This is a genomic window from Sphingomonas molluscorum, from assembly GCF_039522995.1.
In the GTDB taxonomy this organism is placed as follows: domain Bacteria; phylum Pseudomonadota; class Alphaproteobacteria; order Sphingomonadales; family Sphingomonadaceae; genus Sphingomonas; species Sphingomonas molluscorum.
The window spans coordinates 55811-110205 of the sequence record NZ_BAAAEL010000010.1 but is presented as its reverse complement, the minus strand read 5'-3'; the positions used below and the strand labels follow the sequence as shown (position 1 = coordinate 110205).

57 protein-coding genes, 1 tRNA gene and 1 other RNA gene (2 of these 59 running past the window's edge) are annotated in these 54395 nt (G+C 69.1%); 30 read left to right on the top strand and 29 right to left on the bottom strand.

The features are described 5' to 3' along the window. From ABDZ92_RS11020 to ABDZ92_RS11005, 4 genes are all read left to right on the top strand, one after another. Nucleotides 1–340, top strand: partial view of a histidine phosphatase family protein gene (locus ABDZ92_RS11020; RefSeq protein WP_125959457.1) — the 3' portion only. It extends 317 nt beyond the left edge of the window; the window shows 340 of its 657 coding nt (coding positions 318–657); the start codon falls outside the window, past its left edge; its stop codon occupies nucleotides 338–340. Then, nucleotides 337–825, top strand: coding sequence for a hypothetical protein (locus ABDZ92_RS11015; RefSeq protein ID WP_125959458.1), 489 nt, complete (start codon nucleotides 337–339; stop codon nucleotides 823–825). The genes ABDZ92_RS11020 and ABDZ92_RS11015 overlap by 4 nt, the downstream gene beginning before the upstream one ends. Before the next feature lie 66 nt (nucleotides 826–891). After that, on the top strand, nucleotides 892–2106 hold the full coding sequence (gene rlmN / locus ABDZ92_RS11010; RefSeq protein WP_125959459.1) for a dual-specificity RNA methyltransferase RlmN: 1215 nt from the start codon (nucleotides 892–894) through the stop codon (nucleotides 2104–2106). 7 nt (nucleotides 2107–2113) lie between these two features. After that, a complete protein-coding gene (locus tag ABDZ92_RS11005; RefSeq protein ID WP_125959460.1) occupies nucleotides 2114–2869 on the top strand; it encodes a sulfite exporter TauE/SafE family protein in 756 nt (251 codons plus the stop codon). Here the strand turns inward: ABDZ92_RS11005 and ABDZ92_RS11000 are convergent, their stop codons facing one another. Then, entirely contained in the window at nucleotides 2870–3286 is a 417-nt protein-coding gene (locus ABDZ92_RS11000) for a hypothetical protein (RefSeq protein ID WP_241211736.1), read from the bottom strand. A gap of 292 nt (nucleotides 3287–3578) precedes the next feature. After that, nucleotides 3579–4190: a flavin reductase family protein gene (locus ABDZ92_RS10995; protein WP_125959461.1), complete on the bottom strand. Its 612-nt coding sequence runs from the start codon at nucleotides 4188–4190 to the stop codon at nucleotides 3579–3581. A gap of 69 nt (nucleotides 4191–4259) precedes the next feature. On the opposite strand from ABDZ92_RS10995, the gene ABDZ92_RS10990 reads away from it, so the two are divergent. Then, nucleotides 4260–4973: a cytochrome b/b6 domain-containing protein gene (locus ABDZ92_RS10990; protein ID WP_125959462.1), complete on the top strand. Its 714-nt coding sequence runs from the start codon at nucleotides 4260–4262 to the stop codon at nucleotides 4971–4973. Further along, complete coding sequence (locus ABDZ92_RS10985) at nucleotides 4970–5731, top strand: molybdopterin-dependent oxidoreductase (protein WP_125959463.1); 762 nt, start codon at nucleotides 4970–4972, stop codon at nucleotides 5729–5731. Before ABDZ92_RS10990 ends, ABDZ92_RS10985 begins: the two co-directional genes overlap by 4 nt. 4 nt (nucleotides 5732–5735) lie before the next feature. Here ABDZ92_RS10985 and ABDZ92_RS10980 read toward each other — a convergent pair whose 3' ends face one another. From ABDZ92_RS10980 to ftsE, 4 genes are read right to left on the bottom strand one after another with little or no spacing between them, the layout of a single operon-like run. Continuing rightward, nucleotides 5736–6437 (bottom strand): lysophospholipid acyltransferase family protein, encoded by a 702-nt coding sequence (locus tag ABDZ92_RS10980; RefSeq protein WP_241211737.1) that lies wholly within the window; start codon nucleotides 6435–6437, stop codon nucleotides 5736–5738. Further along, complete coding sequence (locus ABDZ92_RS10975) at nucleotides 6434–6973, bottom strand: YdcF family protein (RefSeq protein ID WP_343762831.1); 540 nt, start codon at nucleotides 6971–6973, stop codon at nucleotides 6434–6436. Before ABDZ92_RS10975 ends, ABDZ92_RS10980 begins: the two co-directional genes overlap by 4 nt. Further along, nucleotides 6970–7851: a cell division protein FtsX gene (locus tag ABDZ92_RS10970; protein WP_125959465.1), complete on the bottom strand. Its 882-nt coding sequence runs from the start codon at nucleotides 7849–7851 to the stop codon at nucleotides 6970–6972. The genes ABDZ92_RS10975 and ABDZ92_RS10970 overlap by 4 nt, the downstream gene beginning before the upstream one ends. Next, nucleotides 7851–8561, bottom strand: coding sequence for a cell division ATP-binding protein FtsE (ftsE, locus tag ABDZ92_RS10965; RefSeq protein ID WP_125959466.1), 711 nt, complete (start codon nucleotides 8559–8561; stop codon nucleotides 7851–7853). The genes ABDZ92_RS10970 and ftsE overlap by 1 nt, the downstream gene beginning before the upstream one ends. Before the next feature lie 151 nt (nucleotides 8562–8712). On the opposite strand from ftsE, the gene ABDZ92_RS10960 reads away from it, so the two are divergent. Continuing rightward, nucleotides 8713–9516 carry an MJ0042-type zinc finger domain-containing protein gene (locus ABDZ92_RS10960; protein WP_125959467.1) on the top strand — a complete coding sequence of 268 codons (804 nt, stop codon included), beginning with the start codon at nucleotides 8713–8715 and terminating at the stop codon, nucleotides 9514–9516. Here the strand turns inward: ABDZ92_RS10960 and ABDZ92_RS10955 are convergent. Continuing rightward, nucleotides 9513–10916, bottom strand: coding sequence for an MATE family efflux transporter (locus ABDZ92_RS10955; RefSeq protein ID WP_272695174.1), 1404 nt, complete (start codon nucleotides 10914–10916; stop codon nucleotides 9513–9515). The two genes, ABDZ92_RS10960 and ABDZ92_RS10955, sit on opposite strands and share 4 nt — an antisense overlap. A gap of 208 nt (nucleotides 10917–11124) precedes the next feature. On the opposite strand from ABDZ92_RS10955, the gene ABDZ92_RS10950 reads away from it, so the two are divergent. After that, nucleotides 11125–11211: transfer RNA gene (locus ABDZ92_RS10950), tRNA-Leu, on the top strand. A gap of 312 nt (nucleotides 11212–11523) precedes the next feature. On the opposite strand, the gene ABDZ92_RS10945 is transcribed toward ABDZ92_RS10950, so the two are convergent. Genes ABDZ92_RS10945 through crtY form a run of 4 tightly spaced genes read right to left on the bottom strand, consistent with a single transcriptional unit; the run spans nucleotide 11524 to nucleotide 15767 of the window. Beyond that, on the bottom strand, nucleotides 11524–12489 hold the full coding sequence (locus ABDZ92_RS10945) for a phytoene/squalene synthase family protein (protein ID WP_206432132.1): 966 nt from the start codon (nucleotides 12487–12489) through the stop codon (nucleotides 11524–11526). A 4-nt stretch (nucleotides 12490–12493) separates the two neighbouring features. Continuing rightward, nucleotides 12494–13075 carry an LOG family protein gene (locus ABDZ92_RS10940; protein WP_125959468.1) on the bottom strand — a complete coding sequence of 194 codons (582 nt, stop codon included), beginning with the start codon at nucleotides 13073–13075 and terminating at the stop codon, nucleotides 12494–12496. 35 nt (nucleotides 13076–13110) lie between these two features. Continuing rightward, on the bottom strand, nucleotides 13111–14589 hold the full coding sequence (locus ABDZ92_RS10935) for a phytoene desaturase (RefSeq protein WP_125959469.1): 1479 nt from the start codon (nucleotides 14587–14589) through the stop codon (nucleotides 13111–13113). Continuing rightward, entirely contained in the window at nucleotides 14586–15767 is a 1182-nt protein-coding gene (crtY, locus tag ABDZ92_RS10930; RefSeq protein WP_125959470.1) for a lycopene beta-cyclase CrtY, read from the bottom strand. The genes ABDZ92_RS10935 and crtY overlap by 4 nt, the downstream gene beginning before the upstream one ends. 83 nt (nucleotides 15768–15850) lie before the next feature. Between crtY and ABDZ92_RS10925 the strand changes: the two genes are divergently transcribed. From ABDZ92_RS10925 to ABDZ92_RS10915, 3 genes are all read left to right on the top strand, one after another. Beyond that, complete coding sequence (locus ABDZ92_RS10925; protein ID WP_125959471.1) at nucleotides 15851–16675, top strand: sterol desaturase family protein; 825 nt, start codon at nucleotides 15851–15853, stop codon at nucleotides 16673–16675. Then, nucleotides 16638–17030 (top strand): DUF2141 domain-containing protein, encoded by a 393-nt coding sequence (locus ABDZ92_RS10920; protein ID WP_241211738.1) that lies wholly within the window; start codon nucleotides 16638–16640, stop codon nucleotides 17028–17030. The genes ABDZ92_RS10925 and ABDZ92_RS10920 overlap by 38 nt, the downstream gene beginning before the upstream one ends. A 70-nt stretch (nucleotides 17031–17100) precedes the next feature. Then, a complete protein-coding gene (locus tag ABDZ92_RS10915) occupies nucleotides 17101–17973 on the top strand; it encodes a MipA/OmpV family protein (protein WP_241211739.1) in 873 nt (290 codons plus the stop codon). Between the two features lie 63 nt (nucleotides 17974–18036). Here the strand turns inward: ABDZ92_RS10915 and nth are convergent, their stop codons facing one another. The 3 genes from nth to ABDZ92_RS10900 all read right to left on the bottom strand — a co-directional run bounded on the left by nth (nucleotide 18037) and on the right by ABDZ92_RS10900 (nucleotide 19884). Continuing rightward, a complete protein-coding gene (gene nth, locus ABDZ92_RS10910; protein ID WP_125959473.1) occupies nucleotides 18037–18702 on the bottom strand; it encodes an endonuclease III in 666 nt (221 codons plus the stop codon). Next, on the bottom strand, nucleotides 18699–19427 hold the full coding sequence (dapB, locus tag ABDZ92_RS10905; RefSeq protein WP_125959474.1) for a 4-hydroxy-tetrahydrodipicolinate reductase: 729 nt from the start codon (nucleotides 19425–19427) through the stop codon (nucleotides 18699–18701). Before dapB ends, nth begins: the two co-directional genes overlap by 4 nt. Before the next feature lie 130 nt (nucleotides 19428–19557). Continuing rightward, nucleotides 19558–19884, bottom strand: coding sequence for a hypothetical protein (locus ABDZ92_RS10900; protein ID WP_239433888.1), 327 nt, complete (start codon nucleotides 19882–19884; stop codon nucleotides 19558–19560). A gap of 123 nt (nucleotides 19885–20007) precedes the next feature. Here ABDZ92_RS10900 and ABDZ92_RS10895 point away from each other — a divergent pair, with 123 nt between their 5' ends. Then, a complete protein-coding gene (locus ABDZ92_RS10895) occupies nucleotides 20008–20712 on the top strand; it encodes an NAD-dependent deacylase (RefSeq protein ID WP_125959475.1) in 705 nt (234 codons plus the stop codon). 3 nt (nucleotides 20713–20715) lie between these two features. Here ABDZ92_RS10895 and era read toward each other — a convergent pair whose 3' ends face one another. The 3 genes from era to lepB form a co-directional block, all read right to left on the bottom strand. After that, on the bottom strand, nucleotides 20716–21618 hold the full coding sequence (gene era, locus ABDZ92_RS10890) for a GTPase Era (protein ID WP_125959476.1): 903 nt from the start codon (nucleotides 21616–21618) through the stop codon (nucleotides 20716–20718). Between the two features lie 237 nt (nucleotides 21619–21855). Continuing rightward, complete coding sequence (rnc, locus tag ABDZ92_RS10885) at nucleotides 21856–22527, bottom strand: ribonuclease III (RefSeq protein ID WP_425336664.1); 672 nt, start codon at nucleotides 22525–22527, stop codon at nucleotides 21856–21858. Next, on the bottom strand, nucleotides 22524–23330 hold the full coding sequence (lepB, locus tag ABDZ92_RS10880) for a signal peptidase I (protein WP_125959477.1): 807 nt from the start codon (nucleotides 23328–23330) through the stop codon (nucleotides 22524–22526). The genes rnc and lepB overlap by 4 nt, the downstream gene beginning before the upstream one ends. 114 nt (nucleotides 23331–23444) lie before the next feature. Between lepB and pgi the strand changes: the two genes are divergently transcribed. Further along, entirely contained in the window at nucleotides 23445–24944 is a 1500-nt protein-coding gene (gene pgi, locus ABDZ92_RS10875) for a glucose-6-phosphate isomerase (RefSeq protein ID WP_125959478.1), read from the top strand. 111 nt (nucleotides 24945–25055) lie between these two features. Continuing rightward, entirely contained in the window at nucleotides 25056–26405 is a 1350-nt protein-coding gene (gor, locus tag ABDZ92_RS10870; protein ID WP_125959479.1) for a glutathione-disulfide reductase, read from the top strand. Nucleotides 26406–26558: 153 nt separating this feature from the next. Here gor and ABDZ92_RS10865 read toward each other — a convergent pair whose 3' ends face one another. Beyond that, nucleotides 26559–27842, bottom strand: coding sequence for a dicarboxylate/amino acid:cation symporter (locus ABDZ92_RS10865; protein ID WP_125959480.1), 1284 nt, complete (start codon nucleotides 27840–27842; stop codon nucleotides 26559–26561). 71 nt (nucleotides 27843–27913) lie between these two features. On the opposite strand from ABDZ92_RS10865, the gene glmM reads away from it, so the two are divergent. The 7 genes from glmM to ABDZ92_RS10830 all read left to right on the top strand — a co-directional run bounded on the left by glmM (nucleotide 27914) and on the right by ABDZ92_RS10830 (nucleotide 34524). Continuing rightward, complete coding sequence (glmM, locus tag ABDZ92_RS10860; RefSeq protein WP_125959481.1) at nucleotides 27914–29254, top strand: phosphoglucosamine mutase; 1341 nt, start codon at nucleotides 27914–27916, stop codon at nucleotides 29252–29254. Next, nucleotides 29254–29478: a DUF1272 domain-containing protein gene (locus tag ABDZ92_RS10855; RefSeq protein ID WP_125959482.1), complete on the top strand. Its 225-nt coding sequence runs from the start codon at nucleotides 29254–29256 to the stop codon at nucleotides 29476–29478. Before glmM ends, ABDZ92_RS10855 begins: the two co-directional genes overlap by 1 nt. Then, nucleotides 29475–30668 carry a bifunctional hydroxymethylpyrimidine kinase/phosphomethylpyrimidine kinase gene (thiD, locus tag ABDZ92_RS10850; protein WP_206432137.1) on the top strand — a complete coding sequence of 398 codons (1194 nt, stop codon included), beginning with the start codon at nucleotides 29475–29477 and terminating at the stop codon, nucleotides 30666–30668. Before ABDZ92_RS10855 ends, thiD begins: the two co-directional genes overlap by 4 nt. Continuing rightward, nucleotides 30661–31269 carry a ribonuclease HII gene (locus tag ABDZ92_RS10845; protein WP_125959484.1) on the top strand — a complete coding sequence of 203 codons (609 nt, stop codon included), beginning with the start codon at nucleotides 30661–30663 and terminating at the stop codon, nucleotides 31267–31269. Before thiD ends, ABDZ92_RS10845 begins: the two co-directional genes overlap by 8 nt. 181 nt (nucleotides 31270–31450) lie before the next feature. Continuing rightward, nucleotides 31451–32584 (top strand): site-specific DNA-methyltransferase, encoded by a 1134-nt coding sequence (locus ABDZ92_RS10840; RefSeq protein ID WP_125959485.1) that lies wholly within the window; start codon nucleotides 31451–31453, stop codon nucleotides 32582–32584. A 150-nt stretch (nucleotides 32585–32734) separates the two neighbouring features. Beyond that, a complete protein-coding gene (gene folP / locus ABDZ92_RS10835) occupies nucleotides 32735–33835 on the top strand; it encodes a dihydropteroate synthase (protein WP_125959486.1) in 1101 nt (366 codons plus the stop codon). A gap of 38 nt (nucleotides 33836–33873) precedes the next feature. After that, entirely contained in the window at nucleotides 33874–34524 is a 651-nt protein-coding gene (locus ABDZ92_RS10830; protein ID WP_125959487.1) for a hypothetical protein, read from the top strand. Nucleotides 34525–34531: 7 nt separating this feature from the next. On the opposite strand, the gene ABDZ92_RS10825 is transcribed toward ABDZ92_RS10830, so the two are convergent. Next, nucleotides 34532–35962 (bottom strand): sigma-54-dependent transcriptional regulator, encoded by a 1431-nt coding sequence (locus ABDZ92_RS10825; protein WP_132882881.1) that lies wholly within the window; start codon nucleotides 35960–35962, stop codon nucleotides 34532–34534. 140 nt (nucleotides 35963–36102) lie between these two features. Here ABDZ92_RS10825 and ABDZ92_RS10820 point away from each other — a divergent pair, with 140 nt between their 5' ends. The 6 genes from ABDZ92_RS10820 (at nucleotide 36103) to ABDZ92_RS10795 (ending at nucleotide 40896) form a co-directional block, all read left to right on the top strand. After that, nucleotides 36103–36228: an aa3-type cytochrome c oxidase subunit IV gene (locus ABDZ92_RS10820; protein WP_125962140.1), complete on the top strand. Its 126-nt coding sequence runs from the start codon at nucleotides 36103–36105 to the stop codon at nucleotides 36226–36228. Continuing rightward, nucleotides 36228–37358, top strand: a complete 1131-nt coding sequence (locus tag ABDZ92_RS10815) for a Re/Si-specific NAD(P)(+) transhydrogenase subunit alpha (RefSeq protein WP_343762798.1) — start codon at nucleotides 36228–36230, stop codon at nucleotides 37356–37358. Before ABDZ92_RS10820 ends, ABDZ92_RS10815 begins: the two co-directional genes overlap by 1 nt. 8 nt (nucleotides 37359–37366) lie before the next feature. Further along, complete coding sequence (locus ABDZ92_RS10810; protein WP_125962138.1) at nucleotides 37367–37888, top strand: nucleoside 2-deoxyribosyltransferase; 522 nt, start codon at nucleotides 37367–37369, stop codon at nucleotides 37886–37888. Between the two features lie 15 nt (nucleotides 37889–37903). After that, complete coding sequence (locus ABDZ92_RS10805) at nucleotides 37904–38206, top strand: NAD(P) transhydrogenase subunit alpha part 2 (RefSeq protein WP_125962137.1); 303 nt, start codon at nucleotides 37904–37906, stop codon at nucleotides 38204–38206. Nucleotides 38207–38302: 96 nt separating this feature from the next. Then, a complete protein-coding gene (locus ABDZ92_RS10800; protein ID WP_125962136.1) occupies nucleotides 38303–39820 on the top strand; it encodes an NAD(P)(+) transhydrogenase (Re/Si-specific) subunit beta in 1518 nt (505 codons plus the stop codon). A gap of 74 nt (nucleotides 39821–39894) precedes the next feature. Next, nucleotides 39895–40896, top strand: coding sequence for a MarR family winged helix-turn-helix transcriptional regulator (locus ABDZ92_RS10795; protein WP_125962135.1), 1002 nt, complete (start codon nucleotides 39895–39897; stop codon nucleotides 40894–40896). A 21-nt stretch (nucleotides 40897–40917) separates the two neighbouring features. Here the strand turns inward: ABDZ92_RS10795 and ABDZ92_RS10790 are convergent, their stop codons facing one another. The 3 genes from ABDZ92_RS10790 to ABDZ92_RS10780 are packed head-to-tail and all read right to left on the bottom strand — an operon-like array spanning nucleotide 40918 to nucleotide 43416. Continuing rightward, nucleotides 40918–42357, bottom strand: coding sequence for a sensor histidine kinase (locus ABDZ92_RS10790; RefSeq protein WP_125962134.1), 1440 nt, complete (start codon nucleotides 42355–42357; stop codon nucleotides 40918–40920). A 27-nt stretch (nucleotides 42358–42384) separates the two neighbouring features. After that, complete coding sequence (locus ABDZ92_RS10785; RefSeq protein WP_272695176.1) at nucleotides 42385–43065, bottom strand: response regulator transcription factor; 681 nt, start codon at nucleotides 43063–43065, stop codon at nucleotides 42385–42387. A gap of 21 nt (nucleotides 43066–43086) precedes the next feature. Then, entirely contained in the window at nucleotides 43087–43416 is a 330-nt protein-coding gene (locus tag ABDZ92_RS10780; protein WP_343762791.1) for a PepSY domain-containing protein, read from the bottom strand. Nucleotides 43417–43514: 98 nt separating this feature from the next. Between ABDZ92_RS10780 and ABDZ92_RS10775 the strand changes: the two genes are divergently transcribed. Beyond that, on the top strand, nucleotides 43515–45290 hold the full coding sequence (locus tag ABDZ92_RS10775; protein ID WP_343762788.1) for an ABC-F family ATP-binding cassette domain-containing protein: 1776 nt from the start codon (nucleotides 43515–43517) through the stop codon (nucleotides 45288–45290). Between the two features lie 36 nt (nucleotides 45291–45326). Here ABDZ92_RS10775 and ABDZ92_RS10770 read toward each other — a convergent pair whose 3' ends face one another. Genes ABDZ92_RS10770 through ABDZ92_RS10755 form a run of 4 tightly spaced genes read right to left on the bottom strand, consistent with a single transcriptional unit; the run spans nucleotide 45327 to nucleotide 50967 of the window. Beyond that, nucleotides 45327–46145 (bottom strand): ATP-binding protein, encoded by an 819-nt coding sequence (locus ABDZ92_RS10770; protein WP_125962130.1) that lies wholly within the window; start codon nucleotides 46143–46145, stop codon nucleotides 45327–45329. A 38-nt stretch (nucleotides 46146–46183) separates the two neighbouring features. Beyond that, a complete protein-coding gene (prsR, locus tag ABDZ92_RS10765) occupies nucleotides 46184–47536 on the bottom strand; it encodes a PEP-CTERM-box response regulator transcription factor (protein ID WP_125962129.1) in 1353 nt (450 codons plus the stop codon). Beyond that, complete coding sequence (gene prsK, locus ABDZ92_RS10760) at nucleotides 47533–49578, bottom strand: XrtA/PEP-CTERM system histidine kinase PrsK (protein WP_206432253.1); 2046 nt, start codon at nucleotides 49576–49578, stop codon at nucleotides 47533–47535. The genes prsR and prsK overlap by 4 nt, the downstream gene beginning before the upstream one ends. Continuing rightward, nucleotides 49579–50967 (bottom strand): TIGR03013 family XrtA/PEP-CTERM system glycosyltransferase, encoded by a 1389-nt coding sequence (locus tag ABDZ92_RS10755; RefSeq protein WP_125962128.1) that lies wholly within the window; start codon nucleotides 50965–50967, stop codon nucleotides 49579–49581. It abuts the gene before it with no gap. 176 nt (nucleotides 50968–51143) lie between these two features. Between ABDZ92_RS10755 and ABDZ92_RS10750 the strand changes: the two genes are divergently transcribed. Beyond that, nucleotides 51144–52199, top strand: a complete 1056-nt coding sequence (locus ABDZ92_RS10750; protein ID WP_125962127.1) for a mannose-1-phosphate guanylyltransferase/mannose-6-phosphate isomerase — start codon at nucleotides 51144–51146, stop codon at nucleotides 52197–52199. Between the two features lie 55 nt (nucleotides 52200–52254). Here ABDZ92_RS10750 and ABDZ92_RS10745 read toward each other — a convergent pair whose 3' ends face one another. Further along, nucleotides 52255–52686: an RrF2 family transcriptional regulator gene (locus ABDZ92_RS10745; protein WP_125962126.1), complete on the bottom strand. Its 432-nt coding sequence runs from the start codon at nucleotides 52684–52686 to the stop codon at nucleotides 52255–52257. A gap of 49 nt (nucleotides 52687–52735) precedes the next feature. On the opposite strand from ABDZ92_RS10745, the gene ssrA reads away from it, so the two are divergent. Further along, nucleotides 52736–53076, top strand: a transfer-messenger RNA (tmRNA) gene (gene ssrA, locus ABDZ92_RS10740). 47 nt (nucleotides 53077–53123) lie between these two features. Here the strand turns inward: ssrA and ABDZ92_RS10735 are convergent. After that, nucleotides 53124–53492, bottom strand: a complete 369-nt coding sequence (locus tag ABDZ92_RS10735; RefSeq protein ID WP_125962125.1) for a DUF4440 domain-containing protein — start codon at nucleotides 53490–53492, stop codon at nucleotides 53124–53126. Between the two features lie 68 nt (nucleotides 53493–53560). Next, nucleotides 53561–54395, bottom strand: the 3' portion of a protein-coding gene (locus tag ABDZ92_RS10730) for a sensor histidine kinase (protein WP_125962124.1). Its footprint extends 173 nt past the window's final position; the window shows 835 of its 1008 coding nt (coding positions 174–1008); the start codon falls outside the window, past its right edge; its stop codon occupies nucleotides 53561–53563.

Below are 54395 nucleotides of genomic sequence, written 5' to 3'. Positions count from 1 at the left end.
CTATCGCGAGGTCGCGGCCGAGTCGCCGGACTTCATGGACGAGGAGCATCGCCTCTACCGTCGTCCGCCGCCGGGCGGAGAGTGGTACGACGCGATTGCGACCCGCGTCTCCGGCTGGCTCGCCGACACCGACGCGGATCCGGGCGACCGGCTGGTGATCATGCACGGCATGTCCAGCCGCGTGCTGCGCGGGGTAATGACGGGGCTGGACGTGCTTCCGCAGTTCGCCGCGCCCGTCGCACCCGACCTGCCGCAGGGCTCGATCGTCCGGATCGAACATGGCGTCGAGACGGTCGTGCATCTCGGCAGCGGCGACATCGCGCACTCGGCGCCGGCATGATCGCAACGCTGCTGGCGGCAGCCGCACTCGCGCAGGCGCCGGCCGCCGCCGCGCCGCCCGCGCGGCGCACCCTCGGCATCTTCGAGCGCTGGGGCGCCTTCGCCGATGCCGCGCCTCGGCGCTGCTATGCGATCGCCAAGCCGATCTCGCGCCGGACCGCGCTCTATCCGTTCGCCAGCGTCGCGACCTGGCCCGGTGCCCACGCCCGCAACCAGCTCCACCTCCGCCTCAGCCGCCGGCGTGCGCCCTCGGCGCAAGTGACGCTTTCCATCGGCGATCGCCGCTTCCCGCTGCGCGCCGGGACGCTCGACGCCTGGGCGCCGGACGCCGCCGCCGATCGCGCGATCGTGTCCGCGATGCGCTCGGCGCGCAGCATGAGCGTGGAGAGCCTGGCCGAGGGCGGCAGGCCGTTCGTGGACGTCTATGCGCTGAAGGGCGCAGCGACCGCGATCGACGCGGCGGCGCTCGCCTGCCTGCCCGCGTAGCACGTTCCGAAACGAAGCCGGCGGCGGGCATGGAAATTGCCTGCAAATTCGACTATATGCGCGCGCATGCTGACAGTGTCGACGCCGCCGATGCCCATTCCGGGGCACATCGATCCCGTGCCCGTGCCCCGCGCAACGGCCAAGGCGCCGCGCCCCGACGGCCGCGTCGACCTGGTCGGGCTGTCCAAGCCCGCCATCCGCGAGGCGCTGGAAACTGCGGGCATGGAGCCGAAACAGGCGAAGCTTCGCGCCAAGCAGCTGTGGCACTGGATCTACAACCGCGGCGCCACCGAATTCTCGGCCATGACCGACATCGCCAAGGCGCAGCACCCGTGGCTGGCCGAGCGCTTCGTCGTCGGCCGGCCGGATGTGGTCGAGGCGCAGGTCTCGTCCGATGGCACGCGCAAGTGGCTGCTGCGCTCGCCCGACGGGCAGGACTATGAGATGGTGTTCATCCCGGACGCTGATCGCGGCACGCTGTGCGTCTCCAGCCAGGTGGGCTGCACGCTCAACTGCCGCTTCTGCCACACCGGCACGATGCGGCTGGTGCGCAACCTGACCGCGGGCGAAATCGTCGGCCAGGTGATGCTCGCGCGCGACGCGCTCGGCGAATGGCCGTCGAGCCCGGAAGGGCGCATGCTCACCAACATCGTGATGATGGGCATGGGCGAGCCGCTCTATAACTTCGACGAGGTCAAGACGGGCCTCCAGATCGTCATGGATGGCGACGGCCTGGCCCTGTCGAAGCGGCGCATCACCCTCTCCACCTCGGGCGTGGTGCCGATGATGGCGCGCGCGGGCGAGGAGATCGGCGTGAACCTGGCGGTCTCGCTCCACGCAGTGACCAAGGAAGTGCGCGACGAGATCGTGCCGCTCAACAAGAAGTACGGCATCGAGGAGCTTCTGCAGGCCTGCGCCGACTATCCCGGCGCCAACAACGCGCGGCGCATTACCTTCGAATATGTGATGCTGAAGGACAAGAACGACAGCGACGCCGACGCGCACGAGCTCGTGCGCCTGCTGCGCAAGTACCAGCTGCCGGCCAAGGTCAACCTGATCCCGTTCAATCCCTGGCCGGGCGCGCCGTACGAATGCTCGACGCCGGATCGGGTCAACGCCTTTTCCGACATCGTGTTCGAAGCCGGCATTTCCGCGCCGGTGCGCCGCCCGCGCGGCCGCGACATCGACGCCGCCTGCGGCCAGCTCAAAACCGCCGCCGAGAAGAAGAGCCGCGCGCAGCTGGATCGCGAGGCCGAGGAGAAGATGGCGGCGCTCGGCTGAGCCCGTCATGGACTGGAGTGTCATCGGGCTTGCCGCCCTGGCCGGCTGTGTCGGCGGCGCGATGAACGCGCTCGCCGGCGGGGGCGCCTTCGCAACCATGCCGGCGCTGGTCGGGATCGGGCTCCCCGCCACGATTGCGAATGCCACCAGCAACGTCGCGATGCAGCCTGCCGCCATGGCGAGCGCCTGGACCTACCGCCGCGGACTCGCGCCGCTGGGCGGCCTTTCGATCCGGCTGCTGAACAGCGTCAACTTCGTGGCGGCGCTGGTCGGCAGCTATCTGCTGGTCGTGACACCGCCAACGGCGTTCGACGTGATCGTCCCCTGGCTGCTGCTCTTTGCGTTCGGAGCCATCGCCGCCGGCCAGCGCGGCGCCGCTTGGCTGCGTGCCCATGCAACGATCGGCCCGCGCACGCTGATCGCTGCCCAGCTGCTGCTCGGCGTCTATGGCGGCTATTTCGGGGGCGGCATCGGCATGATGATGACGGCGGTCTTCGGGCTGCTGGTCGGCACCGATCCCAAGCGGATGGCCGCACCCCGCACGCTGATCCTCGCCACTGCGAACCTGGCCGCCGCCGGCGTGTTCGCGGCCTTTGGCATGGTCGCCTGGGCAGCCTGCATCCCCATGCTCCTGGGCGGCATCCTGGGCGGCTGGGGCGGCGCCTGGCTGGGCGATCGCCTGTCGGCGCGCACCATCCGGCTCTGGACCATGGCGGTGACCGGCGTCACCACCGCCGCCTTCTTCTGGCGCGCCTACGGCTGATCAGCCCGGCCGTCGCATCGCCCGCTCGATCGCCGGCCGATCAAAGGCATGCTCGGCATATTGGCCATCCCGTTCCACCCAATGCAGGAACAGGTGCGCGGACCAGCTGTTCGGATTGGGCTCAAGCCGCCCGTGCAGCCGGTGCGTTCCCTGGTAGAGGACGGCATCGCCCGGCGCCATTGCCACGGATCCATATCTGCGCGATCCGAAATCTTCCGTCACCTCACCCGTCGGCCGCTCCCCCGCCTCGGTCGCGACGGAGAGCGCCCAGGGCTTGTCCTCCCCATAGGCGATGGTCAGCGAGAGGCTGTGCTCGCAGGAAGGCCGGTCATAATGGACTCGGCAGATGTCCCCCTGCTGATAAGCCCGGAAATAGGCGTAGGTGGGCAGCAGCGCCCGCCCTGTCGCCTGGGCCATGCGCGGGGTTAGCCCCCAGAGAAAAGCTAGCATCGGGGCATACTGGTACGCGTAAAGCTCGATGGCCCGCCCGCGCAGCAACGGTCCTTCCGCCACAAAGGACTGCAGTGGCCTGCCGGCCGCCTCCAAAATCGGCGCGCATCCGCATGTAGAAGGCGTCGAGAATCTCGCGTGGAAATAACCCCCGAAGCGGGACATAGCCATCCCGCCAGTAGGTTTCTGTCTCGGAAGCTCGATCCTGGTCCGTCATGAGATCAGAATACGGATGTCGCAGCACGAGTGCGAGCGCCTTCTATGCCGGCCGGCGCATGTGGAACAGCGCGTCTTCGGCGATTTCGAAGTAATCGGCCGGGCCGCCGCCCCGTACGATCGGGTGCGCACGGGCGGTCTGGTAGATGCCGTCTTCCAGCAGCGCCGTGTCGATGTGGATGCCGACTGCCTCGCCCAGCACCAGCCACTGGTCCAGCGCCCGGCCTTCCTTGGTCTCCAGCCGGACGATCTGGGTCACCTTGCACTCGAACTGGACCGGGCTGCCCGCCACCCGCGGCGCCGCCACCAGGCGGGAGGGCAGCGCCTCCAGCCCCGCAAGCGTGAACTCGTCCGCATCGGCCGATGCCGAACTCGCGTTCATCGCTTCTGCTTGCGCACGCGTCACCAGGTTCCAGACGAACTCGCCCGTCGCCTCGCAATTGGCGAGGCTGTCCTTGCGGCCTTGGGAGGCGAAGCCGATCAGCGGCGGCCGATAGTTGAACGCGTTGAAGAAGCTGTACGGCGCGAGGTTGCGGCGGCCGTCGGCACCCAGCGTGCTGATCCAGCCGATCGGACGGGGCGCGACGATCGCGTTGAAGGGATCGTGCGGCAGGCGGTGCCCGTCGGCGGGCTCGTAGAAGTGGAAGTCGGTCATGCCCGCTCCTAACGCGCGAGCCGGCCGGGGGGCTACCCGCAGGCAGCCGCACGGTCTATCGTTCTGCCGGTGAGCCGCCAGCCGCCCCGCGCCGTCTATCGGCACCGTCCGCTCACCCGGCTGTGGCACTGGGTCAACGCCGTCGCAATCTTCGTGATGATCGGCAGCGGGCTCATGATCCTGAACGCCCACCCCCAGCTCTACTGGGGCGACTATGGCGCGAACTTCGACCACGCCTGGATCCGCTTCGACCGGTTCCCGGGCTGGATCACGATCCCGTCGACCTACAATCTCGCGCTTGCGCGCCGCTGGCACCTGTTCTTCGCGCTGGTGCTCGCGTTCGGATTGCTGATCTTCCTGATCGGCAGCCTCCTCAACCGGCACCTCTCCCGCGACCTCGCGATCCGCCGGGGCGAGTTTTCGCGGCGGCACCTCTGGGCGGACTTCCGCGCCCACCTCGCGTTTCGCTTCCACGATCCGGAGGCGCCGCGCGACTACAACAGCTTCCAGAAGCTCAGCTACATCGCGATCCTGTTCGTCGCGCTGCCGGTGGTGATCCTGACCGGCCTCACCCTCTCGCCCGGCATGAACGCGGCCTGGCCCTGGCTGCTCGACCTGTTCGGTGGCCGCGCCTCGGCGAGGTCGATGCACTTCCTCGCCGCCGCCGCCATCACGCTCTTCACGGTGGTGCACCTCGTGCTCGTGATCCTCGCCGGCCCGATCAACGAAGTGCGCTCGATGATCACCGGCTGGTGGCGCGTACCCGAAGAGGAGCAGCCATGAGCCGCATCCTCACCCGCCGCCGCGTGCTCGCCGGCATGACCGCAGGCGCCGCGGGCTTCGTTTCCGGTTGCGACCAGCTGGGCGAGTCGCCCGCCGTTCGTGGCCTGCTGTTCAAGGGCGAGGACGCGCAGCGCTGGCTGCAGCGCGGGCTCACCGCCCGCAACGCACTCGCGCCCGAATACCGCCCTGATCAGCGCTCGCCGATCTTCCGCTCCAACGGCACTGCACGACCCGACACGCCCGCCTATGCCGCGCATGCGGCCAGCGCGTTCGCCGACTGGCGGCTCGCCATCGACGGCCTGGTCGCGCGGCCGTTGTCGCTCTCGATGGCGCAGATCCGCTCGATGCCCGCGCGTGCCCAGATCACCCGCCACGATTGCGTGGAGGGGTGGAGCGCGATCGGCAAATGGAGCGGCCCCCGCCTGTCGCGCCTGCTCGACCTCGCCGGCCTGCGCGACCAGGCCCGTTACATCGTCTTCCACTGCGCCGACCGGCTGGGCGGGCGGCCGTATTACGAATCGATCGACCTGATCGACGCCTTCCACCCGCAGACGATCCTCGCCTGGGCGATGAACGATGCGCTCCTGCCGATCCCCAACGGCGCACCGCTGCGCCTCAGGGTCGAGCGCCAGCTCGGCTACAAGCACGCGAAATATGTCGAGCGGATAGAGGCGGTGGCGAGCCTGGACGGCATCGCCGGCGGCAAGGGAGGGCTCTGGGAGGACATCGCCGACTACGATTGGTACGCCGGCATCTGACGCCTCAGTCGGCGGAGAACGCCGGCTCCAGCGCGTTGATGCCGGCATGGACCCGTGCCTCGATCTCGGCGCGGGAGAGGCCGGCCGGGATCGGCGTGCCGAAGCGCAGCGTGATGGTGCCCGCATGCTTCACGCCCTTGCGCGGCCACAGCGGCCCGCTGTCGAGCGCGACCGGCACCACCGGCATCGCCAGCGCCTTGTAGAGGCCGGCGAAGCCCGAGCGCAGCGGCGGCGTCTCGCCCGGCAGGACGCGGGTGCCCTCCGGGAAGATCAGCACCGCGCGGCCGGCGCGGCGCGCTTCCTTGGCCTCGCGCAGCATCGCCCGCAGCGCGTCGGCGCCGCCCGCCCGGTCGATGCCGATGCTGCCGTAGCGCTGCGCCGCACGGCCCCAGAACGGGATCTGAGTCAGTTCGCGCTTCATCACGATCACCGGCGCGCCGATCCGCCACGCCAGTTCCAGCGTCTCGAACATCGCCTGGTGCTTGGCCGCGAACAGGAACGGTCCGTGGGGAATTTCCCCCTCGATCCTGACATGGATGTCGAGCAGCCAGCGGGCGAGTGCGCCCTGGGCGCGTGCCCATCCTTCCGCATGGCGCCGCAGCGCCCGGGGCCCCGCCAGCGCGACCAGCGGCGCGGCGAGAACGATGGCGATCGTGAGGGCATAGAACACGAGGTTGAACGCAAGCGTCCGCAGCCAGGCGATCATACGCCCAGCCCCAGCCACAGGACCACGCGCCGGACCAGATATTTGTCGTACTCGTCGAACAGGATGCCGAAGCGCGGCGTGCCGGGCACGGGATCGGCGATCACCTCCACCCGATCGTCCAGCGCATGGCGAAGCTCCAGGGCGGCGCGTGCCATGTGCCAGTCCGACGTCACCAGTCGCACGGTGCCATAGCCGTGGGCCCGGACCCAGTCCGCGGTCTCGTCGGCATTGGAGCGGGTATCGACCGCCTCATGGCCCAGGTCCACGCAGCAGGCGAACACCCGCGCCGGCACCTTGTAGGCAACGGCCAGTTCGCCGGGGCGCACGTCCGGGTCGACGCCGGTCACCAGCATCCGCTTGGCCTTGCCGGCGCGCACGACCGCCAGGCCACGGTCGATCCGGCCGGGCGCGCCGGTCGGCACGACCACCGCGTCGGTCACCAACCCGTCCGGTGCGGGGCGCGGCAGCGCGACGGTGAACAGCGCGAAGCCCAGGACCCAGGCGATCAGCGCCACCGAGAACAGCCGCCAGATCACAGCACCTGCCCCAGCGCGCGCAGCACCGCGATGCGCGCGGCGACCATCGCCAGCAGCATGAAGGCGATCGGCGTGGCGACGATCAGCAGCCAGTCGACCGTCGACAGCGCGAGCCCGGCGAGCACCTGCGACTCCAGGCCGCCGATCTGCAGCCCCACCACCAGCACGACCGCGAGACCCGCGACGGTGCCGATCAACCCGCCCGTCAGCGTGTCGACGGCGATCCGCTGCTGGAACAGGCGGGCGATCTGGACATCGGTGGCGCCGAGCATGTGGAGGATGTCGATGGTCCCGCGGTGCGTGTCCAGTCCCGCGCGCGCGGAAAGCAGCACGACCGCAGCCGTCGCGGTCGCCATCACCGCGACCAGGCCGAATGCGACCCAGCCAAGGGTGCGCAGGAAACCGCGCACCGGCGCCAGCCAGCTCGCGTGCCAGTCGACCCGGGCAGCCGGGGTGGCGGCGTGGGCGATGCGGGTCACTGCAGCAACGGCCGTGTCGTCGCTCTGCCGCAGGTCCACGTCCACCATCGCCGGGATCGGCAGGTCGGCATCCAGCCCCGCCTCTCCCAACCAGGGGCGCATCAGCTCGGCTAGTTCGGCCCGGTCCACTTCGACGGCCTGCGCCACCATCGGCGCCTTGCGCAGTCCGGCGAGCAGCCGTGCGACCGCGGCATCGCGCTTGGCAGCGTCCGCCTCCACCACCTGCACGGTCAGCCGGCCGGCGAGCTGCCGGTCCAGCGCGCTGCCGGCACCCGCGACCGACAGACCCATGGCTGCCGCCAGCACCGTCAGGAAGATCATGATGGCCATGATCCACACCATGGTGCGCCGTCCCTGCCGGTCGCCCAGCAGGCGCCGGTCGCTTGCGCGCATCGCCATCAGCGCACCCCGGCGGAAGCGGGCGGAAAGCGCATCTGGCCGGTCGGATCGATCAGCTTGCCCCGCTCCAGCCGCATCATGCGCGCAGCCGGGATCCGCTGGAGCAGCTCATAGTCATGGGTCGCCACCACCACCGTGGTTCCCAGCCGGTTGAGCGAATCGAACAGGTGGAGCAGCCGCTCGGCCATGTCGGGGTCGACGTTGCCGGTCGGCTCGTCCGCCACCAGGATCTCGGGCCGGCCGATCACCGCGCGCGCGATCGCGATGCGCTGCTGCTCGCCGCCCGACAGCGTCGGGGGTGGTGCGTCGGCGCGGTCGGACAGCCCTACCCAGGCGAGCATCTCGTTGACGGGCACCGCCACGTCCGCCTCCGGCACACCGGCCACCCGCAGCGGCAAGGCGATATTGTCATAGGCCGACAGGTGCGGGACCAGGCGGAAGTCCTGGAACACCACGCCGATACGCCGGCGAAAACCGGGCAGACGCGCACGCGGCAGCGTCACCGCATCCTCGCCGAACAGCCGGATCACGCCCCGGCTCGGCCGCTGCGCGAGGTAGAGGAGCTTCAAAAGCGAAGTCTTGCCCGCACCCGATGCGCCAGTGAGGAAATAGAAGGAGCCCGTCGTCAGCGTGAAGCTCACGTCCGACAGCGTCTCTGCCCCATTGCCGTAGCGAAGGCCGACATTCTCAAACTGTACGATACTGGCCATCGCTGGCGCCGGCCACCCCGTTTGAAGCTTCGCGGGCGCCGCCATCGCACAGCCGCCGGACCTGCTCAAGCGGGGGACGCTGCTGCACCCTTGCCAGCACGGGTTTCCGCATGCTTAGGATCGCTATGCCCAGATCGGAATTGCCGCGTCGATGATCCTCGAGTGCACCCAATGCCACATGCGCTATGTGGTGCCCGACCATGCGATCGGGCCCGACGGACGCACCGTCCGCTGCGCAAGCTGCAAGCACAGCTGGCTCCAGCGGCCACCGCTGCTGGACTTGGGCGCGGCGGAGGCACTTCCCGCGCAGGAGCCCGCACCGGCCGCGGCAGCGTCTCCCCCGGTGGCCGAGCCGGTTGCCGCGCCGACACCGGCAGCGCCACCCCCGCCCGCACCGCCGGCTGCGCAAGCGACGTCGCCCGCCGCCGTCCAGCCTTCGCACCGCTATGTGGATCCGGAAGGCGAGCGCGCCGAGCGCGGTGAGCCGCGCCGCTACGACGCCTTTGCGCCGCGCCCGCCGTTCCGCCCGCGCCGCAACCCGTTCCGCCGCTGGACCGCCGCCGCCGTCGCCGCGAGCGTCGCGATGCTCATCGGCATCGCCGCCATCCTCTATCTCGGCACGCCCGGCATCGCTGCCAAGGTCGGCCTGCCGATCGGCAAGATCGAAACGCCGCTGCTGTTCGCCGACAAGCAGATCGAGCGCCGCAACCTGTCGAGCGGCAACGAGCTGTTCGCCATTTCCGGCAAGGTCGTGAACCCCACCGGCGAGCGTCAGCGCGTGCCCGACATCCGCGTCGACCTGAAGGACCAGCAGGAGCGCGTCGTCTACAGCTGGACGATCACGCCGTCGCAGCGGGAGCTGGGCCCCAGCGGCACCATCCTGTTCAACTCGGCAAAGCTCGACGTGCCGGCGAACTCCAAGATGCTCGAACTGAGCTTCGTGAACGGTCTCTAGGCGATGCCGCCGGGCGGCGCTGGCCCGGAAGCCTTGCCCATCCGGCGCGCGAGCTGTGCCAGCCGTGCGCCATGGAGCAGCGCCGCCACCAGCATGCCGAGGCCCGATGCCCAGGCGAGCGCCAGCGGGCCGACGCCCGCCCCGACCAGCAGCCAGCCCGCGCCGCCGGTCACCACGAAGAAGGCGAGAATGCTGTTGGCGCCCGCCATCACCTGATCGCCCAGCGCCCGCAGCGTATAGACCAGCACCACCTGCACCCCGTCGAACAGGATGAACGGCGCCCAGCGCAGCAGCATGGCGCCCGCCAGCAGGTGCACGTCGGCAGTCGCGGGGAACAGGCCGGTGATCCAGCCCGCGGACAAGAGCAGCACCAGCGCGAGCAACCCGGTCGCGCCCGCGGCCAGGACGGCAGCGACCACGCCCCGCTGGATCGCGCGGTGCGGCACGCCCTCTCCCACGCCATTGCCGGCGCGCACGCCTGCAGCCGAGCCCAGCCCCAGCGCCACGGCAAAAGTGACATTGTGGATCGAGAACACGATCTGGAAGGCGTGCGCCGTCTCGGTGCCGAGTTGGGTCGAAAGGCCGATCAGCACCGCGAAGCCGACCAGCTCCAGCCCGGAGGCGATCGCCGGCACGAGGCCGAAGCCCAGCAGAGCGCGCACGCCCGACCAGCGCGGTGCCGCCTCCCCGCGCCAGCGGCCTACGTGGCGCACCGCTCTGTCCGGCAGCCGTAGCACGCACGCGAGCAGGACGATCGCCCCGATCGCCGATGCGATCGCGGTGGCCGCCGCCGCGCCGACCGCGCCCAGTGCCGGCAGCCCCAGATGCCCACCAACCAGTGCCCAGGCGAGCAGCGCGTTGATCGGCAGCACACCCAGGTTCACCGCCGTCACCAGCCGCGGACGGCTGATACCCTCCAGGAAAAAGCTCGCCGCGATGGTGAGCAGCTGGAAGGGATAGGCAAAGGCCATGGCGCGCACCACCGCGGCAGCTGCCGGCGCAAGATCGGGCGAAACCCCGAGCAGGCGCAACAAGGGCTCCGCAAAGGCGAGCAGCACGCCGCCGCTCGTGAGGCCGAGCAGCAGCGCCGCCACCAGCCCCTCGTGCAGCACACGGCCGGTCGCCGCCAGGTCGCGGGCACCGTCTGCGCGGGCGGCGAACACCAGCACGCCCGACAGCCAGCCGAGCACGACGACGATGCCGACGAAGGTCAGCGACCGGCTCGCCCCCAGGGCCGCGACCTCGTCCGTGCCCGCCAGACCGACGACGACCACGTCCGTCACGTGGAGCAGCGTCCAGTTGAGGCTGGTGAGCATTACCGGCCAGGCCAGCGCCAGCAGTCGGCGGACCTCGGATCGCGGCGAGGGAGCATCAAGAGCGGCAGCGGGGATCGGGGACACGGAGATACTCGACGGCAAGAGGCGACGGACAAAGCCCTAGCGGCGGGTTCGGCAAAGCGGAACGGCCGGCATCCCGCCGGTACGCGTCAAAAAAGGGCTCCGGCGCACCATCCGCCGCAGGAAAATCGCGAAGTCGGTTGCATGCCGCCGAATCGACTGCTAGGGGCGCTCGCCTACCAGCCGGGGGTTCTCCCCACGGTGTTCATGTGCGGTCGTGGCGGAACTGGTAGACGCGCAACGTTGAGGTCGTTGTGGCCGAAAGGCCGTGGAAGTTCGAGTCTTCTCGACCGCACCACAACTGCTCCGGTTCTCAGGCTCAGGCCGGGAACCGGAGGCGGTTACCTCCCCAAAGACAATCATTGCCCTCCTAGCGGAGGTCGAACGGCGTTGCCGTTACATCGTAGCCGGAATGTAGCGCGTCTGGATGCCAACGTTCCGGCATGACGGTCCCGTCTTGGCCTTCAGGCACCAATGAGGCCGGCCTGCGCACAGGAGGGGAGCGCCAGTTCGTCGCCTAACGCGTGCTCCTGCGGAGGCAGGAGCCCAGGGCCACAAACGACACCTCCTGCGACTCTGGGCTCCTGCCTGCGCAGGAGCACGGGGCGGTTCACCCGTGCCGAGGCCGCGTCCACAGCTCCGGATCGCGCGGCGTGCGCGGATAGCGCTTCGCCCGTCCCTGCGCGGCTGCAAAGGCGCGCGCGATCGCGGCGATCTTCTGCGGCTTGGAGGTGGTTACGCGGTGATCCCAGGCATGCTCGCCGCGTGCCCTGACGGCGCGCCCGATCCCGCCATAGATGTCGGCCGCCGCCAGCACCGCCCAGGCGGCGCGAAACGGCAGCGCCGGCGTGCCTTCGCGCGCACTTGCCTCATACCGCTCGGCCTGGTCCGCCAGCCGCCGCGCCAGCATTGCAATCCGCGGCCGAAGGTGCGGCTTCATATGCTCGCCCGGTGGCGCGTCGATCTCGACCAGCCACGCGACCGGCAGGTAGCAGCGCCCCGCAGCCGCATCCTCCGCCAGGTCGCGCGCGATGTTGGACAACTGGAACGCGATGCCGAGGTCGCACGAACGGTCGAGCGTGTCCTGGTCGGCCGGATCGACCCCCATCACCACCGCCATCAGGCAGCCGATGGCGCCGGCGACATGGTAGCAATAGCGGTAGAGGTCGTCCTCGCTGCGCGGGCGCCACTCCTCGGCATCGAGCCCAAAGCCCGCGATCACGTCGTGCACCAGCGCGTGCGGCAGCCGTGCCTCGGCGGCAACGATCCGCAGCGCGTCGAACGCTGGATCGCCGACCCATTCGCCGGCCAGCGCCATGTCCGTCTTGGCCGTGATCTCCGCCAGCCGCTCGGGAGCATCCGCAACCGCCGTCATGCCATGACCGAGTTCCTGCCCGTCGGCCAGGTCGTCGCACGCCCGCGCCCAGGCATAGAGCAGCCACGCACGTTCCCGCGTCCGCCGGTCGAACAGCCGGCTCGCCGCGGCGAAGCTCTTCGACCCCGCCGCGATCGTCTCCCGCGCGGTCGCGACGATCGCATCGCGGCTCGGGCGATCGGCATGCACCGCGGCGGTCATGAAGCTAGAGCTCGCTGCTCGACATCGAAAAGATCGGCCGCGCGACCTTGTGCCCGGCCATGCGGTCGAGCAGCGAATCGAGCTGGTCGTCGATCAGCAGGATGTCGCGGTGCATCGGCCGCAGGAAGCCGACCTCGGCCATCTTGTCCACGAACGCGATCAGCCCGTCGTAATAGCCCGCGACGTTGAGCAGCCCGACCGGCTTGGTGTGATAGCCGAGCTGCGCCCAGCTCATCGCCTCCCACAGCTCGTCCATGGTGCCGGTGCCCCCGGGAATGGTGACGAAGCCGGCCGACAGGTCGGTGAACGCCTGCTTGCGCTGGTGCATCGTCTCGACGACGTGGAGCTCGGTGCAGCCGCGATGCGCGACCTCGGCATTGACGAGCGCGGTCGGGATCACGCCGATCACCTCGCCGCCAGCCTCCAGCGCGCCGTCGGCAACCGCACCCATCAGGCCGAGGCGGCCACCGCCATAGACGACGCCGATGCCGCGTTCCGCCAGCGTGCGGCCGACGAAGCGCGCATTGTCGATGTAGACGGGGTCCGACGGGGTCGCCGAACCGCAGTAAATGGCCAGTCGCTTCACGTACTTTGTCCTTGGAATATCGACGCAGCCGCGGGTCAGCGGCCGCGTTCCAGCATTAACGAGGCGGTCGCCTTCGCACTTCCCACCACACCCGGAATGCCGGCGCCGGGATGCGTGCCCGCCCCCACGAAATAGAGGTTGGGAATATGGTCGTCGCGGTTATGCGCGCGGAAGAAGGCGCTCTGCGTCAGGATCGGCTCCAGCGAGAAGGCCGAGCCCAGATGCGCATTGAGGTCCCTCGCGAAATCGGGCGGCGCATAGCTGAACTTGGTGACGATCCGGTCGTGGATGTCCGGGATCAGCCGGCGGCCGACCTCGTCCAGGATTCGCTTCTCGTACATGGGGCCGATGGTGTCCCAGTCGATCGGCAGCTTGCCCATGTGCGGCACCGGCGCCAGCGCATAGAAGGTCGAATGCCCCTCGGGCGCCAGGCTCGGATCGGTGACGGTCGGGTGGTGCAGGTAGAGCGAGAAATCCTCCGACAGCACGCCGTGGTCATAGATGTCGGACAGCAGCCCCTGATAGCGCGGGCCGAACAGGATCATGTGGTGCGGGATGCCCGGCCACGTGCCCTTGATCCCGAAATGCACCAGGAACAGCGAAGGCGAGAAGCGCTTCTTCTCCAGCCGCGCCGTCGTCCGGCGCGCGCTGCGGGAGTTGCGCAGCAGGTCCTTGTAGCTGTGCATCAGGTCGGCGTTGCTCGCCACCGCGTCCGACGCGATGCGCTTGCCGCTGCGGGTCACCACGCCGGTGGCATGGTCGCCCAGCGTCTCGATCTCGGTCACCGGATCGCCCAGGATCAGCGTGCCGCCCAGCCGCTCGAACAGCGCGACCATGCCCGACACCAGCTGGTTGGTACCGCCCTTGGCGAACCAGACGCCGCCGTCGCGCTCCAGCTTGTGGATCAGTGCATAGATGGCGCTGGTGGTGCTCGGATTGCCGCCCACCAGCAGCGTGTGGAAGCTCAGCGCCTGGCGCAGCTTCTCGTTCTTCACGAAGGTCGAGACCATCGCATAGACCGAACGCCACGCCTGGTACTTCGCCAGTGCCGGCGCCGCCTTCAGCATCGAGCGGAAGTCGAGGAATGCCTTGGAGCCGAGCTTTACATAGCCCTCCTCGTACACGCCCTTGGCGTATTCCAGGAAGCGCGCGTAGCCGTCGACGTCCTGCGGATCGAGCTTGGCGATCTCGGAACGCAGCGACACGTCATCGTTGGAATAGTCGAAGTTGGTGCCGTCCGCCCAGTTGAGCCGATAGAAGGGCGTCACCGGTTCCAGCGTGACGTCCCAGGCCATCTCGTGCCCCGACAGCTGCCACAGCTCGCGCAGGCAGTCGGGATCGGTGATCACCGTGGGGCCTGCGTCGAAGGTGAAGCCGTCGCGCTCGAACACATAGGCCCGGCCGCCGGCCTTTTCGCGGCCCTCGATCAGCGTCGTCTCGACCCCGGCCGATTGCAGGCGAATGGCGAGCGCCAAGCCGCCGAATCCTGCGCCGATCACCGTTGCCGTTCTCAAGTCCGTTTCTCCCGGCCGCCAGCCTGCATGTCCCAAATCGCCCGTATCGCGCGTGCCACCGGGACCGGCGGCTTGCCGGCGAGCACACGCACCTTGTCGGCCCAGCTCGACCGTCCGGCATAGAAGCGCCCGATCAGTCCCGCGTCCAGCCGATAGAATCGCTCCAGCACGCGATAGCGCGCCTCAGGCTTCGCTGCCCTGAACAACATGGCGGTAAGCATGCGGTAGAATCCCCGCGCACGCCATGTCGTGCGCGCAAGGCCCTGCGTCAACTCGGCGAGGCCCGCGGCGGACAGATCGCGCGCCCCTGCGATCGCCGCCGCCGTCCGCACCGCATCGGGCAGCGAATAGCCGGTCAGCGGGTGGAACAGCCCGGATCGCATGCCGGCCTTCGCGAGCGGCGGGGTGGAGTTCCAATAGGCGTCAAAGTCGCCCCCGAACGCGACCGGCAGCACGCCCCGCTCCTCCCGCGCCATCTCGGCGATGCGCCAGCCCTGCGCCTCGGCATAGGCGCGGATGCGCTGCCGCAGCACCGCCGCATCGATCTCGGGACCCTCGCTGTAATAGGTGTCCTCGATGAACATCCGGTCGGGGCCGAGCGGCAGGCAATAGACGAAGCGGTAGCCGTCGAGCTGTTCGACGCGCGCGTCCATCACGGTCGGCCGGGTGCGCCCGTGCGGCTGTTCCAGCACCAGCTCCTGCCCGACGAACTTCTGCCATCCGCATTGGAGGCGCGACAGGTCGCCGGGGCCGCGGCAGTCGATCACGCCCTTGGCCTCGATCCGGGTGCCATCGTCCAGCACCACGCCGGTCGCACCCACCTCCACCACGCGCCGGCCGGTGAGCAGCGCGTCGTCGGGCAGGGTCGCGCGCAGCACCGCATCCAACTGCTCCGATTCCACGCTGTTGTAGGTGGCGTCGAGCGTGCGGCGGTGGCCCGGAAAGGCGACATCGTAGCCCTGCCAGCGATGGCCCACGACCGGCTCGATGATCCAGCGGTCGGCCGCCGCGACATCGCGGTCGAAGAAGGACCAGAGATGATTGCCGCCGAACCGCTCGCCCGCCTCCACCAGCCGCAGCGACAGCTCCGGCCGGCGCTCGGCGAGCGCCAGCGCAATCAGCCCTCCGGCGAGTCCCCCGCCCAGGATCGCCAGGTCGCAGTGATGATGGGTTGGCATGCCCCTCGCCTAGCGGAGCTTGCCGAGCGGCGAAAGGGCAGCGCGCCATGGCGCCGGGCCGACGGAACCGCTAAAGCCCGCCCATGTCCGTCGCCCTCGCCATCCTGCTGTCCGCGCTTGCGATGACCGCGATCGTGGGCGTGCGCTATCTGCTCGCGTCCGGCGGCTTCGCGTTCGCGACGCGGCTGCGCCAGCCGGGGCTCTACCAGGGACTCGACCGGCAGATCGTGAAGGAGATCCGCTGGAGCCTGATCTCCGCCGCCATCTATGGCATCCCGGCCGGCGTCGTCGCCTGGGGCTGGCAGAACCGCGGCTGGACCCGGATCTACACTGACGTGCACGACCGGCCCTTGTGGTGGCTGCCGCTGTCGGTGCTGCTCTATCTCTTTCTGCACGATACCTGGTTCTATTGGAGCCACCGCTGGATGCACCACCCGCGCGTGTTCCGGGTGGCGCATGCGGTCCACCACGCCAGCCGGCCACCGACGGCCTGGGCGGCGATGGCGTTCCACCCGATCGAGGCGCTGACCGGCGCCTTCGTCATCCCGCTGCTGGTGTTCCTGATCCCGATCCATGTCGGGGCGCTCGGCGTGGTGCTGACGGTGATGACGGTGATGGGCGTCACCAACCACATGGGGTGGGAGATTTTCCCGCGCGCGGTCTGGGCCGGGCCGCTCGGCGGCTGGCTCATCACGGCCAGCCACCATCAGCGCCACCACCAGCGCTATGGCTGTAATTTCGGCCTCTATTTCCGCTTCTGGGACCGCCTGTGCGGCACCGATGACGGACTCGGCAGCTTTGGAAAGAACAGGAATGATCAAGCAGGCGTGCGCAACAGCGATACGGTTCAGCTGGGGCGCAGCGGCACTGGTGCTGCTGACGGGAGCCACGCCGACCAGCGAGCTTGAAGTCACCCTCAACCAGTTGCGCTCTTCGAAGGGCATGATCCGGCTGTGCGTGACCGCGGACCCGAAAAGCTTCCCCGGCTGTGCCAAGGACGCGCATGCCATCACCCGCTCCGTCCCGGCCAGCGAGCATGTGATCCGCGTGCAAGGGCTTGTGCCGGGCACCTATGCGCTCTCGGTGATCCACGACGAGAACGGCAACGGCAAGCTCGACACCTTTGCCGGTATCCCGCGCGAGGGCTTCGGCTTTTCCAACAATCCGGGCCTCGGCTTCGGACCGCCGCGCTTCGCCGCCGCGCAGTTCGCGCTGTCAGGTGATGCCGATCGGCAACAGGTAAAGATCCGTTATCTGTTTTGAGCGGAACCGCGGGAGCCAAGGGTGTTGCGCGGCGTTACGCTCCAGCAACATTCCATAAAGGCACCTGTCCTTGACTACGATCTTCCGCACCGCCTCTGCCGCGCTGGTGCTTTCGCTTTCTGCCCTCGGCACCACTCCTGCACTGGCGCAGGACGGTGATTCCACCACCATCCACAACAACGATGACGGCAGCGACTATGCCGTGCTCGGGTTGGGCGGCGCCATCCTGACGGACTATGAGGGTTCCGACGACTACAGCTTTACGCCGGTCCCGATCGGCATCGGCCGAGTTTCGGGCTTCAACTTCCTGCTCGCGGGCAACCGGCTGAGCGTCGACCTGATTGCCGACAACTTCGGCCCCGGCCTCGATTTCCAGGCAGGCCCCGTCGCCGCGCTGAACTTCAACCGGAGCAGCACCAAGAGCATCGACGACGAGCGCATTAAGGCGCTGGGCAAGCGCAAGACCGCGCTCGAAGTCGGTGGCTATCTCGGCATCGGCCAGACCGGCGTCTTCACCAGCGAGTTCGACCGTCTCTCCGCCTCCGTCAGCTATCGCAAGGGCGTGACCGGGGCGCACTCCGCCGGCATCTTCACGCCGACCGTCACCTACATGACGCCGCTCAGCACCAAGTCCGTCGTGAGCGTCTTCGTCGCGGCCGAGCGCGCGGAGAAGGGGTACGCCCAGAGCTACTTCGGCATCAATCCGCAGCAGAGCGAGGATAGCGGCCTGCCCGTCTACAACGCGCGCGGCGGCTGGAAGAACTGGACGCTGGGCGGGGCCGGCGCCGTGTCGCTGACCGGCAACCTGCGCAACGGCCTGCAGGCGTTCGGCGGCGTCGTCTATCGCCGCATGCTCAACGACTTCGCCGAAAGCCCCGTGACCAGCATCGCGGGCGACCGCGATCAGTGGCTGGGCTCGGTGGGCCTCGCCTACAGCTTCTAACGCGCTTGGGAGAGCCCCGGCTGCCGGTCCGCAAGGGCCGGCAGCCGTGTGGGGCTCGGCAGTTCAGACGCCAGCGGCGCCCTTGCGGGCCGCGGGCGGCGGTGTCTTGGGCTTGTAGGCGCACAGATCGACCACCGGGCAGCGCCAGCATTCCGGGGTCCGCGCCTTGCACACATAACGACCGTGCAGGATCAGCCAGTGGTGCGCGTGCAGCCGGAACGGCTGCGGCGTCACCCGGTCGAGCACCAGTTCCACCGCCAGCGGCGTCTTGCCCTTGGCCAGGCCCGTGCGGTTGCCGACCCGGAAGATGTGGGTGTCGACGGCGAACGTCTCCGCCCCGAACGCGACGTTCATCACCACATTGGCGGTCTTGCGCCCCACGCCGGGCAGCTTTTCCAGCGCCTCGCGGCTCGCCGGCACCTTCCCGCCATGCTCGGCGATCAGCGCCTCAGACAGCGCGATCACGTTCTTGGCCTTGGTGTTGAACAGGCCGATGGTCTTGATGTGCTCCTTCAGCCCCGCCTCGCCGAGCGCCACCATCTTCTCCGGCGTGTCGACCTCGGCGAACAGCCGGCGCGTCGCCTTGTTGACGCCGGCATCGGTCGCCTGCGCCGAGAGCACGACCGCCACCAGCAGGGTGAAGTCGTTGACCGATTCGAGTTCGGTCTCGGGGTGCGGATTGGCTTCGGCCAGCCGCCGGTAGAATTCGAAAACGTCGGCCCGCTTCAAAGGCCCAGCACCGCATCCATGCTGTAGCGCCCGGGCGCCTGCTGGACGAGCCACTGTGCCGCCTTCACCGCGCCACGCGCAAAGATCGCGCGGTCGTCGGCGCGATGGCCCAGCTCGATCCGCTCGCCTTCGCCCGCGAAGATCACCTGGTGGTCGCCCACCACGCGCCCGCCGCGCAGCGCCGCGAACCCGATCGTGCCCTGCGCCCGTGCGCCGACCAGCCCGGCGCGGCCGACGACGGCCACGTCCGACAGCTCGACGCCCATGCCCTCGGCCGCGGCCTCGCCCAGCATCAGCGCCGTACCCGACGGGGCATCCACCTTCATGCGATGGTGCATCTCGACGATCTCGATGTCCCAGTCGGGGCCGAGCCGCTCGGCCGCCTCCCGCACCAGGCGCGACAGCAGGGCCACGCCGAGCGACGTGTTGCCGGTCTGCAGGATCGGGATCTCCTCGGCAGCCTGGTCGATCAGCGCATGTTGCGCGCGCGACAGGCCGGTGGTGCCGATCAGGATCGGGGTCGCCGTAGCGCGGGCGGCGGCGATATGGGCATCGACGGCAACGGCTGCGGAGAAGTCGACCAGGACTTCGGCCCTGCGCGCGATGCCCTCCGGATTCTCGCCGGCATCGGCGCCACCGGCCAGCGTCGCACCCAGCTCCGGGATGACGGCGGCGATGGCCTGTCCCATGCGGCCCAGCCGCCCATAGATGCCGATGCTTGCCATGATGCTCCGCCTTGCCGTGCCCGGCGGCCCAACGCGCGTCGGGAGCACCGGCTCCCCGCCTCGACGACCGGTCCGCGGCTCATGGCAGAAAGCCGCCGCCCCCGACAAGCGGAAGCGACAGCGAAACGGATCAGGCGGCGACGTGCGCGACCGGTGCCTCGGCGTATTTCGGATCTTGGGGATTGAACTCGGGGAACGGCGTGAACAGGCGCGAGGTCAGCGCGACGCCGTTCAGCCCGGCGAGCTTGAACGTGCCGAGCTTCGCCACCTTCGGGGCGCCGCCGGCACGCTCCACGGTGACCGCATCGACGTGCAGGTCGCCATGCTTGGTCCACAGCATGTGGGGGGCCAGCAGCATGTCCATGTTGTTGTACACCACCGACACACAGATGCGCTGCATCATTGCGAAACGCAGGATGTCGCTGATGCTCGCGCGGTCTTCTTGGGCGTCACTCACGGGGGTGGAACGGGCTAGTTCGAGCATTTGTTGCATTGCGGCACGCAGCTAGTCGTACGCCGCCACCGCTTCAAGCGTGTTTGTGGATTGGCGGCTGTCCCGTCCCGGGGCTAGATTCTCCCCATGCACGCCATCCGCAACATCGTCGTCCTCACCGGCGCCGGCCTTTCCGCCGAAAGCGGCTTGGCGACCTTCCGCGGCCCCGGCGGCCTGTGGGAGGGGCATCGCGTCGAGGACGTGTGCACGCCCGAGGCGCTGGCGCAGGATCCGGCACTGGTGCACCGCTTCTATGATGCGCGGCGGGAGGCGCTCGACACCGTGGAGCCCAACCCCGCGCACCAGGCCCTAGCGCGCCTGGATGCCGCATGGCCGGGCGAGCTGCTGATCGTCACCCAGAACGTCGACGACCTGCACGAGCGCGCGGGCACCCGGCGGCTGCTACACATGCACGGCGCGCTGCGCTCCGCCCTGTGCGCGGCGTGCGGCACCCGCATGCCGCACGAGGGCGCGCTGCCGCCTGCCTCCCTCTGCCCAGCATGCGGCGCGCCGGCGCTGCGCCCGGACATCGTCTTCTTCGGCGAGATGCCCTACGACATGGATCGCATCGAGGCGGCGCTCGCCGAAGCCGACCTGTTCGTCTCCATCGGCACTTCGGGCGCAGTCTATCCCGCCGCCGGCTTCGTCCAGATGGCCGCGCACTTCGGTGCCGCCACCCTGGAACTCAACCTCGAACCCTCGGCCGGCAGCCACTGGTTCGAAGAAAGCCGCCTCGGCCCCGCAACCCGGTTGGTGCCGGAGTGGGTCGAGGAAGTGCTCGCCGGACGCTGAGCCTCACTCCACCCAGTCGAGGCCGATGTCGCGGTAGAGGGTGCGATCCTCCTCCCAGTCGGGCTTGACCTTGACGTGCAGGTAGAGGTGGACGCGCACGCCCATCAGCGTCTGGAGCTCGGCTCGCGCCTTGGCGCCGATTTCCTTGATGCGGGACCCGCCCTTGCCCAGCACGATCGCACGCTGGCTCTCGCGCCCGACCAGGATCTGCTGGTGGATCTCGACCGACCCATCCTCGCGCTCCTTGTAGAGCTCGGTGTCGACCGCGATCGCATAGGGCAGCTCGGCATGGAGCTGGTGGTAGATCTGCTCGCGGGTCATCTCCGCCGCCAGCATCCGGTCGGTCGCGTCGGAGACCTGGTCCTCCGGGAAGTGCCACGGCCCTTCCGGCATGCGCGCCGCAAGCGCAGCCTTGAGCTCCGGCACGCCGTCGCCGGTCTGGGCGCTCACGAAAAAGGTCTCGTCGAAACCCATCTGTTCGTTCAGGCGCGCAGCATGCGTCAGCAGGCGCGGTTTGTCGGCAATGTCGACCTTGTTGAGGATCAGCAGCTTGGGCTCGCGACGGTGGGCGAGCCGCTCGGCGATGTCCGTCACCTTGGGGCCGAGGCCCCCCTTGGCATCCACCACGAAGGCGATGGCGTCGGCACCTTCGGCACCTTCCCAGGCGGCCGCCACCATCGCGCGGTCGAGCCGGCGGCGCGGGTCGAAGATGCCGGGCGTGTCGACCAGCAGCAACTGCGTGTCGCCCTCAATGGCGATGCCCATCAGGCGGGTGCGCGTGGTCTGTGCCTTGGCGCTGGTGATCGCGACCTTCTGGCCGACCATCGCGTTGACGAGCGTCGACTTGCCCGCGTTGGGGGCGCCGACCACGGCAACGAGGCCACAGCGTTGGGTGGAGGGGTTCATATGCAAGCCTGACGAAAGAGAAAGGAGAGAATGCGGGTTTGGCATACGCCGGTCAACGCGCAGGTGGCGAGTGCGGGATCAGCGTACCCCGTTTGTCTCGAGTAGGGATCGAGCTTGTCGAGAGCCCGTATCGAGAGAGCCGCAACGGTTCTCGATACGCCGTCTCGACAAGCTCGACGGCTACTCGAACCAAACGGAAGGGACGTAAGAGATGGTCTGCCGCCAGGATCGCCCCACCTACCGCTCCAGCTGGCGCAATAGCGCCTTGGCGGCGGCGGTTTCCGCCTCCTGCTTGGACGTGCCCTGCGCGGATGCCTCGGCGAGCTTGCCGATCGACACCTTGACGGTGAACCGCGGCGCGTGGCCGGGCCCGGAGCGATCGACCACCGTATATTCGGGCGGGCGCCGGTCGTTTGCGGCGGCCCATTCCTGGAGCGCGGACTTGGGGTGCTTGGGCGCGCGCACCTGCGTTTCGATGCGATCGGCCCAGATCCGGCGCACGAAGCCGCGCGTCGCCTCCAGCCCCGCCTCCAGGTAGAAGGCGCCGATCAGCGCCTCCATCACGTCGCCCAGCACATTGTCGCTCTGGGTCGCGCCGTCGTCGCGCGCCTGCTTGCCGAGCCGTAGGTGCGGCACCGCGCCCAGTTCGCGCGCCAGTTCGGCGCACACGGCACCCGTCACCAACGCGTTGATCCGCCGCGACAGCTTGCCCTCGGGCTCGTCCGGGAAACGCTCGAACAGCCACTCCGCCATGAGCAGGCCGAGCACGCGATCGCCCAGGAACTCCAGTCGTTCGTAGCTTTCGCCGGCATGGCTGCCATGCGTCACCGCCCGCTCGAACAGCGGCAGCGGCAGGTCGTCGCGGCCAAAGGTGGCGGCGATCCAGGGGGCGAGCGGGGGCGTGCTCAGAAGCCTTCCCCGATCCGATCGAAGCGCGCGGCGCTGACCCAGGTCCAGGGCAGCAGCCACTGCGCGCTGCCGTCGGTCGACCAGAAGTTGACCACCGCCTTGCCCTCCAGATTCTCCATCGGCACGAAGCCGATGCCCTGGTTGGGCATCGCCGGGAAGCGGCTGTCGGCGCTGTCGTCACGGTTGTCGCCCATCAGGAAGACATGTCCCGCGGGCACCGTGTAGACGCCGGTGTCGTCGGCGGGCGTCTCCGCCTGGTCGAGCACGCGATAGCGCTTGCCGTTGGGGAGCGTCTCCTCGAACTGGGGATAGCGGCAGATCGGCTTGCCGGCCGCATCCTCGTCCTGGAACTCGAACTGGCAGCCGAAGTTCGGCGACACCGGCAGCACGAAGTCGGCGATGCGCTGCTTCGGGATCGGCTTTCCGTTCAGGAACAGCTGGCCGCGCTGCATCTGCACGCGATCACCGGGCAGGCCGATCACGCGCTTGACCCAATTGTCCTCGGCGGTCGGCGGTGCCTTGAACACCACCACGTCGCCCCGCTCGGGCGTGCTTGCGAACACGCGGCCGGGGATCAGCGGCAGGCTCCACGGCAGGCTGTGGCGCGAATAGCCGTAGTTCCACTTGGTGATGAACAGATAGTCGCCGACCAGCAGCCGCGGGAGCATCGAGCCCGACGGGATGTTGAAGGGCGAGAAGAAGAAGCTGCGGATCACGAACACGAAGATCGCGAGCTTCACGAAAAACAGCACCGTCTCGCGCAGTTCGGAGCGCTGGCGACGGGCGGCGGGTTTGCTGGCCATGACGCCTGCTGTGCGGGGGACTCCTGCCCACGTCAACCCAGGCTGTTGGGGAGTAGCGGAGCGGCCTGTGCCGCGCTAGGTCGCGCGACAAGTACGGCTTGAAGGAGAAAACGCATGACGGACACCGCCTGGCAGGCCGTGGAGGCACTGGCGCCCAAGCGCCTGACCGAGTTGTTCGCAGCCGAGCCGGACCGGCTAGAGGCGCTGACGCTCGACGTCGCCGGTATTCATTTCGACTGGTCCAAGACGCACCTCGACGCAGCCGGGCTCCAGGCGTTCGCGCAGCTGGCCGATGCCGCCGGCCTCGCCGCGCGCCGGGACGCGCTGTTCGCGGGCGAGCCGGTCAACGTGACCGAGGGCCGCGCCGCCGAGCATGCGGCCCAGCGCGGCGAAGGCCATCCGGAAAGCGTCGCCCAGGCGCGCGGCTTCCACGCCCGCATGCGCGCGCTGATCGACGCGATCGAGGCCGACGCACTGGGCCCGATCCGGCACGTGCTGCACATCGGCATCGGCGGCTCGGCGCTCGGCCCGGACCTGCTGATGGACGCGCTCGGCCGCGATTCGGACCGCTACGACGTGGCGATCGTCTCCAACGTCGATGGCCTCGCGCTGGAGGAAGCGATCGAGGACTTCGATCCCGATGCGACCCTGCTGGTGATCGCGTCCAAGACCTTCACCACCACCGAGACGATGCTCAATGCAGAGAGCGCGATCGGCTGGATGACCGAGAATGGCGTCGCGGACCCTTATGGCAAGGTGATCGCGCTGACGGCGAACCCCGAGCAGGCGATCGCATGGGGCGTCGACGAGACCCGCGTGCTTCCGTTCTCGGAAAGCGTCGGCGGCCGCTATTCACTGTGGTCGTCGATCGGCTTCCCGGCCGCGATCGGCCTTGGCTGGGACGTGTTCGAGGAACTGCTGGAGGGCGCGGCCGAGATGGACCGCCACTTCCGCCTCGCCGAGCCGCTGCGCAACGCGCCGGTGCTCGCGGCCTTTGCCGACCTCTACTACACCCAGGTCCGCCACGCCGAGACCCGCGCCACCTTCGCCTATGACGAGCGGCTGCGGCTGCTTCCCTCCTATCTCCAGCAACTGGAGATGGAGTCGAACGGCAAACGCGTGACCGCCGACGGCACGCCCGTCACCCGCCCGACCGCACCGATCACCTGGGGCGGCGTCGGTACCGACGCGCAACATGCGGTATTCCAGCTGCTCCACCAGGGCACCCACCTGGTGCCGGTCGAGTTCATCGCCGCGATCGAGCCGGGCGATGTGCTGAGCGAAGCCCACCACCGCCAGCTGCTGCTGAATGCGCTGGCCCAGGGCGCGGCGCTGATGGCCGGCCGCGACAACGAGGATCAGGCGCGCGCCTATCCGGGCGACCGGCCGTCGTCGACGCTGCTGCTCGACCGGGTGGACGCCCGCACGCTCGGCGCGCTGATCGCCTTCTACGAGCACCGCACCTTCGTCAGCGCGGCGCTGCTGGGCATCAACCCGTTCGACCAGTTCGGCGTCGAGCTCGGCAAGGAAATGGCCAAGGCAGCGGACAAGGGCGGCCAGGCGTTCGACGCGTCCACGACGGACCTGCTGCGGCGCGCCGGTCTCGCCGACTGATCGACGGATGCGATCGGCGTGAGGAAGGCATTGCGCCACCCTCACGCCGGTTCCGCGTTATAGAGGCAGTTCCTTCGCGCCGTCCCGCGCCCCTTCCTGCAGGCGAGCATCATGGCAGACTTCGACTACGACCTCTTCGTCATCGGCGCCGGCTCCGGTGGCGTGCGCGCCGCCCGCGTCTCCGCAGCGCATGGGGCCAAGGTGGCGATCGCCGAGGAATATCGCGTCGGCGGCACCTGCGTGATCCGTGGCTGCGTGCCCAAGAAGCTGCTCGTCTATGGCGCGCACTTCGCCGAGGACCTGCGCGATGCCAAGCAGTTCGGCTGGGACGTGCCGGAGCCGTGCGCGTTCAGCTGGCCGCGGCTTCGCGACAATGTGCTGAGTGAGGTCGATCGGATCAACAAAGCCTATACCGCCACCCTCACCAACCATGGCGTCGAGATCATCGGCGAGCGCGCCACCGTCTCCGGCCCCCATTCGGTGACGCTGGCCTCCGGCCGCACGATCACGGCGGGCAAGATCCTGGTGGCGGTCGGCGCGCGCCCGGCGATCCCCGTGTGCCACGGCCATGAGCATGGCATCACCTCCAACGAGGCGTTTCACCTCGACGCGGTGCCCAAGCGCATCCTGATCGCGGGCGCGGGCTATATCGCCAATGAGTTCGCCGGGATCTTCAACGAGTTCGGCAGCAAGGTCACGCTCATCAACCGCAGCGACGTGATCCTGCGCGGCTATGACGAATCCATCCGCGACCGGCTGCTCCAGATCTCGATGCTCAAGGGCATCGACTTCCGCTTCCATGCCGAGTTCGAAGGCATCGAGAAGGGGGAGGACGGCTGCCTCACCGTCACCATGTCGAACCACGAGCCGATCACCGTCGATTGCGTGCTGTTCGCCACCGGCCGCGTTCCCAACACCGAAGGGCTCGGGCTTGAGGCGGCCGGAGTCGAGCTGGACGACAAGGGCGCGATCAAGGTCGACGCGGACAGCAAGTCGAGCTGCGACAGCATCTATGCGGTGGGCGACGTCACCAACCGGGTGCAGCTGACGCCTGTGGCGATCCGCGAGGGACAGGCGTTCGCCGACACGGTGTTCGGCGGCAAGCCGCACCGCGTCGATTACGAGAACATCCCCGCCGCGGTGTTCAGCCACCCGCCGATGGCCGGCGTCGGCATGACGGAGGCGCAGGCCAAGAACAAGCTCGGCTCGGTGAAGGTCTACCAGTCCGACTTCCGCCCGATGAAGAACGTGCTCGCCGGCCGCAACGAGCGCGCGCTCTACAAGATGATCTGCGAGAGCGAGACCGGCCGGGTCGTGGGGCTGCACATGATCGGCCCGGACTCGCCCGAGATCCTGCAGGCCGCCGCGATCGCGGTGAAGGCGGGCCTCACCAAGGACGACTTCGACCAGACGGTCGCGCTCCACCCGAGCATGGCGGAGGAACTGGTGCTGATGCGCTGAGGCAGACCAGGAACTCTGCCTCGAACGAACGCGCGATGCCGTATTCCCGCGCAGGCGGGAATCCAGGGCCAGGCAGAGCAACGCAGGCGAGCATTTAGAAACCCTGGGCTCCCGCTTTCGCGGGAGCACGGGAAGGATGAGCGGGTCCGTGCTCTACCGAGCCGGCACCTCATCCCCCGCGAGCAGCGCGTCCGCCCCGGACCGCGCAGCACCGCCCGCGACCCGCTCGGAGATCACGCTGGTCACCGCCAGGTTCATGGTCACGTTGCCGAGCGTGCGGACCAGGTCGGGGAAGGTCTCGACCGCCACCAGCAGCGCGAGCGGCTCGACGGGCACGCCCATCGCGATGCCGATCGGCGCGATCGACGAGACGAAGCTGATCTGCCCGGGGAGGCTCGCCGCACCCATGGTCGTGATCGCACCCGCGGCGATGCCGGCGGCGATCTGCCCGGCGCCCAGGTGCACGCCGAATACATGGGCGACATAGACCGCGACCGCGACGTTCATCGCTGGCCCGGTCGCGCGGAACAGCGCCACCGCCATCGGCAGCACCACGCCGGAGGTGGCGACGGGCACCCCCGCCTCCTCGGACCCGCGCAGCATCGCCGGCAGCGAGGCGAGCGAAGACTGGGTGCTGATCGCCACCGCCTGGGCCGGCGCGGTCGCGCGCAGGAAGCGGCCGAGGGACACGCGTCCGCCGAACATCGCCAGCGGATAGGCGAGCAGCCACACCACCATGCCGACCGCCATCACGATCAGCACATAGTGCACCAGCGCACCGAACGCCGCAGTCCCCGCCCGCGCGCCCACCACATAGCCGAGCGCGAACACGCCGACCGGCCCCAGCCACAGCACCCACCGGATCACGATCAGCATCGTGTCGGCCAACCCCTGGAACAGCCGCACCAGCAGCTGGCGGGAATCGCCCGAAAGCCGGGTGAGCGCAAAGGCGAACACCAGAGTGAACAGGATCAGGGGCAGGAACTGGTCGTTCGCCGCGGCCGCGATCGGGTTGGTCGGCACGATCGCGACCAGGAACTGGGTGAAGGGCGGAACCTCCGCCGTGGGGCCCGCCTGGCCGAAGGTCCCGCGCAGGGCGCCGGCTGCCGTGTCCGACAGCGGGAACCAGTCGAGCAGCCCCAGGGTGACGCCGGCGCCCAATGCCGAGGAGGTCCAGAGGATCACGACGAACAACAGGATCGATCGGGTCGCGATCCGGCCGGCGCGCGCGGCCTCCGCGGTCTGGGCGACGCCGGTCACCAGCAGCGCGACCACCAGCGGGACGATCGTCATGCGCAGCGCATTGAGCCAGGCGGTGCCGATCGGCTCCGCCCAGGCGATGCCCGCGACCGCGGTGCCGGGCGCCTGGGCGGCGAGCATCACCCCCAGCGCCAGCCCCGCCACCAGTCCGGTCAGAATACGCGCCGCTTGCGACATGCTCGCCCTTCGTCAAAACGCGCGCTATCCACGCCGATCACGAGCGGCACAACCTGAGGGCAGCTGAGCCGATGGCAAGAAAATATTTCGGCACCGACGGCATTCGCGGCGCCACCAACCAGTCGCCGATGACCGCCGAGATGGCGATGAAGGTCGGCATGGCCGCCGGCGCGCACTTCCGCCGGGGCGATCACCGCCACCGCGTGGTGATCGGCAAGGACACGCGCCTGTCGGGCTATATGCTCGAAAACGCCATGGTCGCCGGCTTCACCTCGGTCGGCATGGACGTGGTGCTGGTGGGGCCGATGCCGACGCCGGCGGTGGCGATGCTCACCACCTCGATGCGCGCCGACCTGGGCGTGATGATCTCGGCGAGCCACAACCCCTACGCCGACAATGGCATCAAGTTGTTCGGCCCGGACGGCTTCAAGCTTTCCGATGCCGACGAGGCGGCGATCGAGGCGCTGATCGACGGGCAGGTCCCGCTCGCACCTTCGGCCGAGATCGGCCGCGCCCGCCGCGTCGAGGACGCACGAGGCCGCTACATCCACTTCGCCAAATCCACTTTCCCCGAGGAACTGCGCCTGGACGGGCTGAAGGTCGTGGTCGATTGCGCCAACGGCGCCGCCTATCAGGTCGCCCCTTCCGCCCTGTGGGAGCTGGGGGCCGAGGTGGTCGCGATCGGCGTCACTCCCAATGGCAAGAACATCAACGACGGCGTCGGCTCGACCGCACCGGCCACGCTCAGCGAAACCGTCATCGGGTCCGGTGCCGCGATCGGCATCGCGCTCGATGGTGACGCCGACCGATTGATCGTGGTCGACGAGACCGGCCGGGTGATCGACGGCGACCAGCTGATGGCGACCATCGCCGCGGGCTGGGCGCGCCAGGGCCGGCTGAAGGGCGGCGGCCTGGTCACCACCGTCATGTCCAACCTCGGCCTGGAACGCCATCTCGCCGCCCAGGGTCTGGGCATGGTGCGCACCAAGGTCGGCGACCGCCACGTGCTCGAGAAGATGCGCGCGTCCGGCTACAATGTCGGCGGCGAACAGTCCGGCCACATCATCCTGTCCGACTATGCGACCACCGGCGACGGCCTGGTCGCAGCGCTCCAGGTGCTCGCCGAAGTCACCCGCGCCGGCGCCCCGGCAAGCGAGGTTCTGCACCGCTTCGATCCGCTGCCCCAGCTGCTGCGCAACGTGCGTTTCGCCGGCGGCAAGCCGCTGGAGGATGCGCGCGTCACCGACATCATCACCGCGGCCGAGGCCGAGCTGGCCGGTCGCGGCCGGCTGGTCATTCGCCCATCGGGCACCGAGCCGGTGATCCGGGTAATGGCCGAGGGCGACGATCGCGCGCAGGTGGAAGCGGTGGTGACCCGCATCTGCGATGCCGTGCAGAAGGCGGCCGCCTGATGCTGGAGATGCGGCCCGATTGCGAGCGCTGCGGCACCGACCTGCCTGCCGACCAGGGCGGCGCGTTCATCTGCTCGTTCGAATGCACCTTCTGCGCGGAATGCGCGGACGACCTGGACGAGCAGTGCCCCAATTGCGGCGGCGAGCTGCTCGACCGGCCCGCCCGCGTCGGAAAGGCGCTGAAGGAGCATCCCGCCTCCACCGAGCGGCGGCACCGCGCGTGACGATCCCCCGCATCCTGATCGTCGCCGGTTCCGATTCGGGCGGCGGCGCCGGCATCCAGGCGGACCTCAAGACCGTCACCATGCTCGGCAGCCACGGCATGACCGCGATCACCGCGATCACCGCCCAGAACACGCTGGGCGTCGACGGCGTCCACCCGATCCCGACCGACATGGTGCTGGCGCAGATCGATTCGGTCGTCTCCGACATCGGCGTCGACGCGGTGAAGATCGGCATGATCGGCTCGGCCCGCACCGCGCTCGCGCTTGCGGAACGGCTCGAGCAACTGCCGGGCGTGCCGGTGGTGCTCGACCCCGTGATGGTGGCGAGCAGCGGCGCCCGATTGGCCGACACCGCCACCATCGCCGCGTTCGAGCGGCTGATGGACCGGGCGACCGTGGTCACGCCCAACATCCCGGAACTCGAGGCACTCGCCGGTGCGGCCCTCCCGACGGTCGAGGCCCGGGCGGAGGCCGCGCGTCGGCTCGCGGCCGCCCACGGCTGCGCCGTGCTCGCCAAGGGCGGCCATGACAACGGGCCTACGGTGGTCGACCGCCTCTATCCGGCAGAAAGCGGCGCCCCGCCCGTCATCGAATGGAGCGACCCCCGCATCGACAGCACCGCGACGCACGGCACCGGCTGCACCCTCTCCACCGCCATCGCCTGCGGCCTCGCCGGCGAGTGGAACCTCGCCGAAGCGATTGCCCGCGCGCGGCGCTTCGTGCGGATCGCAATGCTGGGAGCCGAACTGCTCGGCGACGGCCACGGCCCGATGGCGCAGCAGGGCGTGCGGCTCGACCTCAACGCCAGCCGCTGGTCGCCGATGCTCAACCAGGTGACGGTGCCCGCCACGGATCTGCCGGCAAGCGAGCGCTTCTACCGCATGCTCGGCCTGCGCCAGATCGTGCGCTCCAGCCGCCGCTATGCCCGGTTCGAGAGTGAGGGCGGCGCGACCTTCTCGATCGAGATGGCAGAGGCCACCGACCGCCCGACCGTCTATTTCGAGGTCGGCGACCTCGACATCGCGGTCCGCTACCTGCGCCAGCAAGGTGTCGCCTTCACCCAGGAACCGGTCGAGCAGCCCTGGGGCTGGCGCGAGGCGCGACTCACCGACCCCGCGGGCAATGCCGTTTGTCTCTACCAGGCTGGCGAGATGCGGCGGTTTCCGCCATGGCGCATCGCAAATGCCTGATTACTCTCATGAACGCCTGCACCCCGGCCCCGTCGCGGGCGTGGACGAGGCCGGCCGCGGCCCGCTTGCCGGTCCGGTCGTCGCCGCCGCGGTGGTGCTCGACCCCGACTGCATTCCCGATGGCATCGACGATTCCAAGGCGCTGACGGCGCTGCGCCGCGAACGGCTGTGTGCGGAGATCCTCGCCTGCGCCAAGGTCGGCATCGGCATCGCCAGCGTCGAAGAGATCGACCAGATCAACATCTTCTGGGCCACCATGCTCGCCATGCACCGCGCCGTCGACGCGCTGAGCGTGGCGCCCGGCATGGTGCTGGTCGACGGCAACCGCTGCCCCGACTGGCCCCACCCCTCGCGCGCGCTGGTCGGCGGCGATGCGCTGTGCCTGTCGATTGCGGCCGCCTCGATCGTCGCCAAGCACCACCGCGACTCCATCATGATCGAGGCCGACGCCCGCCATCCCGGCTATGGCTGGGCCTCCAACAAGGGCTATTCGGCCAAGGCGCATCTGGAGGCGCTCAAGTCGCTGGGCCCCACGCCGCTGCACCGCCGTTCGTTCGCGCCGGTCGCGCAAGCGTGGCTGCCGCTGGAAACCGTCGGCTGAGTCCTTTGCGCCACACCCACCAGTGGTAGGGCGTGGCAACGGGTACAGACTCAATATCTTTGGTCGGGGCGCGTTGCCGCGCATCTCCGCGGAATCGCGGGGGAATCTGGAAATAAATGTTTGCTTGACCCAACTCCGCCGATCCGCAGGAGTGTGGGCAACAACAAGGGGGCGTGAATCGATGGGGGTGCTGGAGAAGGTGCGGACGCGGTCGCCGAAGACGGCGATGGCGGAACCGCGCGCGGCGCTGCCGCTCGACACCATCCTGCAAGGCGACTGCATCGCGCACATGCGCGCGCTGCCGACTGCGTCCGTCGACATGATCTTCGCCGACCCGCCCTACAACCTCCAGCTCGGCGGCGACCTCAACCGCCCCGATGGCAGCCATGTCGACGCCGTCACCGACGAGTGGGACAAGTTCGATTCGTTCGCGAGCTACGATCGCTTCACCCGCGACTGGCTGGCCGAGGCGCGCCGCATCCTGAAGCCCGACGGCACGATCTGGGTGATCGGCAGCTACCACAACATCTTCCGCGTCGGCGCGACCATCCAGGACCTGGGCTTCTGGATCCTCAACGACATCGTGTGGCGCAAGGCCAACCCGATGCCGAACTTCCGCGGCACCCGCTTCACCAACGCGCACGAGACGCTGATCTGGGCGTCGATGGGCGAGAAGTCGAAGTACACCTTCAACTATCGCAGCATGAAGACGCTCAACGACGAGCTGCAGATGCGCTCCGACTGGGAATTCCCGATCTGCGGCGGGCCGGAGCGGCTGAAGAAGGACGGCCACAAGGTCCATCCGACCCAGAAGCCGGAGGCGCTGCTCTACCGGGTGCTGCTGGCGGCCACCCATCCGGGCGACGTGGTGCTCGACCCCTTCTTCGGCACCGGCACCACCGGCGCCGTCGCCAAGCGGCTGGGCCGCCGCTGGATCGGCATCGAGCGCGAGGGCGTCTACATCGACGCCGCCACCCAGCGCATTGCCGAGGCGCTGCCGCTCGACGAATCGTCCCTGCGCACGATGCAGGCGCCCAAGGGCACCCCGCGCGTCGCCTTCGGCACGCTGGTCGAAAACGGCATGGTCGCACCGGGCATGGTGCTGACCGACGCCAAGCGCCGCTTCCAGGCGGTGGTGCGCGCCGACGGCTCGCTCGCCTGCGGCGTCGAGACCGGCTCGATCCACAAGCTCGGCGCGACGCTCCAGGGCGCGCCGTCCTGCAACGGCTGGACCTTTTGGCACCACGAGAGCGAAGGACGCCTCCAGGCGATCGATACGCTGCGGCAGACGTACCTGCTGGCGACGCAGCCGTAGAGCCAGGCCGAGTTTTCCGAAAACCGTGCTCCTGCGCAGGCAGGAGCCCAGGGCCACGAGTGCCGACGGTTGCCGCTATGGGCTCCTGCCTCCGCAGGAGCACGGCCTTCCGCCGGTTGCGACAGACGCGAGCCTGCGCGAAAGCAGGTCATGACCGTCCCTCCGATCGCCCCCGATGCCCGCCTCCACCTTCGCCCCGTCCAGCTGATCGACACCCCAGTGGGGCTCGACGGTCAGGCGGCACGGCTGGCGGGTGGGATGCAGTGGTTCGCTGCCTATGAACTGCTCGCCCCCGGCCTCCGAGCGACCGTTCCGCTCGCCGACTTCTCGCGGCTGCTCGAAAGCGTATCGAGCACCCAGGCCGATCGGCTCCAGACCCTGCACGCCCGCATCACCGCGCCCCGTGCCCCGATCGCCTGCGGCGAGCGCGTGCTGCGCCTGGACCAGCCGCTGGTCGCCGGCATCCTCAACTGCACGCCCGACAGCTTTTCCGACGGCGGCCGCAATGGCAGCGATCCCGAAGCGATCGCCGCCACCGGACACCGCATGGCAGAGGCCGGTGCGGCGCTGATCGACGTCGGCGGCGAATCGACCCGGCCGGGTGCCGCGACCGTGTGGGAAGGCGACGAGATCGCCCGCGTAGTGCCGGTGATCGAGCGCCTGGCCGCAAGCGGTACCCCCGTGTCGATCGACACGCGCAAGGCGGCCGTGATGGAGGCGGCGCTGGCCGCAGGCGCGCACATCGTCAACGACGTCGCCGCCCTGCTGTTCGACCCGCGCGCGCTGGAGGTGGTGGCGCGCGCAAGCTGCCCGGTGGTGCTGATGCACTCCCCCGATCCGGCAACCGGCGGCCATGCCCGCCCGGCATATGGCAACGTGCTCACCGACGTGTTCGACTGGCTCGAACAGCGGATCGAGGCCGTGGTGGCCGGGGGCGTCGGCCGTGCCAGCATCCTGGTCGATCCCGGCATCGGCTTCGGCAAGTCGCTTGCCGAAAACCTGGCACTCCTGAACGGTCTCGCGATCTTCCACGGCCTCGGCTGCCCGATCCTGCTCGGTGCCAGTCGCAAGCGGCTGATCGGTGCGCTTGCGAACGAGGCGCCGGCAGACCAGCGGCTGGGGGGCTCGCTCACGCTGGCGCTGAAAGGCGCGGACATGGGCGCGCAGCTGATCCGCGTCCATGACGTGCCGGAAACGGTGCAGGCGCTGCGGGTGTGGCGCGGCCTGCGCGACACGGCGCTCGCGGGTTGAGGATGGAGCCATTCGGCCACGTCCACCGTTACTCCCCCATGCGGTCCTTCCTTCCCCTGCTGGCGCTGACCTGCCTGTGTGCGTGCGGCGGCGACCCGGCGCCCGAGGAGGCGGCGCCCAACGCCGCCGTCGCTGAGGAAACCCCTGCACCGACACCAGCCCCCACGGCACCTGCGACGCCCGTGCCGAGCAGCGACGCACCGACGCCCACGCCAGCCGCAACCGCGACCTCGTCCACCGCGGGCCGCGTGTCGCGCTACACCAGCCTCTCCGACTGCCGGGTGCTACGCTCGGCCCCGGACGAGGCGGGTTTCTCCGAGTCGAGCTGCCCTGGCCTCGGCGACTATCGGCTGAAGCTGGTCGAAGCCGACGGGCGCCAGAATCTACTGCTCGTCTCGGGCGGGCGCGAGCATAACCTGCGCCTCTCGTCCGTCACCAGCGGCGGCTTCAGCGAACTCGGCGAGCGGATCGAATGGCGTGGGCGCGAGCAGGACGGCAGCTTCCGCCCCGACGCGCTGATCCTGCGCTACGACGTGGTCGAGAACTTCGACCAGCCGACCAGGCCGACCTCCTACCTGCTGCCGGTGTTGCTGGAGCGGACGCCCTGCCTGTCCGCCAAGATCCGTCCCGGCGCCGGCCAGAACGACCGCGCCCGCGCCGCCGCGGACGGCCCCAGGAAATGCTTCTGAACGAACGTCAGGCGGCGCTCTGGTCGATCCCCAGTTCGCCCAGCTTGCGATAGAGCGTCGAGCGGCCGATGCCGAGGCGCCGGGCGACTTCGCTCATGCGCCCCCGATAATGGCCGATCGCCAGCCGGATCACATCGGCCTCGATCTCGTCGAGCGCCCTCAGGTTGCCGTCGGGCCGGAACAGCGTCACCCCCGCCTCGGTCGGGCGCACCGGCGCCGGGCGACGGATCGTCTCCTCGTCGGACAGCTGCGCGATCTGCGGGAAATCGGCACGCGTCAGCGCATCCCCCTCGCACAGCACCGCCGCCCGGAAGAGCGCGTTCTGGAGCTGCCGCACGTTGCCCGGCCAGTCGTAGCCGGCGAGCAGCGCCAGCGCGTCGTCGGTGATGCCAAGCTGGCGCAGACCCGGCTGCCGTCCGATCCGCGCCAGCAGGTGGCGTGCGAGCGGAGCCACGTCGCCCGGACGCTCGCGCAGGGGCGGGATCGTCAGCTGGACGACGTTGAGGCGATAATAGAGGTCCTCCCGGAAGCGCTCGGCCTCCACCTCGTCGGCCAGCGTGCGGTTGGTCGCCGCGATCACGCGCACGTCGACGCTGCGCGCATAGGACGCGCCGATCGGCCGCACCTCCCCTGACACGATCGCGTCAAGCAGCTTCGCCTGTACCGCGAGCGGCATTTCGCCGACCTCGTCCAGGAACAGCGTGCTGCCGTCCGCCTCCTCGAACCGCCCGATGCGGCGTTCGAAGGCGCCGGGAAAGGCGCCCTTCTCGTGCCCGAACAGCGCGCTTTCGATCTGGTTGGCCGGGATCGCACCGCAGTTGAAGTGCACCATCTGGCGGCGCGCGCGGGGGGATGCGGCGTGGATCGCCTCTGCCAGCACTTCCTTGCCGACGCCGCTCTCGCCCTCGACCAGCACCGGCACGCGGGCGCGCGCGGCCTTTGCCGCGATCGCGAGCGCCGCGCGGAACTGGGGAGCCGAGCCCACGACCTCGTCGAAAGCGAGCGGCATCGACAGCTTTTCGGCAAGCGGCCGCAGTTCGCCCGTGTCCCCGGCACCCGCCGCCGCGTCGAGTGCCGACAGCAGCCGCTCCGGAACGAGCGGCTTGACCAGGAAATCGCTGGCGCCCGCGCGCATTGCCGCCACCGCCTGTGCAACCGAGCCATCGGCGGTCAGCATCAGCAGGGGCAGCGCCGGCCGGTTGCGGCGCAGCGCGGCGATCAGGCCGGCGAGTTCCGTTTCCGTGTCCGGGAACCGATGGTCGAGCAGGATTGCGTCGAGCGCCAGCCCTTCCGGCGTCGCGAGCGTCTCCAGGGCCGAATCGACATCGTCCGCAAAGATCGTCCGCCAGCTGCGCCGCGCGGCGATCACCGAGATCAGGCGGCGCTGCGCAGGGTCGTCGTCAATCACCATCAGCAGGCGCTGGCCATTGCGCGTCATTCCCGACTCCCCAAGTCTCGTCGCGCCGTGGCTATAGCACGACGGTAAAGGCCCGCTTAAGCCCGCCCGTAGGCAGGGGTTGGCGGTTCCCGGCGGCGAAGCTAAGCTCCGTCCAACAGCAGACGACAGGGGATCCGAGGATGGCCGGCAATGGCGACCTGAGCGCGCACAAGGACACGTACAACGGATTCCTCACGCTGGTGAAATGGGGAACGATCATCGTACTCCTGCTCGCCGCGCTGGTCGTCTGGCTGATCGCCGCCTGATGAAGATCGCCGTCCTGTCCGAAGCCGCTCCGTTCGAGCGGCGGGTCTCCGCCACGGCCGAGACGGTCAAGAAGTTCGTCCAGCTGGGCGCCCGGGTCGCGGTGGAGGCGGGCGCCGGGCGTTCGGCCTCGGTCGCCGACGCCGACTATGCCGCCGCGGGGGCGACCCTCGGCAGCCGCGCCGAAGTGCTGGCCGATGCCGATGTCGTGCTGGCGGTGCAGGGCCCGGCCCCCGAGTCGCTCACGGGCATCAAGCCGGGCGCCTGGCTGGTCGCCGGCCTCAATCCCTTTGGCGAGCGCGCGCGGGTCGACGGCTATGCCGCGCTCGGGATCGAGGCGCTGGCGATGGAGTGGATGCCGCGCATCACCCGCGCCCAGTCGATGGACATCCTCTCCTCGCAATCGAACCTCGCCGGCTACAAGGCGGTGATCGATGCGGCCGCGGCGTACGGCCGTGCCTTTCCGATGATGATGACGGCGGCAGGCACGGTCTCGGCCGCGCGCGTCTTCGTGATGGGCGTGGGGGTCGCGGGCCTCCAGGCGATCGCCACCGCGCGGCGCCTTGGTGCGCAGGTCTCCGCCACCGACGTGCGCTCGGCCACCAAGGAGCAGATCCAGTCGCTCGGCGCAAAGCCGATCTTCGTGGAGAATGTCGCCGGCATCGAGGGCGAGGGTTCGGGCGGCTATGCCACCGAGATGTCGCCCGATTATCAGAAGGCGCAGGCCGAACTCGTCTCCAGCCACCTCGCCAAGCAGGACGTGGTCATCACCACCGCACTGATCCCGGGCCGTCCCGCACCGCGGCTGATCAGCGATGCGCAGCTCCAGACGATGCGCCCCGGCAGCATCGTCGTGGACCTCGCCGTCGAGCAGGGCGGCAATGTCGAGGGCGCGGTCGCAGGCGAGGTGGTGGAGCGCCACGGTGTGCGCATCCTCGGCCACCGCAACGTGCCGAGCCGCCTCGCCGCCGACACCTCGGCGCTGTTCGCGCGCAACCTCTACAACTTCCTGTCGGCCTATTGGGAGAAGGACGCCGGTCGTCCCGTGCTCCCGGACGAGGACGAGGTCACCCAGGGCATCCGCCTGACGCGCGGGGGCGCCGTGGTGCACCCCCGGCTGCTCCAGGCCTGACGCCCCGCATGCCCAGGCGCCTCTATCTTGCCGGTCCCGACGTGTTCCTGGGGCACGCGCCGGCGATCGCCCGGGCCAAGCTCGCCCTGTGCGCCGAGCACGGCTTCGAAGGCATCTTTCCCTTCGATGTCGAGGCGAGCCCGTCGGCCAGCGGCAGCTTCCAGGAAGGGGTGGCGATTTATCGCGCCAATCTCGCCCTGATGCGCTCGGCCGATGCGATCGTCGCCAATCTGACGCCGTTCCGCGGGCCGGGAGCCGACGCCGGCACTGCGTTCGAGCTCGGCTTCTTTGCCGCACTCGAGCGGCCGATCTACGGCTATTCGTCAGCGGGCGAGGATTTCGCGACGCGCATGCGCGCGCTGGTCGGTAACGATGCGGGCGCGGTGGTGGAAGACTTCGGTCACCAGGACAATCTGATGCTCGGCGGCGCAGTCGCGTCGCACGGGGAATGGGTGACGGTCGCGGACGGGGATCCGGCGGCAATGGCGGCGTTCGAGGCCTGCCTGCGCGCGATCCCCGCGAGCCGCTGACGAAAGGGCAAGGCCATGGACTTCGTCTCGATCCTGTCGATCTTCGTGCTGGCGTGCTTCGTCGGCTATTATGTGGTGTGGTCGGTCACCCCGGCGCTGCACACGCCGCTGATGGCGGTCACCAACGCGATCTCCTCGGTCATCATCGTCGGCGCGCTGGTCGCCGCCGCCGCGGCCGGAGCACCCGGCGCCAAATGGCTGGGGCTGCTGGCGGTGGTGCTGGCGAGCATCAACATCTTCGGCGGCTTCGCGGTCACCGAACGGATGCTGGCCATGTACAAGAAGAAGGAGCGGCCGGACACGGCCGCCAGGCACTAGGTCGTCATCCCGGCGAGAGCCGGGATCCATCGTGCGACAGGCGCAGGTGGAAAGATGGACCCCGGCCTTCGCCGGGGTGACGGAAAGGGGTTCAGGATGGAACATACGGCTTCGGTAAACCCCTGGGTGGCGCTGGCCTATCTGATCTCGGGCGTGTGCTTCATCCTGGCCCTGCGCGGGTTGTCGTCCCCCGCCACCTCCCGGCGCGGCAACCGGCTGGGGATGATCGGCATGGGCCTGGCCGTCGTCACCACGCTGGTGACGCACCTGCCCGTGCAGACGGTCGGCCTTGTCCTGGCGGACCCCAGCGGCGCCATCGCCGCGACCGGCCCGCTGTTTGCGCGCATCGACATGCTCACGCTGCTGGAGATCCTGGGCGCCATCGCGCTCGGTGCCATCATCGGCCTCACCACGGCGCGCCGGATCGCGATGACGGCGATGCCGCAGCTGGTCGCGGCCTTTCACTCGCTGGTGGGCCTCGCTGCGGTGCTGGTCGCCTGCGCCGCCTTCCTGAACCCGGTCGCCTTCGGCATCGCCGAGCTGGTGGTGCCGATGATCGGCCAGCCGTTCGCGGCCATCCACCCGGTCAGCCGCATCGAGATGACGCTGGGTGCGGCGATCGGCGCGATCACCTTTTCCGGATCGGTGATCGCCTTCCTCAAGCTCAACGGCAGCATGTCGGGCAAGCCGATCCTGCTGCCCGGCCGCCACGTCCTCAACCTGGCCGTGCTGGGCGCGATCCTCGCGCTGATCGCCGGCTTTTTCGAGACCCAGGCACCGTGGATGTTCTGGGCGATCACGCTGCTCGCCTTCCTGGTCGGCTTCCTGCTGATCATCCCGATCGGCGGCGCGGACATGCCGGTCGTGGTGTCGATGCTGAACAGCTATTCGGGCTGGGCCGCCGCGGCGATGGGCTTCACGCTCGGCAACAGCGCGATGATCATCACCGGCGCGCTGGTGGGCTCGTCGGGCGCGATCCTGAGCTACATCATGTGCCGCGCGATGAACCGCAGCTTCCTGAGCGTCATCGCCGGCGGCTTCGGGGCCGAGAGCGGCGGCGCCAGCGGCGGCGAGGCGATCGACCGCCCGTGGAAGCGCGGTTCGGCCGAGGACGCCGCCTTCCTGATGAGCCAGGCCGAGCAGGTCATCATCGTCCCCGGCTATGGCATGGCGGTCGCCCAGGCGCAGCATGCGGTGCGCGAGATGGCGGACAAGCTCAAGGCGCATGGCGTCCGCGTCAAATACGCCATCCACCCGGTCGCCGGCCGCATGCCGGGCCACATGAACGTGCTGCTGGCCGAGGCGAACGTCCCCTATGACGAGGTGTTCGAGCTGGAGGACATCAACGCCGAGTTCGCGCAGAGCGACGTCGCCTTCGTGATCGGCGCCAACGACGTCACCAATCCCTCGGCCAAGACCGACAAGAGCTCGCCCATCTACGGCATGCCCGTCCTGGACGTGGAAAAGGCCAAGACGGTGCTGTTCGTGAAGCGCTCGATGGGCGGCGTCGGCTATGCCGGCGTGGACAACCCGGTGTTCTACATGGACAACACCATGATGCTCCTGGCGGACGCCAAGAAGATGACAGAAGAGATCGTCAAGGCACTCGATTGATACTGTCCCGCTTCTATGCCAGACAAGGCTCCATAGCGGATGCTTAACGTCCGGTACATGGTTGGGGGCCTGTCATGCTTGGATCGTCTTCCCACGCGTTCGGGTCTCCGGCGGATGCCCCGAGCCGCGCACAGGGCTTTCATCACCCCGCGGCCCTCTTCATCGTCGCCCATGATGCCTCCGGAGCCCAAGCGGCAGCAGACGCGGCAGCGCTGGCCGGCGCGCACGTGATCGGACGCGGTGGCTTCGGCGACCTGCCGCGGCCATCGGACCTGCCTGGGCACGACATCCTGTTGATCGAGGCCGCACCGGCGTCACCCACCGAACTGGAAGCGCTGCTGCAGTGGGGCGAGGAGATCCGCGCCTGGGTCGGCTCTCGGCTGATCGTCTGCTTCACGCCGGCACAACTGGACCAGGCCGTGGCCCAGACGTCCGTCGCGGGCGTGCAGATGCTGTGCGCCCCGGACGTGTCCGAGCGAGTCTCTGCGCTCGCGATCGCGGGATGCCGGCCGACGATCCAATATGCCGGTGCGACCGAGACAGACGGCGAACGCATCCGGCGGCTGAGTGAAGAAGTCGCCCGCATTGCCGAGGCGTTGACGCGCCTCACCTTCGCGAGCGCGAAGGGACAGGCGCAGGAGCGCGACGGCTACAGTGCCGAACCGGAGCTGCTGGACGGCTCCGGCTCGGATACGGGTGGCACGGCCAAGCTATCGGAGGAGGAACCGCTGCCGCAGCCGGGCGCGATCCGCGCGGAGATCCGTGCGCGCCGGCTGCGAGAGCAGTTCTTCGATGCGCAGCTGTTCGCGGACCCGGCCTGGGACATGCTGCTCGACCTGATGGCCGCGCGCCTGGAGCGGGTATCGGTATCGGTCTCCAGCCTGTGCATCGCTGCCGCGGTCCCGCCGACGACGGCGCTACGCTGGATCACGACGATGATCGAAGCCGGACTGTTCGAACGGGAGGACGACCCGCTGGACCGCCGCCGCGCCTATATCGCGCTCACGAACAAGGCGTTCGAAGGGATGCGGAACTATGCAGCGGCCGCGCGCCGGCTGGGCCTTCGCGTCTTTTGAGATGCGTCGTGCCGGCCGGCGCTAGCCGAAGGCCGGGAGGCGCAGCCGCACGAGCAATCCGCCCAGGTCCTCGCTCTCTTCCAGCGTGACCGTGCCTTCGTAGATTTCAGCCACGTCCCGCACGATCGCGAGGCCAAGGCCGGTGCCCGGCTTGCCGCTGTCCAGCCGGACGCCGCGGTCGAAGATGCGCTGGCGATCGGCCTCCGGAATGCCGACGCCGTCGTCCTCGACCAGGATCTCGGCAAAGCCCATGTCCGCGCGCACCGTCACGAACACGCTGCCGCCGCCGTATTTGGCGGCGTTCTCGACCAGGTTGCCCAGGATCTCGTCCAAATCCTGACGTTCGATCCGCGCGATGAGATCGCGCGCGCCATCCACATCGACCCGCACGTTGGGATAGAGCCGGCTGACCGCGCGCTCGACCGCCTCCACCGACGGCCACACTTCGGCGCGGCTGTGGGCGCTGCCGCGACGTCCCACCGCACGCGCGCGGGCGAGGTGATGGTCGACCTGCCGGCGCATCGTGCGCGCCTCGCGGATCACCGTCGCCGCCAGATCGTCCTGCCCGGCCGCCGCGGCGTTCATGATGACGGTCAGCGGCGTCTTGAGCGCATGGGCGAGGTTTCCGGCGTGACGCCGCGCCTCCTCCGCCTGCCGGTCGTTGTGCTCGACGAGCGCGTTGAGCTCCTCGACCATCGGCGCGACCTCGGCGGGCATCGCGCCCTCCAGCCGCGCCGCCTCACCGCTGCGCAGCCGGGCAATGGCGTAGCGCAGCTTGCGCAAGGGCAGCAGGCCGTACCAGGTCTGCAGCGCCGCCATCACGATCAGCCCCAGCCCCAGCAGCAGGAAGCTGCGGATCAGCGTACGGCGCAGCGCGTCGATCTGCGCGTCCAGCACGTCGCGCGACTCCGCCACCTGGAAGCGCCAGCGCACCGGCGATCCCGGCAGCGTCAGGTCGCGCTCGACGATGCGCAGCTTCTCGTCCGGGAAGGCATTGCTGTCGTAGGTGTGGATTTCCTTGTCGTGATGCGGGTCGCCCTCGGGCAGCTTGCGATCCCACAGCGACCGCGACGGAAACGGCTCGAAGCCCTTGCCGCTTACCTGCCAGTAGAGGCCGGAACCGGGCTCCAGGAAGCGCTGGTCCCCCAGGTTGCGGTTGAACACGACTTCGCCGTCCGACCCGATCTCGGCCGTGACGATCATCGAGGTCAGCAGATAGTCGAGCTGGTCGTCGAAATTGCGCGTGATCGCCGAAGTCAGCACCCGGTCGAGCGCGAAACCACCGCCGGACAGCAGCACCAGGATCCATACCGCCGCGATCAGGATCATGCGGCGGCTGAGCGAGCCCGTCACCCGCACATAGCTGCGCGGCGGCGGGTCGCCCGGGCCCGGCTGCACCGGCGTGGCCGCCTTGTCGTGGCGCGCAGCCCAGGTGTCGAGTAGGCCGCCCCAGGGCCTCATTGCAACGCTGCCTTCATCGGCCCCGCATCACGCGATCGGCGCAGGCGCGCCCGGCTCGTCGAGGCTGTAGCCAAGGCCGCGGATGGTGGTGATCACGTCCGAGCCCAGCTTCTTGCGGATGCGCGTCACGAACACCTCGATGGTGTTCGAATCGCGATCGAAATCCTGGTCGTAGATATGCTCGATCAGTTCGGTGCGGCTGACCACCTTGCCCTTGTGGTGGATCAGGTAGCTCAGCAGCTTATATTCCTGCGCGGTGAGCTTCACCGGCTCGCCCGCCTTGGTGACCTTGCCCGATCGCGTGTCGAGGCGGATGTCGCCCGCGACCAGCTCGGCCGAGGCGTTGCCCGACGCGCGGCGGATCAGCGCGCGCAGCCTGGCGATCAGCTCCTCGGTCTGGAAGGGCTTGGCGACATAGTCGTCGGCGCCGGCGTCGAGCCCCGCCACCTTGTCGGACCAGCTGTCGCGCGCCGTGAGCACAAGAACGGGTGCGGTGCGCCCTTCCTTGCGCCAGCGATCGAGCACGGTCAGCCCGTCGACCTCGGGCAGGCCGAGATCGAGGATGATCGCGTCATAGGTTTCGGTGGAGCCCAGGAAGTGCCCCTCCTCGCCATCGGTGGCGAGGTCCACGGCATAGCCGGCGCCCTCCAGCGTGGCCCGCAGCTGGCGGCCCAGATTCGGTTCGTCCTCGACGATCAGAACGCGCATTTCCACCCTTTCGCGAAGGCTCTATTTTCCCGTCCGGCCAACGATTTCACCGGTGCGGCCGTCGACATCGACCCAGATCACGGCTCCATCGCGCAGGAACTTGAGCGTGTAAATGGCAGTGCCGGCATCGAAGTCGAAGCCCAGATATTGTGCGCCACGGATCTTGCCGGTGACCCGCCGCTCGATCTCGCGCAGGGGCAGGATGCGGCCCTGCTTGCGGCCTTCCATCGCCGCTTCCTGGTCGCCACGATGGCGTTGCATGCCGGCCACGGGCGCAGCATCCGCTGCCACAGGCAGCAGTGCGCACACGCAGAGACCGGCTCGAACCAACATCTTCATGCTGGTTGGCATAGGGGGAGCGCGTTGAATAGCCTATGAATATGGCCGGGCGGGCAAGTGTTGCACGGCGGCAACTTGCCCCGTCCGCAGCGGCCGCCTACCTGCCGCCCATGGCAGCACCCATCTTGAGCTACGAAGGCCTCGGCCTGATCCAGGGATCCGGCTGGCTGTTCCGCGGCTTGGACCTCCATATCGGCCAGCGCGACCGGCTGGCGCTGATCGGCCGAAACGGCGCAGGCAAGTCGACCCTGCTGCGGCTGATCGCCGGCACGCTCGATTCCGACGAGGGTCGCCGCACGGTGGTACCCGGCACGCGCGTCGTGCTGCTGGAACAAGATCCCGACGTCTCGGGCTTTGCGACGCTCCACGACTTCGCCTGCCACGGCGAGGATGCGGCGGCGACCCACGAGGTGGAGGCGATCGCCGACCAGCTCGGCATCGACCTGTCGCGCGAGGCCGCGACCGCGAGCGGCGGCGAACGGCGCCGTGCCGCCATCGCGCGCGCGCTGGCGATGAACCCCGACGTGCTGCTGCTCGACGAGCCGACCAACCACCTCGACCTGTCGGCGATCGAGTGGCTGGAGGAATGGCTCGGCCGCTTCTCGGGCGCGTTCGTCGCGATCAGCCACGATCGTACCTTCCTGACCCGGCTGACCCGCTCTACGCTGTGGCTGGACCGGGGGACGATCCGCCGCAACGAGATCGGCTTCGGCGGCTTCGGTGCCTGGATGGAGACAGTCCAGGCCGAGGAGCAGCGCGCCGCCGAGAAGCTCGACGCCAAGCTCAAGATCGAGGAGCACTGGCTCCACCGCGGCGTGACGGCACGGCGCAAGCGCAACCAGGGCCGGCTGGAGGCGCTGCACAAGATGCGCGCCGAACGCGCGGCAATGACGGGGCCGCAGGGCACTGCCAAGCTCGCGGTGGAGAGCGACGACACCAAGACAAAGGTCGTGATTGACGCCGAGCACGTCACCAAGGCATTCGGCGACCGCACCGTCATCAAGGACTTCTCGCTGCGCGTGCGGCGTGGCGACCGCATCGGCATCGTCGGCGGCAATGGCGCCGGCAAGACCACGCTGCTGCGCATGCTGACCGGCGAGCTGGAGCCGGATTCGGGCAAGATCACCCGCGCCAAGACGCTCGACGGCATCGTCATCGACCAGCAGCGCAAGCTGATGGCGCCGGAGAAGCGCGTGCGCGACGTGCTCGCGGACGGCGGCGACTGGATCGAGGTGCTGGGCGTGAAGAAGCACGTCCACGGCTATCTGAAGGAGTTCCTGTTCGACCCCAGCATCGCCGAGGCCAAGATCGGCACGCTGTCAGGCGGCGAGCGCTCGCGCCTGCTGCTGGCCCGCGAGTTCGCCAGGCCCTCGAACCTGCTGGTCCTCGACGAGCCGACCAATGACCTCGATCTGGAAACGCTCGACCTGCTGCAGGAGGTGATCGGCGACTATGCCGGCACCGTGCTGATCGTCAGCCACGACCGCGACTTCCTCGACCGCACCGTCACGGTGACGCTGGGGCTCGACGGATCGGGAACGGTCGATGTGGTGGTCGGCGGCTATGCCGACTGGGAAGCGCGCCGCAAGCCCAAGGTGGAGCGCAAGCCCAAGGCGGCTCCGGCCGCCGAGCCGGTGCGGACAAAGCCGACCAAGCTCAGCTACAAGGACCAGCGCGACTACGACCTGCTGCCCGGCCAGATCGAGAAGCTGGAGCAGGCGATCGCGCGGGATGAGGCGGCGTTGGCCGACCCGGACCTTTATGCGCGCGATCCCAAGAAGTTCGACACGCTGATGGCCAGCGTCGCCAAGGCGCGCGCCGACAAGGATGCGGCCGAGGAACGCTGGCTGGAACTCGCCGAGCAAGCCGAGGCGCTGGCGGGCTGATCGCCCCATGCTCCTGCGCAGGCAGGAGCATAGATGCTACAATGCGCGCCCGTGCCGGCCCGCCAGGTCGGTGACATACTGCCACGCGATGCGGCCCGAGCGGCTGCCACGGCGCGTCGCCCAGCCTACCGCGTCGGTGGGATCGAACGGCAGGTCGTGGGTCGCGCAATAGCCGGCGACGATCGCCAGATAGGCGTCCTGATCGACGACATGGAATCCCAGGCTCAGCCCGAAGCGATCGGCGAGCGCCAGGCTGTCGTCGACCGAATCGCGCGGGTTGATCGCGCTCGCCTGCTCGGCCAAGTCGCGCGGCATCAGGTGGCGGCGGTTGGAGGTCACCACCAGCCGTGCGTTTGCGGGCCGCGCCTCCGCCCCGCCCTGGAGCAGGGAGCGCAGCGCCCTCGCCTCGCCCGGATGCTCGAAGCCGAGGTCGTCCAGGAAGATCGCAAACGCCCGCCCCGCATCGGCAATGGCCGCGAACAGCGCCGGCAGCGTCTCCAGCCGCGGCGTCACCACCTCGATCAGCGCCAGCGCCGCACCTTCCGCCTGCACGGCGCCGACGGCGCTCTTCACCAGCGCCGACTTGCCGGTCCCGCGCGCACCCCACAGCAGCACGTCCTGTGCCGCGATGCCGCCGGCCAGCCGCTGGAGGTTCGCAACGAAGCTCGCCTTCTGCGCCTCCATGCCCGACAGCAGCGCGATCGGCAGCGGATCGAACGCGCGCGCGGCCTTCAGCACCGTTCCGTCCCACAGATAGGCGGGATGGGCGAGCGGATCGGCAGCGTGCGGCGGCGTCGGCGCGAGCCGTTCGAGCGCAGCGGCGATCCGCGCCAGCGTGTCGGGATGGGCGTCCATCCGCCCGCGCTACCCGCGCCCGATGGCGTCAGGCAAGCTCACGGCTGCAAGTCATAGGCCTTCATCAGGTCGTAGAGCGTCGGCCGGCTGATCCCCAGCAGCCGCGCGGTGCCGGAAATGTTCCCCTGCGCCCGCGCCAGCGCATGGCGGATGGCGCGGCGGTCCGCCTCTTCGCGGATCGCCTTCAGGTTGATCGGCTCGGCCTCGCCATGGTCGAGGTCCAGGTCTGCGGCGGTGACCTGCTTGGCGTCCGCCATGATGACGGCGCGCTTCACCCGGTTCTCCAACTCGCGCACGTTGCCCGGCCAGTTCCAGGCATCGATCGCGGCCAGAGCATCGGGTGCGAAGCCGGTCACCCCTGCGTTCATCTGGCGCGCATAGCGGCGCAGGAAATGCCGCGCGAGCAGCCCGGCGTCCCCCGGCCGTTCGGCCAGCGACGGGATCCGCACCACAATCTCCGCCAGGCGATAGTAGAGGTCCTCGCGAAAGCGTCCGTCCGCCACCATCGCGTCCAGGTCCTGGTGGGTCGCGCAGACGATGCGCGTGTCCACCGGGATCGGCTTGCGCCCGCCAATCCGCTCGATCACCCGCTCCTGCAGGAAGCGCAGCAGCTTCACCTGCAACGGCAGCGGCACGTCGCCGATCTCGTCCAGGAACAGCGTCCCGCCCTGCGCAGCCTCGATCTTGCCCGCGGTGGTCTTGATCGCGCCGGTGAAGGCGCCTTTCTCATGCCCGAACAGCTCGCTTTCGAGCAGGGTCTCCGGGATCGCCGCGCAGTTGATGGCGACGAACGCCCCCTTTGCGCGCGGGCTCGCGTCATGCAGCCCGCGCGCCAGCAGTTCCTTGCCGGTGCCCGACGCCCCCAGCAGCAGCACCGACACGTCGGCCGGCGCCACCCGCTCGATGGTTCGCGTGACCTTGAGCATCTCCGGCGCGGCGGTGAGCATGCCGCCCAGCGCCGTCTCGCCCTCGATCCGCGCCGCCAGGCGTCGGTTCTCCGCCTCCAGCGCATGGACGTGGAACGCGCGCGCGACGATCAGCCCCAGCGTGTCGATGTCGATCGGCTTGGAGTAGAAATCGAACGCCCCCATCGCGATCGCCTTGAGCGCGCTTTCGCGGGCGCCGTGGCCGGATGCGACGATGATCTTGGTGTCGGGCTTCAGCGCCAGCATCGCCTCCAGCGTGGCGAACCCCTCGGTGGTGCCGTCCGGGTCGGGCGGCAGCCCCAGGTCGAGCGTCACTACCTGGGGCTCCTCGGCCCGGAGCGCCGCGAGCGCCGCCGCACGGTCGCCCACTGCCGTGATCGCATAGCCCTCATAGGCCCAGCGCAGCTGCCGCTGGAGGCCCAGGTCGTCCTCGACGATCAGCAGCCGTCGCATCTCGGCGCTCATGCCGCCTCCTCCATGGTTGATTGCGGGGCACGCGGCAGCAGCACGCGAAACGTCGATCCCTGCCCCTCGCGGCTGGTCACCTCGACCCGTCCGCCCATCGCCTGCGCCAGCTGGCTCGCCTCGAACGCGCCGATCCCGAAACCGCCGGCTTTCGAGGAGACGAACGGCTTGAACAGACGCTCGCGCACGAATGCCGGCGACATGCCCTGGCCGCAGTCGATGACCTCGATCGCTGCCATGTCCTCGGCATGGCGCACGCGCAGCATCACCGGCATGTCCGGCGCGCTCGCCTCCACGGCATTCTGGACCAGATGCCCCAGCAGCTGTTCCAGCCGCGCCGCATCGGCAATCGCGCGAACCGGTTCCTCGGCCTCCACGCGCACTGCATGCTGGGCGCGCCGCGCGTCGGCGATCCCATGCGCCAGCGCCACCAGGTCGAGCGGCCTCGGCATGCCCGCCGCCGCCGGCTGCCGCTGCGCAAGCCGCGCGAGCAGGTCGTTCATCCGTGCGGCGGACTCCTGCAAGGTCGCCACCATGTCGGCGCGGAACTCCGGGTTGTCGGCATGGCGCTCGGCATTGCGCGCGACCAGGCTCAGCTGACTGACCAGGTTCTTCAGGTCATGCAGGATGAAGGCGAAGCGCCGGTTGAACTCGTCGAACCGCTGCGCCTCCAGCAGGGCTTCGGTCGCGCGCGCCTCGGCCAGATAACTGGCGACCTGACGCCCGGCGATCTTGAGCAGGTCGAAGTCTTCCCAGTCGAGCGCTCGGTCGACCGGCGGCCGCGCCACCAGGATCGCGCCCACGAGCTGTCCCAGGTGCGGCAGCGGCACGACCACCCAGGCATCCGCCAGGTCCAGCAGCCATGCGGGGATCGCCTCCGCATCCATCCGCTCGGCAATGCCCGAGCGGACTGCGTCGAGCTCCAGCACCCGTCCGCTCTCCGCCAGATGCCGGGCGAGGGCAGCGGCCGGCTCCGGCGTCGGTCCTTCCATCGGCCAGTTCCAGCCGGCGGCGCGCTCCAGCCCCTCTTCGCCTGCGATCAGCAGCATGCCCGCCGGGGACTGGGTAAGGTCCGCGATCGCCTTGACCACGCGCTCGGCGAGCGGCGCGCCGCCCTGCGGCCGCCCCAGCGTCTCGGTGAAGCGGGCCCATTCGACACGATAGTCGTAACGGTGCTGGAACAGGTGCTTGGTGAGCTTGACCCGAACCCAGGCGCGCAGCCAGGTCGACGACATCAGCGTCAGCAGCGCGGCGGTCGACCCGAAGACGAACGCCGTCTGGAGAACGCGTGCATGGTCGCCGCCCAAGCTCGCCAGGGCCGCGTTGCCCGCGATCATGACGAGCACATAGCCCACCAGGCCGAGAACGGAGAGCGAGTGCAGCGTCGCGGTGCGGGACACCCGCAACTCGCGCCCGCCGCTGCGATGGAAGGCAAGCGCGATGACGGCGGCGAGCAGCGCCAGTGCCAGGCCACGCATCGCCTGGAACTCGCCCGGTGCGTCCCCGGTCAGATAGCGGAGCGCACTGAGGTTGACGTCGATCAGCCACAATGCCCCGATCGCCGTCATCGCCAGCCGCAGTCCCGATCGGCCGAGCCCCGTGCTCAACCCATAGAGCAGCACCAGCCCCCCCGCTGCCGACAGGGCGCGCATCAGCAGCGCAGCGCGCATCAGGCCGGTGGCCACGGCTTCCGGCTTTGCCTCGGCCGCCAGCAGTTGCAGGACCACCTGCAACGCGACCACCAGCGCCACCACCGCATAGGCGATCGGCAGCGTCAGGTAGCGCGCACCGCCCCAGCGGTGGATCGCCAGCATGACGGCCAGCCAGGCGAGGTTGCGCACTCCCTCCACCACCACCGTGACGGGCTCCGCATTGCCGATGCCGGCGACCGACAGGGCCCAGAGGGCCGTCAGCACCAGCGCCGCGGCAAAGCTGACGCGGATCGCGCGCGGCAGCTCGCGGCTGCGGACCGCCCAGATCGCCAGCATCCCGAACAGCAGCGCGGCCAGCGCGTGGCTCCACAGGATGAGGTCGGGCAGCATTCAGCGCGCGCCCTCGGGCCAGAGCACCACCCGCACCGTCTGGAGCAGGATCAGCAGGTCCAGGAACGGCGAGTAGTTCTTGGCGTAGTAGAGGTCGTATTCGAGCTTCTGGCGCGAATCCTCGATCGAGGCGCCATAGGGATAGTTGATCTGCGCCCATCCGGTAATGCCGGGCTTCACCATGTGCCGTTCGGCATAATAGGGAAGCTGCTGCTCGAGATCGTCGACGAACTGGGGGCGTTCGGGGCGCGGGCCGACGAAGCTCATGTCGCCCTTCAGCACGCTCCAGCACTGGGGCAGTTCGTCGATGCGCAGCTTGCGCAGGACGCGACCGACCCGCGTGATGCGCGGGTCATCCTTTTCCGCCCAGACGGCGTTGCCGCCGACCTCCGCATCCACCCGCATCGAGCGCAGCTTGATGATGTCGAAGGCCAGGCCATAGAGGCCGATCCGGCGCTGGCGGTAGAAGGCCGGTCCCCGGCTGTCGAGCTTGACCGCCAGCACCGCGAGCACCAGCACCGGCAGCACCAGGACGAGCAGCAGCAGGCTGACCGTCACGTCGAACAGCCGCTTGAACATGCTGGAAAACACCCGGCCGGACGAGAATCCGTCGGAGAAGATCAGCCAGGACGGGTTCACACTGTCCAGGTCGACGCGCCCGGTCTCGCGCTCCAGAAAGGTCGAGAGCTCGTTGACGTGGACACCGGTGGTCTTGATCCGCAGCAGGTCCTTGAGCGGGAGCGCGTTGCGCCGTTCCTCCAGCGCAAGCACCACTTCGCTCGCGTTGAGCAGCACGACGTGCTCGGCCAGGTTGTTGATCGCCTCGCGGCCGATCGCCTCGGGCATCACCGGCTGGGCGTCTCCCATGCCGACATAGCCGACCACGACGAAGGTAGCCCCCGGCGCGCGCGCCAGTGCCTTCAGCCGCGCGGCACGGGGGCCGGCGCCCAGCACCACCACCCGCCGCTTGAAGACGTGGCCTCCGAGCGTCCGGCCGAGCAGGATCCGGAGCATCAGCAGCAGGACGACGGCGAACCCCATCGCGTAGAGCAGGTTGGAGCGCCAGAAGGTGATCGTTGGGATCAGGAAGAACAGCGCCGCCAGCGCGATCGCCCCCAGTGCAATGGCAACGATCAGCCGGGCGGCGGCAAAGCGCAGCGACTGGAGCGCCTCCGCCCCATAGACGCCGACCGCGATCATCGCGAGTTCCAGGGCCGCAGCGAAGCTCAGCAATTCGGGAATGCGCGTCTGGATCGGCTCTGCGACCATGCCGATCTGCCCGGCGCGCACGATCCAGCCCAGCTCCGCCGACACCAGCAACAGCGCGAAGTCCAGCATCCCGAGCAACAGCACGGCATGGGGTATGTAGTGCTTGAACAGCCTGATCATGACGCCCGATTTCCTGGCCGGGCGTGAGAACCCGGTCGGCACCCCTCCCCTCTTGCAACAATACCCAAAGAAAAGCTGAACACAGACGCCGACGGTGCGTTGTGCGCTGCGTCATCCTGACGTCTAATGCCCCGCATCCTTCGGGGCATATCTCATTTTCCATGGAGAAGCGCCACATGCAGTCCGCAACCGCGATCGTCCCCGTCATCCTGTCGGGAGGGTCCGGGACACGGCTGTGGCCCATTTCCACGCGGGAGCGCCCCAAGCAGCTGCTCTGCCTGACCGCCGAGGAGACCATGCTCCAGCTGACCGCGCGCCGGGCGTCGGGACCGCGGTTCGGCGCGCCGATCGTGGTCGCGAACGCCGCCCACGCGCAGGAGATCGAGGACCAGCTCGGCGAGATCGGTGCGGCGGCCCAGGCGCTCGTGCTGGAGCCGATGGGTCGCAACACTGCGCCCGCGATCGCCTTGGCGGCGGTGGCGGCAGGCGGGGACGCCACCCCGCTGCTGGTGATGCCGTCTGACCACGTCATCGCCGACGTGCCCGCCTTCCACGCCGCGATCGAGGCGGCGCTGCCGCTGGTCGCGGAGGGCTGGCTGGTCACCTTCGGCATTGCCCCCGATTCGCCGGAGACCGGCTATGGCTGGATCAAGGTGGGCGAAGAGATCGCGCCCGGTGCCCACCGCGTCGAGCGTTTCGTGGAAAAGCCCGCGCGGGAGAAGGCGGAGGCGATGCTGACCGATGGCAGCCACGCCTGGAACGGGGGCATCTTCCTGTTCCGCGCCGACATGTATCTCGGCGCGCTCGGCACCCATGCGCCCGAAATGCGCGTCGCCGCCGAAACGGCGATGAGCCGCGCCCGGCATGAGGGCAAGCGCGTCTATCCCGAAGCCGAAGCCTTTGCCGCCTCGCCTTCGGAGTCGATCGACTATGCCGTGATGGAAAAGGCGGCGCAGGTCGCCGTCGTCCCGGTGGCGATGGGGTGGAGCGACGTCGGCAGCTGGGACGCGCTCCACGCGATCAGCGTCCGCGACGAGAACGACAATGTCGCCGGTCCCGAGGTGCTGATGCTGGAGACCAGCGGCTGCCTGGTCCGAAGCGACCGCGCCCGCATCTCCATGGTCGGGGTCAAGGACCTGATCGTCGTCGCAAGCGGCGAGGACATCCTGATCCTGCCGCGCGGCCGCTCCCAGGAAGTGAAGCGGCTGCTGGAGGCGATGAAGAGCGACTGAGCCGGGTCGTCCCGCGCCGGCGCGTCCGGTGCGGAAACCAGGCGGCGCCGAGGCGTCAGGCGGCGGCCAGTTCCTCGGCGGTCGCGTCCGCCAGGCTGGTGCCGTCGAGGATGCGGGCGGTCTCGTCCCGCACCCGCGCCATGGCGATGCGGATCGCACAGGCCGCCTCGTCCTTGCAGTCGTTGCAGGGACGATAGGCCGTCCGACTCACGCAGGGCACCAGCGCCAGCGGCCCCTCGATCACGCGGATGATTTCCCCAAGCGAGATCAGGTGGCTGGGACGGGCGAGGCGATAGCCGCCGGCCTTGCCGCGCGTGGACAGCAGGAACCCCGCCTCGCGCAGATCCGCGAGGATCAGTTCGAGGAACTTGCGCGGAACGTTGGCCCCGGTCGCGATCCGGTGCATCGGGGTGGGTGCGACGCTCGGAGGTTGGGCGGCCAGGAACAACATTGCGCGCAGCGCATAACGGGAACGCTGGGTCAACATCTTGGATGCAGCCCATGCCAGCCCTTTGTGGCCATGAAAAGACCGCGGCAGGCTTTAATTGCCGAAACCGAGTGGCTATATGCGCTTCTGCCGGCTTCGGCCGGATATGGCGATAAACTGCGGCGTAGACTAGGCGCAGCGGACCCGGGGGCAGTACCCGGCGGCTCCACCAGAACCAGCCTTCCAGGCCGGTCCTGACGGGGCCGAACCAGGATCGACGTGTGTTGAAAGGCGCTGTTTTCGCTCGGAATGGGACCACCGCAACGGCCCATTACACAAGTGCCAACGATAACGAAGCACTCGCTATTGCGGCCTAACCCTACGGCTTAACGGCCCAAGGTTAGACTAAAATGCGCGGTTGGACCGCACCGGGCAACAGAAGCGGATTCCAGCGGTACGGGGAGCACCGGGCAACAGAAGCTCCCCACTCACCAGCTTCAGGCTTCCCTGGCCTCCGCAACCGGCGGCGGCGTCTGCTGATGCTGGATCACGCGCCACTCCTCGTGCGCCAGCCGGCGATAGGTCGAGGTGCAGTGCGCGACATAACGCTCCTGGCCCCGCGCGGCCTCCGCCGTATAGCCGATCACGATCAGGCCTTCCTGCGGCCGCATGATCTGCTGGTTGGAGAAGGCGACGGATTCCCAGCGCGGCGTATCCGAAACCGCATCGGCGGCCTGCATGCCCGTGACGACGAACGGCTTGGTCGGCACGACCATCACGCTCTCGTCATCGATGGAGGCGCGGTAATGCTCCGCGTCTCCCGTCCACAGGCTTTCCTCGAACTGCCAGACCCGTTCGTCGTCCACGGCATGCTCCTCGCGATAGGGGATGTCCGCAGTCAGCGCATGGGCAGACGCGCGGTTCCCGCTCTCGCTCAGGCGGGCAGCAGCAACCGCGCGGTCGTCCCGTGCTCGCGGATCAGATCGAACTTCCCGTTGAGCTGGCTCGCCAGCATCGTCGCGATCTTGAGGCCTAGGCTGTCGGACGCCTCGATTCGGAAGCCATCGGGCAGGCCGTCGCCGTCGTCGCGGACCTCGACCTTCACCATGTCGGCGCCGTGCCGCGCCAGATGCACCTCGATGCAGCCCCCGTCCTTGTCGCGAAAGCCGTGCTCGATCGCGTTTGCCATCGCCTCGGCAACGATCAGCGCGAGCGGGATCGCCGCGTCCGGGGAGAGCGGCGCGTCTTCCGCCACGTTGATCGAACAGCGCACGCCCGTACGCCCGCTCGCCTCCACCACGTCCGCGCACAGCGGCTCCAGGAATTCGCGCATGCTGCGCGTGGCCCCGCCGGCGTCATAGAGCTGGCGGCTGATCCGGCCGATCAGCGCCAGCCGGCGTGCCGCTTCGTCCAGCGCCGCCCGCGCAGTCGTGTCGGCCACCTGCCGCTTCTGGACCGACAGCAGCCCCGCCGCGACCTGCAGATTGTTCGACACCCGGTGCTGGAGTTCGGAAAACAGCAGCTCGCGCGTTTCTGCGAGTGTCCGGCTCAGCTCGCGCTCACGCGCCAGGTTGCGGTTGGCACGCTGCATCCAGTGCACCAGCGCGATGTCGGTCACGACGACAAAGACGTAGAAGAGAAGGGCGAGCACGCCCGGCCCCGCAACGTCGAAGCTGCGGTATTCCGGGATGAAATAGTACCAGGCGAGCAGCCCGCACAGCAGCGCGGACAAGGCCCCCAGCCGGACTCCGAACAGAAAGGAGCTGACG

Coding starts and splice junctions, on each gene's coding strand:
- ABDZ92_RS11015 (WP_125959458.1), top strand. CDS start 337: ATGATCGCAACGCTGCTGGCGGCAGCCGCACTCGCGCAGGCGCCGGCC.
- rlmN (WP_125959459.1), top strand. CDS start 892: ATGCTGACAGTGTCGACGCCGCCGATGCCCATTCCGGGGCACATCGAT.
- ABDZ92_RS11005 (WP_125959460.1), top strand. CDS start 2,114: ATGGACTGGAGTGTCATCGGGCTTGCCGCCCTGGCCGGCTGTGTCGGC.
- ABDZ92_RS11000 (WP_241211736.1), bottom strand. CDS start 3,286: ATGGCCCAGGCGACAGGGCGGGCGCTGCTGCCCACCTACGCCTATTTC.
- ABDZ92_RS10995 (WP_125959461.1), bottom strand. CDS start 4,190: ATGACCGACTTCCACTTCTACGAGCCCGCCGACGGGCACCGCCTGCCG.
- ABDZ92_RS10985 (WP_125959463.1), top strand. CDS start 4,970: ATGAGCCGCATCCTCACCCGCCGCCGCGTGCTCGCCGGCATGACCGCA.
- ABDZ92_RS10980 (WP_241211737.1), bottom strand. CDS start 6,437: ATGATCGCCTGGCTGCGGACGCTTGCGTTCAACCTCGTGTTCTATGCC.
- ABDZ92_RS10970 (WP_125959465.1), bottom strand. CDS start 7,851: ATGGCGATGCGCGCAAGCGACCGGCGCCTGCTGGGCGACCGGCAGGGA.
- ftsE (WP_125959466.1), bottom strand. CDS start 8,561: ATGGCCAGTATCGTACAGTTTGAGAATGTCGGCCTTCGCTACGGCAAT.
- ABDZ92_RS10960 (WP_125959467.1), top strand. CDS start 8,713: ATGATCCTCGAGTGCACCCAATGCCACATGCGCTATGTGGTGCCCGAC.
- ABDZ92_RS10945 (WP_206432132.1), bottom strand. CDS start 12,489: ATGACCGCCGCGGTGCATGCCGATCGCCCGAGCCGCGATGCGATCGTC.
- crtY (WP_125959470.1), bottom strand. CDS start 15,767: ATGCCAACCCATCATCACTGCGACCTGGCGATCCTGGGCGGGGGACTC.
- ABDZ92_RS10925 (WP_125959471.1), top strand. CDS start 15,851: ATGTCCGTCGCCCTCGCCATCCTGCTGTCCGCGCTTGCGATGACCGCG.
- dapB (WP_125959474.1), bottom strand. CDS start 19,427: ATGGCAAGCATCGGCATCTATGGGCGGCTGGGCCGCATGGGACAGGCC.
- ABDZ92_RS10895 (WP_125959475.1), top strand. CDS start 20,008: ATGCACGCCATCCGCAACATCGTCGTCCTCACCGGCGCCGGCCTTTCC.
- era (WP_125959476.1), bottom strand. CDS start 21,618: ATGAACCCCTCCACCCAACGCTGTGGCCTCGTTGCCGTGGTCGGCGCC.
- lepB (WP_125959477.1), bottom strand. CDS start 23,330: ATGGCCAGCAAACCCGCCGCCCGTCGCCAGCGCTCCGAACTGCGCGAG.
- pgi (WP_125959478.1), top strand. CDS start 23,445: ATGACGGACACCGCCTGGCAGGCCGTGGAGGCACTGGCGCCCAAGCGC.
- gor (WP_125959479.1), top strand. CDS start 25,056: ATGGCAGACTTCGACTACGACCTCTTCGTCATCGGCGCCGGCTCCGGT.
- ABDZ92_RS10865 (WP_125959480.1), bottom strand. CDS start 27,842: ATGTCGCAAGCGGCGCGTATTCTGACCGGACTGGTGGCGGGGCTGGCG.
- glmM (WP_125959481.1), top strand. CDS start 27,914: ATGGCAAGAAAATATTTCGGCACCGACGGCATTCGCGGCGCCACCAAC.
- ABDZ92_RS10855 (WP_125959482.1), top strand. CDS start 29,254: ATGCTGGAGATGCGGCCCGATTGCGAGCGCTGCGGCACCGACCTGCCT.
- ABDZ92_RS10845 (WP_125959484.1), top strand. CDS start 30,661: ATGCCTGATTACTCTCATGAACGCCTGCACCCCGGCCCCGTCGCGGGC.
- ABDZ92_RS10840 (WP_125959485.1), top strand. CDS start 31,451: ATGGGGGTGCTGGAGAAGGTGCGGACGCGGTCGCCGAAGACGGCGATG.
- folP (WP_125959486.1), top strand. CDS start 32,735: ATGACCGTCCCTCCGATCGCCCCCGATGCCCGCCTCCACCTTCGCCCC.
- ABDZ92_RS10830 (WP_125959487.1), top strand. CDS start 33,874: ATGCGGTCCTTCCTTCCCCTGCTGGCGCTGACCTGCCTGTGTGCGTGC.
- ABDZ92_RS10825 (WP_132882881.1), bottom strand. CDS start 35,962: ATGACGCGCAATGGCCAGCGCCTGCTGATGGTGATTGACGACGACCCT.
- ABDZ92_RS10820 (WP_125962140.1), top strand. CDS start 36,103: ATGGCCGGCAATGGCGACCTGAGCGCGCACAAGGACACGTACAACGGA.
- ABDZ92_RS10815 (WP_343762798.1), top strand. CDS start 36,228: ATGAAGATCGCCGTCCTGTCCGAAGCCGCTCCGTTCGAGCGGCGGGTC.
- ABDZ92_RS10810 (WP_125962138.1), top strand. CDS start 37,367: ATGCCCAGGCGCCTCTATCTTGCCGGTCCCGACGTGTTCCTGGGGCAC.
- ABDZ92_RS10805 (WP_125962137.1), top strand. CDS start 37,904: ATGGACTTCGTCTCGATCCTGTCGATCTTCGTGCTGGCGTGCTTCGTC.
- ABDZ92_RS10800 (WP_125962136.1), top strand. CDS start 38,303: ATGGAACATACGGCTTCGGTAAACCCCTGGGTGGCGCTGGCCTATCTG.
- ABDZ92_RS10795 (WP_125962135.1), top strand. CDS start 39,895: ATGCTTGGATCGTCTTCCCACGCGTTCGGGTCTCCGGCGGATGCCCCG.
- ABDZ92_RS10790 (WP_125962134.1), bottom strand. CDS start 42,357: ATGAGGCCCTGGGGCGGCCTACTCGACACCTGGGCTGCGCGCCACGAC.
- ABDZ92_RS10785 (WP_272695176.1), bottom strand. CDS start 43,065: ATGCGCGTTCTGATCGTCGAGGACGAACCGAATCTGGGCCGCCAGCTG.
- ABDZ92_RS10780 (WP_343762791.1), bottom strand. CDS start 43,416: ATGCCAACCAGCATGAAGATGTTGGTTCGAGCCGGTCTCTGCGTGTGC.
- ABDZ92_RS10775 (WP_343762788.1), top strand. CDS start 43,515: ATGGCAGCACCCATCTTGAGCTACGAAGGCCTCGGCCTGATCCAGGGA.
- ABDZ92_RS10770 (WP_125962130.1), bottom strand. CDS start 46,145: ATGGACGCCCATCCCGACACGCTGGCGCGGATCGCCGCTGCGCTCGAA.
- prsR (WP_125962129.1), bottom strand. CDS start 47,536: ATGAGCGCCGAGATGCGACGGCTGCTGATCGTCGAGGACGACCTGGGC.
- prsK (WP_206432253.1), bottom strand. CDS start 49,578: ATGCTGCCCGACCTCATCCTGTGGAGCCACGCGCTGGCCGCGCTGCTG.
- ABDZ92_RS10755 (WP_125962128.1), bottom strand. CDS start 50,967: ATGATCAGGCTGTTCAAGCACTACATACCCCATGCCGTGCTGTTGCTC.
- ABDZ92_RS10750 (WP_125962127.1), top strand. CDS start 51,144: ATGCAGTCCGCAACCGCGATCGTCCCCGTCATCCTGTCGGGAGGGTCC.
- ABDZ92_RS10745 (WP_125962126.1), bottom strand. CDS start 52,686: ATGTTGACCCAGCGTTCCCGTTATGCGCTGCGCGCAATGTTGTTCCTG.